Source organism: Chitinophaga sp., from assembly GCF_035538455.1.
In the GTDB taxonomy this organism is placed as follows: Bacteria; Bacteroidota; Bacteroidia; order Chitinophagales; family Chitinophagaceae; genus Chitinophaga.
This window is the reverse complement of record NZ_DATLKJ010000254.1, coordinates 1-45,119: the sequence shown is the minus strand read 5'-3', so window position 1 is coordinate 45,119 and position 45,119 is coordinate 1. Positions and strand designations below refer to the sequence as shown.

Here is a 45,119-nt window from a genome sequence, read left to right as displayed (position 1 = left end):
CGGCGCTCGCGGCGTTACAGGAGCACAACGTTGGACATGGTTCAAACATACCGGCGATATGACCGCTACACTCGCCGACCTGGCCCCTGAAGGACTCGCCAATATCACCGAATTGACGCCTTCGGCTACCGGTCAGCAGGATGGTGTAGACTATGTGGAATTCAGCGGCATGCAGAACTTCTCCACCTTTGGCGGTCTTACAGCTGCCAACCAGGTGCTGGCTATAACTAAAGGACAGGACGGCAAAGAAGGAACACAGGACGCTTCCTTTAATATCAGCCTGCCGGCATCTGTGACAGCTACAGAGAACATAACCGTTAACTATACCGTAACCGGTACAGCTGCTAACGGGGTCGACTATACGGCACTGAGCGGTACCGCTACGTTCCCGGCGGGCAGCAACAGCATCGCCCTGCCTGTAATAGTAACAGATGATAACATCCTCGAAACAACAGAAAATGTCACTGTTACACTGAGTGCAGCTACCGGCGCTGCCAGTGGCAGTACTTATAGCATCAGCAGCATACAGAAGACGGCATCTCTGAATATCGCTGATAACGACAGCAACGATCCTGCTAAGACTACCGTGGGAGTAACCTGGGTCAGCGACGCAAAAGAACCGGCTACCAATGGCGCATTCAACATCAGCCTGCCTGCCGGTGTGACTGCATCAGAAGATATTACGGTAAACTACGCCGTTGCGGGTACCGCCACACCGGGCGTTGATTACGGAGCGTTGAGCGGATCGGTAGTAATTCCTGCCGGACAAGGTGGGGTAGTATTGCCGGTGATAGTAATTGACGACCAACTCCTCGAAAGTCCTGAAACAGTAGTAGCAACCATAACAGGCGGTAGCTCCGCCAACTTCACGCTGACGCCACGTGCTGCTGCACTTACGGCAACAGTGAATATCATAGATGATGAAAATACACCAGCCAACCGCATATTGAGTGTAACCAAAACAACGGATGCCGCCGAACCGGCTACCAACGGCGCCTTTGCCATCAGCCTGCCTGCTGGTATTGTCACTGCTGAAAACATCACCGTCAGCTATACCGTAGGCGGTACAGCCACAAGTGGGTCTGATTACACCGCTCTTTCCGGCGTCGTTACCATACCTGCTGGCCAGAACAGTGTAGCCCTGCCCGTTAGCGTGATTGATGATAAGATAATTGAGAATACAGAAACAGTACTGATGACGCTTACCAGCGGAACCAGCACCAGCTTCACGTTCACTGCCAGCACTACTAATGGCAGTGCATCCGTGGCGATAACAGATAATGACAACACCGCAGCCAATCGCGCACTGAGCATCACTAAAACAGCAGATGCCGCAGAACCGGCTGCCAACGGCGCCTTCACTATTAACCTGCCTGCTGGCGTAACAGCTGCAGAAGACATTACGGTAACTTATACCTCTTCCGGCACCGCCACCAGCGGCGTAGACTACCTCGCCCTGGGAACTTCTGTTGTGTTGCCCGCCGGACAGAACAGCGTGCTGTTACCCATCACAGTGCTCGACGACAGGATAATTGAGAACCCCGAAACGGTAATCGCAACAATAACTGGCGGAACGAGCACCAGCTTTACTTTCACCGCCAGCAGTACCAATAGCACTGCTACCGCAAATCTCGCTGACGATGACAACATAGCGGTTAACCGCGTAATCGGTGTGGTGAATAATGGGGGAGATGCATCAGAACCAGCTACCAACGGCGCCTTTACTATATTCCTGCCAGGCGGTATCACTTGCGCAGAACCTGTCAACGTAACATATACAATAGGTGGTACAGCTACGAACGGTACTGATTACACCACACTTACCGGCACGGCGGTGATACCGGCAGGTCAGAACACAATAACGGCGCCCGTTACCGTGATCAATGATCAGCTGATGGAAAACACCGAAACAGTTGTTATGACGGTCACCGGTGGCAACAGCACCAGCTTCGTCTTCACCGCCAACACTACCAGCGGTAACGCCACCGTGAATATCCTGGATGATGATAATACGCCGGCCAATCGCGTACTGAGCATCACTAAAACTGCTGATGGTGCAGAACCGGCAACTAATGCCGCATTCAACATCAGCCTGCCAACAGGCGTTTTACCTTCTGAGGATATTACCGTGAATTATACGATAGCAGGTACCGCCACTAACGGCACTGACTATACGACACTGAGCGGAACCGTAACCATCCCTGCTGGACAGAACAGTGTTGCGCTGCCCGTAACAGTTACAAACGACCAGGTAATAGAAAACACCGAAACAGTAGTATTGACACTCACCGGTGGTACCTCTGCTAACTTCAGCTACACTGTCAGCACAACCAATGGCAACGCTTCAGCTGATATTACAGATGACGACAACACCACTGCCAACCGTGTACTCAGCGTAAGCAACACGGCTAATGCAACAGAACCGGCCACTAATGGCGCCTTCGCTGTCAGCCTGCCCGCCGGCTTCACTGCCGCAAATGACATCACAGTAAATTACACCATAGCTGGTACGGCCACGGCAGGTGCAGACTATACCACGCTTACCGGCACGGTGGTAATACCTGCCGGTCAGAACAGTGTAGCTATACCGGTAGTTGTGGTGGATGATAAAATCATAGAACTGACAGAAACCGTTATCATGACGGTAACTGGCGGATCAGGCGGCGGCGCTGCCTATACGGCATCCCCGGCGGCTAAAACCGCTACCGTGAACATGGCAGATGATGACGATACCCCGGCCAACCGCGTGGTAAGAGTACAGCAATTCCGTGATGGAGCGGAGGGCGGTAGCACTGTCAGGTTCAATTTCCTCCTGGCTCCGGGTATTACCAGCTCTCAGCAGATAAGAATAAATTATACAATAGGAGGTACCGCAATTTTGGGTACTGACTATAATGGCATGACGCCGGCACATTTCAATGGAACAGCTATCATCTCAGCCGGAGGCACAGGCGCCACAGCCATCGTTGGTAACGTGGTGGATGATCAGATTATAGAGGGTACAGAAACAGTCGTAATTACGATCGATAATGCCTCTTCCGCTGACTTTACTTTCACCCCTGATCCTGTTGAAGGAAAGGCTACGGCCAATATTTTTGATAATGATGATATACCGGCCAACCGCGTGCTCAGCATCACCAAAGCAGGCGATGCCGCGGAACCGGCAACAAACAACACTTTCAAAATCAGTTTGCCTGCAGGTGTAACGACTGCTGAACCTGTGACAGTAAAATATTCCGTGAGCGGCGCCGCAACTGCCGGTGCGGATTACACTGCTCTTAGCGGTACTACTATCATTCCTGCCGGTGTTAACAGTATTAGCCTGCCTGTAAGTGTGATCGATGATAAACTCATCGAAAACCCGGAAACGGTAGTGGTAACACTAACAAATGGTAATTCAACCAGCTTTACCTTCACGGCCAGCACAACCAATGGACAGGAAACAATGACCATTGCAGATGATGATAACACAGCCGCCAACCGCGTGCTGAGTATCGTGAAAGTGTCAGACCTCGCAGAACCTGCCACTAACGGCAGCTTCAAAGTGAGCCTGCCTGCAACGATAATATCATCTGAACCGGTAACAGTGAATTATACCGTGACAGGCGCCGGTACTAACGGTACAGACTATACGACATTAACCGGTAGCATTGTACTACCAACTGGCCAGAACAACGTCCTCATTCCGGTAACCATACTGGATGATAAGATCATAGAAGGTACAGAAACGGTGATAGCAACCGTTACAGGAGGCTCCAGCGCCAGCTTTGCCTTCACCGCCAGCGCTACGGATAACAGTGCTTCGGCTGACATCCTGGATGACGATAACATCGCTGCAAACCAGGTACTGAGCGTGGTGAATGGCAGCGATGCTGCTGAACCTGCCACAAACGGAGCCTTTACAATCAGCCTGCCCGCTGGTTATACAGCTGCCGCGCCGGTTACTGTAAACTACACGGTATCCGGTACTGCTACTGCTGGTGCAGACTATACAGCGCTGACAGGCACTGTCACCCTGCCCGCAGGACAAAACAGCGTATCCGTACCGGTAGCAGTGAAAGACGATCAGATCGTGGAAAACACTGAAACCGTGATACTGACACTCACCGGTGGTACCAGCCCGGGCTTCACTTACACCGCCAGCCCAACCAACGGTACAGCTACGGTGAATATCACAGACGATGAAAACTCTGCTGCCAACCGCATACTGAGCGTTACCAACAACGGCAACGCCGCAGAACCATCTGCCAACGGCGGATTTAAAATCAGCCTGCCTGTCGGTATCCTGCCATCAGAAGACATCAACGTCACTTATACCATCAGTGGTACAGCCACAGGTGGCACTGATTATGCAGCGCTTACTGGTACTGTTACCATTCCTGCCGGTCAGAACAGTGTAACCGTTCCCGTTACTGTTATCAATGATCAGATCATAGAAGGTGCAGAAACAGTGATCCTTACTGTCAGCGGTGGCAACAGCAGCAATTTTGCCTATACCGCCAGTACTACCAACGGAAACGCCACCGTGAATATCGCAGATGATGATAACACAGCAGCCAACCAGGTACTCGCTGTTACCAAAACAGCAGATGCAGCAGAACCAGGTACCAATGGCAGCTTCAGCATTAGTCTGCCAACAGGAGTTACTTCGGCCAGGGACATCCAGGTTACTTATACAGTAGCCGGTACTGCTACCCCCGGTACAGATTACCAGCCTATTACCGGTACTATAGTCATCCCGGCAGGTCAGAACAGTGTAGCCGTGCCTGTTAATGTAATAGACAATACGGTGATTGAACCGGATGAAACAGTGATCCTCAGCATCACCGGAGGCAGCGACGCACAATTCACATATACAGTGGCCAGTGGTGGAGGCTCCGCTACTGTGACCATCACTGATAATGATTATGCAAACAACAGCAAAGTAGTGCTCCTTACCAAAGTTTCGGATGCCGTAGAAGGCGGTGTGAAAGGACAGTACAGGGTTTCCCTGCAACCCGGCGTTACCAGCTCAGAAGACGTAGTGATTAGCTTTACCCTTGGAGGTACAGCCACCAGCGGAACCGACTATAACTTACTAGGGGTACCTACCGGCAAAATAGTTATACCGGCAGGCGCCAATGAAGTGTTCATCGATGTAGATGCCGCGAATGACGGTATCATCGAAGGTCCTGAAACAGTAATACTGACGCTCACAAACGCTGCTTCCGCCAGCTATCCGTTTACAATAGATCCTTCCGGTAATGGCGCAACTGTAAACATCATAGATGCCAATGCTGCCAGCAGTACGCCAATACAGGTAATCACCGGTACCAACGCAGCGGAACCTGCTACGAAAGGCACCTTCACCGTGAAGCTCGCAGGTTCGGCTACTTCAGCATTCCCTGTTACAATAGGTTACCGCATATCCGGTACCGCCATATCTGGTGTGGACTACCAGGCACTGGGTAACATCGAAATCCCGGCCAATACCAACAGCATAACGGTAGACCTCAATGTGCTGGACGATCAGATCATTGAGCCTACCGAAACAATGACTATCACACTCCTGTCGGGTAGCGCAAAAGATGGAAGCGGAAACGCCTTTATCTTCCCGCCAGACCCGGCTAACAATAACGTCACAGTAAACATCGCAGACGATGATGCCGCTATCCCCGGCAACCGCGTACTGAAAGTGGTGAAGACCACCGATGCCGCAGAACCAGCTACCAACGGCGCTTATACGGTAAGCCTGCCAACTGGTTATACTTCCAGCACAGACATCACGCTGACGTATAACATGACTGGTAATGCCGTCAACAATACAGATTATACAATTAGCACCTTCACCTTCCCGGCTAATACCAACAGTGTGACTATCCCGCTGACTGTAATAGATGACAAGATCATTGAGAATACGGAAACTGCGATACTGACGCTTACAGGAGGTACCGATGGCAACGCATTCACTTACAGCGCTGATCCTGCCGGCAACAACGCAACATTGAATATCGCTGATGATGATAATAACAGCACGAATAAAGTACTGCTGGTAACAAAAAGTGCAGATGGTGCAGAGCCTTCTGCCAATGGAGAATTCACCATCAGTCTGCCCGCAGGTTACAAGTCATCTGAAGATATCAACGTAAGCTATACGGTAGGAGGCACCGCTACAGCCGTGGATGACTATGTTGCCCTGTCTGGTACCGTGAAAATACCAGCCGGTCAGAACAGCATTACGGTACCTGTAACGGTGAGTGATGACCAGATCATAGAAGGTACGGAAACAGTAACACTTACGGTTACCGGTGGCACTGGCACCAGCTTTAACTTTACACCGGCAAATGGTAATAGCACCGCTACCGTGAACATCGCGGATAATGACAATACCGCAGCTAACCAGGTACTCAGCATTAAGAAAACAATGGATGCCGCAGAACCGAATACGAACGGTGTGTTCACAATCAGTCTGCCAGCTAATGTAAAATCAGCCCAGCCGGTAACGGTGAACTATACGGTTGCAGGTACTGCTGCAAATGGAACAGATTACACTACACTCTCCGGCTCCGTTGTATTACCTGCCAGTCAGAATAGTGTAACCGTTCCCGTTATCGTAACAGATGACAAGATCATAGAAGGTACTGAAACCGTAATACTCGCGGTTACAGGCGGCTCCTCCCCGGATTTTGTCTTCACTGCCAGCACTACTGATGGTACTGCTACTGTAAACATCACAGACGATGATGATATGGCCGCTAACCGTGTACTCAGTGTAACCAAAACCACCGACGCGGCAGAACCAGCCACCAACGGACAGTTCAGTATCAGCCTGCCTGCTGGTTATACCGCAGCAGTGCCCATCACCGTGAATTATAATGTAACTGGTACGGCCACCGCTGGCGCAGATTATACCGCCCTTACAAATACCGTAGTGATACCAGCCGGACAAAACAGCGTACCTCTACCGGTGAATGTGATGGACGACCAGATTATTGAGCCTGCTGAAACGGTGACCCTGACGATTACCGGCGGCACTTCCGGTAGCGGCGCATACACAGCCAGTACAACCAACGGCAGCGCCACGCTGAATATCACCGATGATGATCATACAGCCGGTAACATGGTATTGACGGTAATGAAAACTGCTGATGCAGCAGAGCCTTCCACTAATGGCTCGTTCACTATCAGTCTGCCAACAGGAGTAACTGTTGCAGAAAACGTAACAGTCAACTATACGATCACAGGTACCGCTGCGAATGGCGCCGATTACGCCAGCCTCTCCGGCACAGCAGTGATCCCCGCTAATCAGAATGGTGTAACGGTACCGGTAACTGTAACCGATGACAAGATCATCGAGAAAACAGAAACCGTGATCATGACACTGAACAACGGCGCCAGCACAAACTTCAGCTTCACCGCCAGTACTACCAATGGTAATGCTACCGTGAATATTGCCGACAACGACAATACGCCAACTGAGCTCGTACTGAGCATTGCGAAGAAGACAGACGGCGCAGAACCTGCTGCCAACGGTGAATTCACCATCAGTCTCCCGGCAGGATATACATCATCTCAGGACATCACAGTAAACTATACCGTAGCTGGTACAGCCACCAGTGGTGCTGACTATACATCTATCGGCGGTTCCGTTGTACTGCCTGCGAATCAGAATAGCGTAAGCCTGCCGGTAATCGTGAAAGACGATCAGATCATTGAACCTGCTGAAACAGTGATCGTGACCTTAACAGGTGGCAGCAGTACTGACTTCAGCCTGGTAGCTGGTGGCGCCAACGGCAGTGCTACCGTAAATATTGCAGATAATGAGTCGGGAGATCCGGCTAACCTGGCGCTGACTATCGCGCAGGTGGCAGATGGTGCAGAACCGTCTGCGAATGGTTCCTTCCGCGTAAGCCTGCCTGCAAATATCACCGCAGCTGAAAATATCACGGTGAACTATACAATAGCAGGTACCGCCACAGCCGGAGCTGACTACACAGCTTTAAGCGGCACAGTAGTGATCCCTGCAGGACAAAACAGTGTAGACGTTACCGTTATTACTGCTGATGACCAGATCATCGAGAATACGGAAACCGTCATCCCGACCCTCGCCGGCGGTTCCTCTGCCAGCTTTACCTTCACCGGTACAGGCAACGCCACCGTGAATATTGCAGACAATGATAACATCCCGGCTAACCGCGTACTGAGCGCGGCCAAAGGCACAGATGGTGCAGAGCCATCTACCAATGGTTCCTTCATTATCAGCCTCCCCGCAGGATATACAGCGGCAGAAAACATCACAGTTACCTACACAACAACAGGTACTGCTACCAGCGGCGCAGACTATACCGCGCTTGCCGGTACAGTGGTAATCCCGGCTGGCCGGAACAACGTAACAGTTACGGTGCCGGTACTGGATGATCAGCTGATAGAGAAAACAGAAACGGTGATCATGACGCTCGCCGGCGGTACTGCTACCAGCTTCACATTCACAGGTACCGGTAGCGCTACGGTGAATATTGCCGATAACGATGACATCCCGGCTAATCGCATACTATCTGTGGTGAGAAAGACCGATGCCGCAGAACCTGCCACTAACGGCGCCTTCACCATCAGCCTGCCGCCAGGTATCAACGCAGCAGAAGACATCACCGTGAATTACACGATCGGCGGTTCTGCTACCAGCACAACAGATTACGCCGCGCTGAGTGGTACTGCCATCATCCTGGCAGGAAAGAATAGTGTAGACGTTACCGTTACCGTGAAAGACGATCAGGTAATTGAAACAACCGAATCCGTGATCATGACACTCACCGGCGGTACAAGCACCAGCTTCACCTTCACGGCCAGCACAACCAATGGTAACGCTACCGTGAATATCGCAGACGACGACAATACCGCACCTAACCTGGTCATCAACGTAACCAATCCTGTAAACGCGGCAGAACCGGCTGCCAATGGTTCCTTTACGGTAGGCCTGCCCGCTGGATATACAGCATCGGAAGACATCAAAGTCAACTATACGATCGGCGGCACTGCTACAGGTAGCGCTGACTACACAACCCTGAACGGAACAGTAATCATACCTGCCGGTCAGAATAGTGTGCCGGTAGCGGTGAACGTAATCAACGACCAGATCATAGAAAATACAGAAACAGTAATATTGACGGCCACGGGGGCTACATCCACCAGCTTTACGCTCGTGGCAAGTGGTACCAGCGGAAATGCTACCGTGAATATCGCAGATGACGATAACACACCAGCTAACCTGGTACTGAGCGTAAACAATGCAGGCGATGCGGCTGAACCAAACACTGACGGCTCCTTCATTATCAGCCTGCCTGGCGGAGTAACCTCGGCCGAAGATATTACCGTAAACTACACCGTAAGTGGTACAGCCACGAGCGGAACAGACTACAACGCCCTCAGCGGAACAGTAGTCATCCCGGCCGGACAGAACAGTGTATCCGTACCCGTTAGTGTGATCAATGACCAGGTCATTGAGAATGCAGAAACAGTGATACTCACACTCACCGGCGGCGCTTCTGCCAACTTCACGCTGACGGCCAGCACCACCAACGGTAATGCTACCGTGAAGATTAATGATGATGACGATGTCGCGGTAAACCGCGTCCTTAAGGTTAGTAGAACCGCAGACGCTGCAGAACCTGGTACAAACGGCAGCTTCCAGGTAAGCCTGCCTGCTGGTGTAACCGCAACGGAAGACATCACCGCGAATTACACCATCAGCGGCACTGCCGTAAATGGTACTGACTATACCAGCCTCGCTGGTTCGGTGGTGATACCCGCGGGTCAGAACGGTGTAACCATACCGGTAACCGTGAAAGATGATCAGATCATTGAAAACACAGAAATAGTGATCATGACGCTGACCAACGGCACTTCTGCCAGCTTTGCATTCACCGCCAGCACTACCAATGGTAACGCTACCGTGAATATTGCGGATAACGATAACACTATCATCAACCGCGTATTGCAGGTAACCAACACAGCAAATGCCGCAGAACCAGCCACCAACGGTAGTTTTACTGTCAGCCTGCCTGCTGGTATTACCGCAGCTGAAGACATCACGGTGAACTACAACATCACAGGTACTGCTACTGCCGGTACAGACTATACCGCCATCACAGGTACAATCACCATCCCTGCCGGTCAGAATAGTGTAACCGTACCCGTGGTAGTAACGGATGATCAGGTGATTGAACCGGTAGAAACGGTGATCATGACCTTAAACGGCGGAACAGCTGCCAGCTTCACCTTCGCAGGTACCGGCAACGCTACCGTGAATATTACTGATAATGATGACATTCCGGCTAACCGTGTGTTGTCTGTTGTGAAAACCACCGATGCCGCAGAACCTGGCGCCAACGGCCTCTTTGCAATCAGCCTGCCGGCCGGTATCACGGTAGCTGAGAATGTGGCCATAAACTATACAATCAGCGGCACCGCCACCGCAGGCACCGACTATGTAACGCTGGGCAACACTGTAGTGATCCCTGCAGGACAGAACAGCGTTACTGTTCAGGTGCCGGTGATCGACGACAAACTGATAGAAAATACAGAGACAGTAATCATGACACTGGGCGGCGGCTCTTCAGCCAGCTTTACCTTCACAGGTAACACCAGCGCCACTGTCAACATACTGGATGATGATGACGTCACAACCAACCGGGTACTCACAGTAACAGCCACTAAAGACGCTGCTGAACCGGGTACAGATGGAGAATTTACCATCAGCCTCCCTGCAGGTGTTACTTCATCAGAAGCCATTACAGTAAACTATACCGTCAATGGTACTGCCACCAGTGGTGCAGACTACACCGCCCTCAGTGGTACTGTAGTAATCCCTGCCGGTCAGAATAAGGTGACCATTCCGGTGCCGGTCATCAATGACCAGATCCTGGAAAATACCGAAACAACAGGGATGACCATCACCAACGGCACTTCCGCCAGCTTCGCCTTCACCGGCGGCAGCAGCGCTATCGTCAACATCATAGATGATGAGAACGTAGTAAGTAACCGTATACTGAGTATAGTGAAAACAGCAGATGCCGCAGAACCAGCGGTGAACGGCGGCTTCGCCATCAGTCTCCCGGCTGGCATCGTTGCCTCCGAAGACATCAAAGTGAACTATACTGTAAGCGGTACTGCTACCAGCGGCACTGATTACAACGCCATCACAGGAACAATCACCATTCCTGCGGGTCAGAACAGTGTAGCCGTTCCCGTTATCGTGAAAGACGACCAGGTAATTGAAACCACCGAAACCGTGATCGTGACGTTAAGCAGCGGAACATCCACCAGCTTCAGCTTCACCGGCAGTGGTAACGCTACTGTAAACATCGCCGACGATGAAAGCATCACACCAGCCAGCCTGGTACTGAGCATCGCCAAAGGTGCTGACGGTGCGGAACCGGCTACTAACGGCGCCTTTATAGTGAGCCTGCCAGCGGGTATCACTTCATCCGAAGATATCACCGTGAACTACGCGGTTGCAGGTACGGCAACTGCTGGCGCTGACTATACCGCTCTCGCCGCCACAGTAGTCATCCCGGCAGGTCAGAACAGTGTAGCTGTTCCTGTAGTGGTAACAGATGACCAGATCATAGAAGTGACAGAAACGGTGATAGCAACACTCAATGGCGGTACTTCAGCCAACTTTACATTCACCGGCAATGGTAACGCAACTGTGAATATCGCTGATGATGAAAGCATCACGCCGGCCAAACTGGTGCTGACCGCCTCCAAAGGCGCAGATGGTGCAGAACCTGCCACCAACGGTAGCTTTACGATCAGCCTGCCTGCCGGTATCACTTCATCTGAAGATATCACCATAAACTATACGATAGCTGGTACGGCAACTGCTGGCGCTGATTACACAGCCCTCACCGGTACAGTAATGATCCCGGCCGGTCAGAACAGTATCACCATACCGGTAACAGTAAACGACGATAAGATAATAGAAGGAACAGAAACCGTTATCCTGACACAGACCAACGCCAGCTCCGCACACTTTACCTTCACCGCCGCCGGAAGCGCTACGGTAAACATCCTCGATGATGAAACCGTTACGCCTAACCTGGTGCTGAATGTAACCAAAGGCGCCGACGCGGCAGAACCATCTGCTAACGGCAACTTCATCGTCAGCCTGCCCGCCGGTATTATCGCTGCAATGGACATCACAGCGAACTACACAATAGCAGGTACAGCTAAAGCCGGAGCCGATTACACCGCCCTCGCCGGCACAGTAGTCATCCCGGCCGGTCAGAACAGCGTTACCATACCGGTAACCGTAATAGACGATCAGCTGATTGAAGGAAATGAAACAGTAATCGTAACCGTAACAGGCGGCAACGCCAACGGTCTTGTCTTCACACCCGGTACTAACAGCACCGCTACCGTGAACATCGCAGATGATGATAATACCAACCTTGACCTGGTAGTAAACGCCACGCAGCCAAATGCGGCAGAACCATCCACCGCTGGAACATTTACCATCAGCCTGGCCAGCGGCAAAATACCTGATGCAGACATCACCGTTACCTATACGGTAGCAGGTACAGCTACTGCCGGTACTGACTACACAGCCCTCACCGGCACAGTGGTAATCCCGGCAGGACAGAATAGCATAACAGTGCCTGTAAACGTTACAGACGATGATCTGATAGAACCGGTTGAAACAGTAGCCCTCACAATTACAGGCGCTAAATCACCCAATATCAGCTACACGATAGGTGCTAATGGCACCGCTACGGTAAACATCGCAGATGACGATAATACAAATCTCAACCTGCTTGTTACTGCCAGCAAACCGGATGCTGTTGAACCCAACGTCAACGGTGCATTCACCATCAGCGTCGCCAGCGGCAAGCGCACAGCAGAACCCATCACAGTGCAATACATGATAGGTGGCACTGCCACACCGGATGCTGACTACACAGCGATTACCGGTACTATCACGATCCCGGCGGGAGCAAACAGTATAACCGTTCCCGTGAATGTACTGGATGATAATGAAGTGGAATCCGCAGAAACAGTGGTGTTCATGCTCACCGGCGGAAAATCTGCCAGCTATGCCTTCACAGCAGGTGCGGCCAGGGAAGCTACCGTGACAATCACAGACACCGATAAAATGGCCGGTGACCTCATCGTTACCAAAGAGATCGTAACACCGGCTACCGGCCCTTATCGCATGGGGCAGAGCCTTACCTACCGCATCACGGTGAAGAACGCAGGCAACATACCAGTGACCAGCGTAAAAGCTGAAGACCGCTTACCGGTACAACTCGATATACCTACTCATACATCTGCGGAAAGAGGTGAGGTAGTAGTAACGCCTGCCACTAAACTGGTAGAGTGGAACATCGGCGACCTGGCAGTAGGCGCCACTGTGCAAATGACGCTGACAGCCCGCGTAATAGAAGGCGGTAAACTGATCAACGAAGCAACTGCCTACAGTACAAATATGCCGGATGCCGACAGCTCCAATAACATAGGAGTATCTGCCATCGCAGTGGAAGGATCTGACCTGTCATTCCCGAACGTAATCACACCAAATGGAGATGGTAAGAACGAAAGGTTCATCATCGGCGGACTGGAAAAATATCCCGGCTCCGCGATATACATCTTCAACCGTTGGGGCGGACAGGTATACCAGTCCAGAGATTACCGCAACGACTGGAACGGTTCCAACCTGAATGAAAGCACCTACTACTATATTCTGGAAGTGAAGAAACCGGATGGTATTAAGAAGTATAAAGGCTGGATAACAATATTACGGTAAGAGACAAAAATATTATCTGCTACAAAAAAAAGTGTAAAAGATGCAAACAGTACTCAGAGCAGGGATAATGGTTTTGCTGCTGGCGATAGGAATACGCGGAGTCGCACAACAGAATATACAGTTCAGCCAGTACGTCTTCAACGGGTTAAGCATTAATCCTGCCTATGCAGGTTATAAGGAAGACCTGTATGTAAATGCCGTTTACCGCCATCAGTGGGCCGGATTCCCCGGCGCGCCCCGTACAGGCGGCGTATCTATAGACGGAGTAACGCCCGCCAGCGACAACAAGGTAGGATTAGGCCTGCAAATGTTGTTTGATAAACTGGGCCCGCAGGAAGCCCTGTCGGTATACGGTTCTTATTCCTACCGGATTCCGCTGGACGATGAAGATACACGCCGGCTCTGCTTCGGTTTAGGCGGTGGCGTTACGCAGTATTCTATTGACGGTACCGCGCTGCAATACACTGATAACGACGACGTGGCATTGCCGCTGGGTAAAAAGAGCGTTTGGGTCCCGGATGCCCGCTTCGGGATTTATTACTATACGCCCCGCTTCTATGCAGGCGCTTCCGTCATGGACCTGTTTTCTCTTTATACCGACGCTACCCGTTATAACTGGAAAGGAAACAATTTCGCTACGATTCGTAAAACACAGCACCTGTATATTACTACAGGTGCTGTGTTCCCGCTGAGTGAACATTTACAGCTGAAACCCTCAATCCTGATCAAAGAAGATTTTAAAGGGCCCACCAACGTAGATATTAATGCTTTCCTGCTGATTGCCGGCAAGCTGTGGGTAGGCGCCTCCTATCGTACCGGTGTAGGCCTGTGGAACAAAACCAACCTGCAGAAGGACCTGAGCGAACTCGACGCGGCCAGCGCAATGGCGGAATTTTATGCAACCGAAAATCTGCGTATCGGGTATTCCTACGATCTCACCATCACTAAAATGGCTGGTTACCAGGGAGGATCACATGAAATATCATTAGGCTTCCTGATCCCGTCGAAAAATTACACTGTAAAAAACCCCAGGTATTTTTAATGCTAGTTACTACCCGTATGATACGTTGCACAATAATTATTTTCCCGCTGATGTTGCTGACTGCTCTCAATTTGTACAGCCAGGAGCAGAAAAGCGTAGCACAATTAGCTGACGATGCTTATGCACGGCAGGAGTATGCAAAGGCAGGAGCACTCTACAACAGGATTGCCCGCAGCAAAGGAAAGAAGACGCCGGTAGAGCAACTGATGAAAATGGCGCATAGCTGCCAGGAGATCGGTTACTATAAGGAAGCGTCGGACATATACCAGGAGATCACCAGCCGCGCCGACTGTCCTGCCTCCGCATATTTTGCATATGGCGAAACGCTTCGCCAACTGGAACAATATGACGTTGCAAAAAAGCAATATGCTTTATTTGCCACATCCAATGCCGATAGTCTTAAATTAAAGGACATTGCGCTGCAGGGCTGCGACAGCGCCGTTATATGGAGCAAGCAGGGTGCTCCCATACAACTGAAAGCAGTTAAAGAACTCAACACCTATGGCTCCGACCTCGTAAGCGGAGTTGTACAGAAAGGGTTGCTGCTGATATCAAATGGCTACCGCTCAATGGCGCTTAACGCCGGCTCACAGTCAAACCCGCCACTCGACAAACGCACGGAACAACCATATTACAAAGCATACATTTATCAGCAATACGCCGGCGATAATTCAAACGCATACCTGGAAGAGCTGGCGCCCGCATTGCTGGGGAAGTATGATTACCATATTGGTCCGGTATGTTTTAATCGCACAGAAGACACGCTGTACGCTACGATCAACATACAGGGCAAAGGGGTGCCTGTTACCGGCAAAGGCCCTGTAAATGGAGTGCGCCAGTTGCAGATCTGCCAGTCTGTAAAAAAGAATGGCAAATGGGAACCAATGACGCTGATGCCCGGCATCAATGTGCAGGGATATTCTTCCAGTCATGCTGTACTCAGTGCCGATGGCGATGTATTGTATTTTGTATCTGACCGCCCCGGTGGCCAGGGACAAACAGATCTCTGGTATGCCGAAAAACAGGCAGACGGAACCTGGGGAACGCCGGTAAATTGTGGCAGTCAGATCAATACAGTCGCTGCAGAGAGTTTCCCCACTGTCAACGAAGAAGGTATTCTTTACTTCTCCAGCAGGGGATATGCTGGAATGGGTGGGTATGATATTTATCGTGTAAAGGGGGCAAAGTCCGGTTGGGAAAAACCCGAAAACATGAAATTGCCATTCAACTCCGGCGCTGATGATATTGCATTGATACTGAAACGTAATGGTTATGAAGGGTATCTTGCTTCCAACAGGCAGGGCGGCATGGGAAAAGATGACATCTACTACTTCTCAGACCCGGACTACTTTGGCCGGGTTAATCCTGGTCAGAATCCGTCACCCGCAACAGGACAGGGCCATACTACACAGCCCGCACCAGGGAACCACTCCGGCGACCCGGTTGTAGTGGTTAAGAGAAAACATACGCCGGAAGAAGAAACAGACAAACAGAAACTCGAAGAGCTGAAGTTCCTCTACGATTATAACAGCGCATCCCTGCTCACCGAATCCCGCAGGATACTGGATCAGGTGGCGGCGGTACTGAAACGGTACCCGGATTGGAAGATCGTGATCACTTCTTTTGCCGATAACCGCGGCTCTGATCAATTTAACACTGATCTGTCAGCGCTCCGTTGCTACGCAGTAATAGATTACCTGGCCAATAAGGGCATTGACCCCAAACGCCTCTACTACAGCAATAAAGGGGAAAAAGACCCCGTAAATGGCTGTAAAGATGGCGTGCCATGCCGTGAGGAAGACTATAAACAGAACAGGCGTTCCGAACTCCGCATAAAATGGTAAAAGTCAAAAGGCTCGCTTCTACTCCCATTGATAATCGGATGGCAACCGGAGAAAGGGCTGCAAGGGCGGTCCAGACCTGTATCTTATAATAAAACTACGTGCAGAAAACCATCGGCGCCGGGGAAGCAGAACAATTTGCTTCCCCGGCGTATTAATGCGCGTTGAATGGATCATATATTTAGAAATCCTATCCTTTGTTAATTTCTTAACAATTAAAGACTTACCTTCACCGCATCACAAGACTGCGCGCTATATTTCCATCTATTCAACTGACATATTTGAGATCTATTCTCCGCATCTTCAAAAAAATCTCAGATATGATCATCATTATTTTTTTTATTGCTGTCTGGTACCTTTCATTGTTTTCTCAAACCTTTTTCCAGCATAGATATGCAGCACACAAGGCTTTCACGATGAGCAAAGGCTGGGAGCGGTTCTTTTTTATAGTGACCTATATTACGCAAGGCTCATCGTATATGAGCCCCAAAGCCTATGGTATCATGCACCGGCTGCATCATGCTCATACTGATACAGCGCTCGATCCGCACTCTCCGGCGAACTATTCTAATATGTTCTCGATGATGTGGGGCACAAGAAATATCTATCAGCGGATTTTAAAGAATAAAGAGCAATTAGAGCCACAGTACTCAAAAAACCTTCCCGAGTGGGAATGGTTTGACCGTTTTGCCAATAGTGCATTTTCAAGATTGCTTTGGGTAGCTATATATATATGGTTCTTTGTAACCTTTTCCACTCACCCATGGCAATACCTGCTGTTACCGGTTGTTATTTCAATGGGGGCTTTTCATGGGGCGATTGTAAACTGGTTTGCACATAAATATGGGTACATCAATTTCAGGTTGAAGAATACTTCCATGAACCTCTTATTTGTTGATGTCCTGATGTTGGGAGAGTCTTATCATAATAACCACCATAAGCATCCGTCTTCTGTAAATTTCGGACAACGCTGGTTTGAGATCGATCCGGTATACTATGTTATCCGGATGCTATCTTACATAAAGGTCATTAAACTTGTTGGGAAGAGTGAAAAACCAGCGTAATTTGCTGATCCGGCTCAGGAATGAAACCCGCTAAAGCAACAGTTCCTGATGGAACAAAATGAGGATGACAATGCACCTGCATATTTTCCATCAAAAACAATTTACTTTAACAGGCTTCACACTGATGTTCAGATTTGATTGAGCACAAAATGCAAGCTACTTAAAGAACATCTTACATTAATGGTGTTCATCCTGTTGCCACCTGTCTGTCGCTTATACATAATCCTGTCATTTTTATGTACATCACGTTCAGAAAGAGAGCATGAACAAATATTTCTCCATAAACCATTTGCAGGTATTATGAAGCCGGATAGGTTGAATTTATCCGGAATGGTGTACTACCTTTTGATAGACAATATTTGCTTATCTGATTAAAAAGTGTTTTTGGGCTTTGAATCAATTGGTTTGACGTCGACAGCGTTGTATCCGCGGGCCGTCCTTTCCCAGGAAAAAGTTACCTTTTCCTTTTCCTTTACCGGCTGAGACAATTGATTGATGTGAAAGAACACACTCTCTTTGGATTTATCATCTGTTATGAATCCAAAACCCCTGGAGAGATTAAAGAATGTGACGACTCCGGTTCTTGTGGGGTCTTCTGGTGGTCTTGGCGTCGCACCAATACGGATGTCATCCAAAGCTATATCCTTACTTTTCCCTTTAGGAGGGGAGGAGCTGAGATTTCCATTTTCATCAACGTACGCCAGCATATCTTCCAGCCCCTTACCTTTGTTGTTACTGGCTTTCCGCTCCCTCATCTTTTGCACCTTATCTTCTTTTGCTTTTGCCTTTTTATTTTTCTTTTCCTTTTTTGAAAAAGATTCACCCATAATTACCTGTTTTAGTTTTGTCGCAATATTGCCTGACTAATACTATAGTGTTTTTAATGAACTTCATATATATCGAGAAACTGATTCATGAAGTTGATCCCATTCAATTGTTGTATAGCAGATCTTCCATCGTTGTTTTCTTTCAGGTAAACATATGCATACCCGGATGATCTTCCACTTACATCTTTACGCATTTCTATGAACAGTACGTATCCAAATGCAATGAAAAGGTCATATAACCCCTTTCCGGAAGCCTTGCCATGTAAGTTTCCTACATAAATTTTCATAAGAGATGAAAAAGATCAACGCCGGTATCAATAACCTGAGCGGGAATTCCGGCTATTTCCCTCTCTGGGCCTGGCTTCATTAACTACAATAGTTTGTGAATCAAGCTTAGTACTGTTAAGATGTCTGATCGCGCGCTCAGCCTCATTGTCATCCGGCATTTCTACAAATGCAAAACCCTTTGACCGCTGAGTAAAGGTGTCAGTAATTATTTTAATAGAACGTATAATACCGAAAGAAGAAAAAAGGCCGGTCAGTTGTTGTTCAGTCGTTCGGCTGCTTAAGTTGCCAACAAAAATGTTCATAAGATTAAAAATTGGAAAGTGAGAAATATGGCAGCTGGAAAAGCGAAGACTGAGGAAGAGAAGAAGGAATTCCTACTAAATCAGAAGAAGCCGAGGCAGGAGCCTGATATTGATATCGGGTAAAGGTACGCCTTAAATCATAGAATACCTAATTGCCATAGAAATGGAAGCGAAAATGACCATACTGTGGTGGAATAACGAAAAAATAGCGGGAGCGAAGGCCCCCGCTATGTGCGCGCAGTGAACGGCTGTTTAACTTGGATAATCAGCATTCACAGAGTGCCTCCGGAGAAAGCACCCTGATAAATGCTGGTTTTATATTCTGACAATCTTTATACTACCTTTTCTGCCACTCTGTTGATTGGTTGTCCTGATAATCCAGCTGCCGGCAGGTACCTTGCTCACATCCAGCCTGATCACCTGCGAGCCCTTGCCGCTAATGATCTGAGTCTGGCGTGAGAGAGGCTGACCACCATTCATTCCCCAGATTTCAATAACCAGTTGCTCCCCGGGTTGTCCGGACACCTGTAACTGTACTACGTCTCCCGTTACCGGGTTGGGGTATACAGATAGTTGTTCCTGCCGGGTGTCAGCATCATGAGTAATGCTGGTCTGCTGAGACTGGTTTCTGCTGTCGGAAATAGCGCCGGTGATAGTATAAGCGCCCAGTGAGCTATAGTTGCTGTATCCGTCTGTCACCGGGTTGCCTGCACCGGTACCGGTTACAGACACAAAGTAATTGCCTGCGGCCAGATTGGTGTTGATGGAAGCTGCTAATCCGGTCGGATTCGCTGTAGTAACAACGCCACCTGAACTGTTATAGAGTGTTGCAAGAATATCCAGATCCGGATGCCTCGGAGAGGGTTTGAAATTAAGTGAAATATTGCCGCCGGAGGTGCTGAAAGAAAACATATCGATGTCGCCGGTACGCTCTATAAGGCCGGATGTGTTTACATTACCGGCAGGGTCAAATGCCAGCGGGCTGGCGCTACCGGTGCTATTGCCATAATCATCTGTGCGGTAGCCAAAGCCGTAGTTAGCGCTGCTGATAATAGACAGATCATCCTGGGTATTGTTGGCATTGGCATATTCCCCCTTACTCCATTGTACGATAGGTTTATAATACCCCACACCCATAATAGGAGCCCAGCTTCCCTGTCCGCCGTAATAAGCTTCTGATGGATTGGTTCTGCCATCATGGCTAAGCCCCACGGTATGGCCGGCTTCATGAGAGCCGGCTTCGCCACCGCCTTTCACGCCTCCGTTAAATACCCAGCACGGAGTGTCATCATTCCAGCTGAAAGATCCTACATAGGCAACTCCGCCAGCACCCGGAGCCGCTGTATTAGTAGGTGTAAATATCACGCGCATACGTCTGTTCTTTGCGTAAGTATTGAATACCGCTTCATTAGTAGTGATATTGACATGAAACGGTCTGTAGTCTTCGCTGATCATCTCCCATACTTCCTGGATCTGCGCATCAGTTAAATTGGAAGGCAACGCATTGATGGGGTTCCCGCCGTTCCATGGCGTGCCGGAAACATATTGCCCGTCAAAATCCAGCAGGATACATCCTCTGGCCCCATGGAAGCTTTCCAGCGTCAGGAGACTGGGGCTGATAGCTAAAGGCGCTTGTACACTGGCATCGGCACTGTTGGAAGGAGCTGCTGGCGCCGGGGTATAGTCTGTACAGATAACTTTGTTAATATCTGTTTCTTTCACATAGGCGTTACCGTTATTATCTGCATAATATTCATATGCTTTTTTACTGCCTTGCAGAATGATATTTCCGGTCAGTAATTTTCCCGATATTTTTATGTAGAAGGAAGAACGCGGCACACCGGCAATTTCCCCGATGATACGCTCACTCGTGTTATCTGCTGCCTGCCGGAAATTTACTTTCGCAAAGAACGTTTCCGTAGAAGATACTTTTAACGGTATCCCTGTAATCTGTTGCTGTTGTATCATTTTGGACACCGGCTGCTGCAGCTCTTTCAACAGTTGCTGCGTACTGCCAAGGAACAAGGTTTTGTCCTGTCCGTACATGTGTATACCGGCCAGCATGATGCATGCCAGCATGATCAAACGGATTAACCGTAGTTTCATATATGTAGGTTTATAGATGGGTTATGAAATAATTTGTTGTATTGTTGATTCGATATTTAATAGTTTATTGTCATCAGGTCTTTCTTCGGGAGATGACATATCCATGAAAGCACCGGTACGGCGGCTTTCAGATACAGAACAGTGGGTCAACGTCTGCAATACAGACATCAGGTAAACAGGATGTTACTTTTTCATTGTTATGGATAGTTTTATGAATGAATATAATTGGCTACAAGGTATGCTTTCGCATCTGGGACGGTTGGCCTGATTTCATTGTTCTGTTGAATAACGTGCTTTGACCCTGGGAATCCACCTCAAACGGATGCCAGGTAATAATATAGTTCCCTTGCTGACAGTCAATACCAGCCTATCGAATAAATGTATACGCACTATTTTAAAGTGCGCTTGGATATTGCCCGCTTCTCCCGAAAGACATTTTCAAAAGTAAAAGCAGCAAATGCGAAAGGGATGCGGTGAGGGGATTTTCTTCGTTTAAATTATAGCAATGAGCAGAATATAACAAGAAAGAGGATGCCCCGAAACCGGAACATCCTCCCTTTGATAGTAAGCCTTTATATTCTGACAATCTTTATACTTCCTTGCTTACCGCTCTGCTGGTTATTTGTTCTGATAATCCAGCTGCCGGCAGGAACCTTGCTGACATCCAGCCTGATCACCTGTGGCCCTTTAGCGCCTATCACATGTGTCTGACGTAACAGTGGCTGGTTACCGTTCAAACTCCACACTTCAATAATCAGCTGCTCTCCGGGTTGTCCGGACACTTGCAATTGCATCATATTTCCTGTTACCGGATTCGGATATACAGAGAGCTGATCGGATGCATTGACATCATTAGTAATCCTTACACTTTGCACGGCAGAACTACCGGAGCAAGGACCTATGAGTGTCCACCACCACCATGCACTGCCCGGCGTAATGTTGTAGATACCATCTGAAGTGCATTCATACAGGTTGTTGTTGTATACCGCACGCTCACCTTTAGAGTAGATCTTCGGATACGGCTGGTAAGCAGGTACGCCTGCACAGTTGCCACCACCGTTACTTACTTTAATGTTAACAGCTGCTGATGTAGTGGAAGATCCCTGGTTGTCGGTTGCCTTTGCCGTAAGTACATAATTACCGGTAGCCACATTAGACCAGGTATAGCTGTATGGAGGTGCGCTGACAACAGCAAGGCTGGTGCTGCCGTTGAAGAATTCCACACTGACTATACTACCGTCGCTGTCGGTTGCTGTTGCCTGAATAGCAACGCTGGCAGGTGCTGTAAAGGAGGCATTGTTCGCGGGCGAGGTGATGTTTACACGCGGAGGTTGATTACCGGAAGTAGTTACACTGATGTTTACGGGAGCAGAGGTTGTAGTCGCACCTTTATCATCCGTGGCTACAGCAGTAATCGTATAGCTGCCGGCTCCTACATTGTTCCAGGCATAGTTGTACGGAGCTGCATTCACAACCGCCAGGCTGGTGCTGCCATTGAAGAATTCCACTTTGGCTACGCTGCCATCGCTGTCTGTCGCTGTTGCCTGTATGTTGATATTCGCAGGTGCTGTATAGGATGTGCCGGATGTTGGAACGGTGATGTTCACAACAGGCGGCTGGTTGCCGCCACTTCCTCTTGGAATGGTGCCGGTAATAGTATAAACGCCCAGCGAGCCATAGTTACTGTATCCGTCTGTACGGGGATTTCCTGCGCCGGTACCGGTTACAGACACAAAGTAATTACCCGCGGCGAGGTTAGTGCTGATAGAAGCTGGTAACCCTGCCGGATTAGCAGTGGTAACCACACCGCCTGAACTGTTGTAAATGGTGGCAAGAATATCCAGATCCGGATGCCTGGTGGCAGGATTGAAGTTGAGTGAAATGTTACCGCCGGAAGTGCTGAAAGAAAACACATCAATGTCGCCGGTACGCTCGATCAGGCCAGCTGTTTTTACACTGTTGCCGGCATCAAATACCAACGGGCTGGCAGTGCCGGTAGTATTACCATAATCATCCGTACGGTAACCAAAACCATAGGTAGCGCTGGTAACGATGGAAAGGTCGTCTTCTGTATTGTTGGCACTGGCATATTCTCCTTTACTCCATTGACCGATAGGCTTATAATAACTTACGCCCATGATCGGTGCCCAGTCTCCTTGTCCGGCATAATATTCCTCTGCCGGACTTGTTCTGCCATCATGGTTAAGTCCCACTGTATGGCCTGCTTCGTGAGCGCCGGCATCACCTGCGCCTTTCACACCATTGTTGAAAACCCAGCAAGGAGTATCATCATTCCAGCTGAAAGACTCCAGGTAAGCAACGCCGCCAGCTCCGGGTGCAGCCGTATTGGTGGGGGTGAATATCACGCGCATACGCCTGTTCTTTGCGTAGGTGTTAAATACCGTTTCATTGGTAGTAATGTTTACATGAAACGGTTTATAGTCTTCACTGATCAGTTCCCACACTTCCAGGATCTGCGCATCCGTAAGGTTGGCTGGTTGCGCATTAATGGGGTTACCGTTGTTCCATTGGGTGCCTGAAACATATTGTCCGTCAAAGTCCAGCAGGATGCATCCCTTAGCGCCAGGGAAACTCTCCAGCTTCAGGAGATTGGGGTCAATTGCTAAAGGCGCCTGCCCACGCGCATGGGTGGTGGCATTGGAGGCGCCTTCGGGCCCTGTGGCATAGTCTACGCAGATAACCTTATTAATATCCACTTCCTTCACATAGGCGTTGCCGTTATTATCCGAGTAGTACTTATAGGCTTTCTTACTGTTTTGCAGAATGATATTCCCAAGCAGTGAATTCCCTGCTACTTTAATGTAAAAGGAAGAACGTGGCACGCCGGCAATTTCACCGATGATGCGCTCACTCGCATTATCTGCTGCCTGCCGGAAATTTGCCTTTGCGAAGAACGTTTCTGTTGAAGATACTTTTAACTGTATACCCGTAACCTGTTGCTGCTGTACCATTTTGGAAACAGGCTGTTGCAGGTTCTTCAGCAGTTGCTGGGTGGTGCCAAGGAATAATGCCTTGTCCTGCCCATACATGTGTATACTGGCCAGCATGACGCATGCCAGCATGATCAAACGGATTAACCGTGGTCTCATATATGAAAGGTTTATAAGTTTGTCATGAAATAATTGATTGTGCTGTTGATTCGACTGGAGCCTTTGCGTTTGGTTATCGTATGGGTTTTCTTTAGGGAGATAGCATACCCGTGAAAGCACCGGAGGCCGGCTTTCAGATTACAGGTCGCTGAAATAGTGGATGGTTGCCTGCAATAAGGTACAGACATAAAGCAAGTAAGGTTTTAACTTTTCATAGTAGTAGTTTGTTTGGTGAATGAATGTGATTCGCTACAGGTACGCTCCCGCATCTGGGATAGTTATCCGATTTTGTTACTTTGCTATTGAGTACAGCACTTTAGATTTTGGTAATCCCGCTCAGATGGATACCGGTTAACAATACATTCCCATTAGCTGATAGCTAACATAAGCCTATAGCATAAATATGTACTGAGAAAAAATGACCACTATTTTAATGCTTCTCTGAGATATTGCTTTCTCCCCCAAAAGATATTTTCAAAAATAACAGTAGCGGGTGCAGAACGAACGCGGTTAAGAGATTTTCCTACTTAAGCTATAGGATTTCTTATTTTTGTAGGATAAGTTTTATCTTTCTGTAGGATAAGTCTTCTCTTTCTGTAGAAGAGCGTAGTAAACTGACATTGTATCGCATGAAAATGTTTTTGGTTTAACATTTTTTTTATAGCTTAGATAGTGATTATCAGCAACTATCCGCCCTAATAGAAGATTCAACAGAAAGTCCAGTTATAGTATTAGTTTAAGCCTCAGATAACCGTAACCTCACAGGTACTTGCTAAACATACATACCACTTAAGTTTATAGTGCTGACTAATCCGAAAAGTATTGCACTTATCGCGCCCCTGTAACTTCACTTATTGTTTCGACGGAAAACGTCTATTCAACCCATTCACCCAAATACGTATCTTATGAAAAAAGCACTCCTTATTATCTTCGCTGGTATTGTAGCAGGGGTAACCCTGATCGTTTTTTTTAAACAGGCGCCTGGCAGGGCTGCTGCTGTACATGAAAAAGCTACGCAGTATTCTTTCAATGTAACGTTCGATTCAACGGTGCCCTATAAGCTGGATGCAAGCGCCAGCCCGGCAGCGCTATGCAGTTTTGCCTGGAATGAATTCTTTGCCCTGAACTGGAAATCGAGTTATACAACGGTTCACAGATACAGAGGGTACGCAGATCCTCAATGGACTTACAGTAGTGATAAAAACCTTTTCCCCAACGCCCCCCTGGTATGGGAAACGTATCCCCACCGGGTGGAGCTGAGACCGAATAATGATAACATGCAACCCTTCGATACCGACCCTAATTATGTGTATGATACTACAATCCCTCCAAAGGATGGCAGTGTAAATCAGCACCTGTTCCATAACCTGGATGAGAACAATGAAATCGGCTCCTGTAACCTGTATGCAAAAATACTCCCCGATTACAATACTAACACACAGGTATTGTACGAGGCCAAAGTCAACAGGGATGAATATAATTACAAATACTTCAATTATCGCAAGGAAGAAGCGCTGAAGCGGGCGGTAATGAATACCGCGCGGAATATCGCAGGAACTAATCAATACTATCCTGGCGGCTCCAGTTGCAATTGCCCGGCGGAAGCGTTCGTGTTTTGCCTGCCTTGCGGAAATGCAAGAGTGCCTGGCACGGGAGCAGTATATACAGGCGCACTGGAAGTGAAGGCAGCCTGGCGGGAGGTTACAGATGCTGAAGCGCTCACCCATTTAACCCGGACTATAATTGCCTATGAAAAGTTACCTAACGGTGTAACGGTAGCCGTAAACAAGAGATATGGGCTGATTGGTCTTCATATCATTCATAAACTGGCTAATTTCCCTGATTTCACCTTTGCCACCTTTGAGCATGTAGATGTAGATACAAAGGATAATATGGGTTTTATCAGGAACAAGTTCAGAGATTCCGTATTCCCGAGTATACCCCAGTTATACAAGAGACCCCGCCCTATCCCCGATGTGGTGGCCGCATCCACTGACTATGTACATGGGCAGCTGAAAGGAAAGAATCCCAATTCAGTATGGCTGAATTACCGTCTGGTTGGGGTACAGGGTAATCCTTCCGATAACAGCAGCGCATTCAGTTTCTACCTGGCCAACTATGTCATAGAATCAGATCCTCCGCTGGCGAATTTCAGAGGTAGTGGTATAGACAGCCCTTATAACGGTGGCGTCAATTTAATTTACAAAGGAAAACGGTTGAGTCAGGGGGGATGCCAGGGTTGTCATGGGGTAGCCCAGCGCGGAGGCAGTGACTTCTCCTTCCTGATGGGTATCCCTGATCAGCCGCATAAAAGACCGGATATATCCAGAACGGGCAGCAAACTGGAAGCATTCATAAAAGGATTCAGAGATATTGATAATGCGGTACAGAGAAAAGGGAAACGTTAATAATTAGCGCGCTGGTTAAATTGTGATTTAGTGCATCTTTAAGTGCACTAAATCACAATTTAAAGGTCAACGGCTTTTTCCAGCTCCTCAATACGGGCCGATTGTTTAGCACTTTCCTTTTTAAGCTCGATAATATATAGCGTCAGTTCTTCCACTTTCTGTAACAGTTTTCTGTTCATCTCTCCGAGGTCAATACCCTCTGCTGCAACTTCCTGTTGAGATGGAATATCTGGCAGGTGCTTGTTTTGATTGATGTAATTTTCAACGTCATACAGAGATGGTAAGGTATAGTTTTTCTCAAAAACGAAATCCGGCCACGGCATAGCCTGGGTTACTCTTACCCTTTTCGCGGTAACCTTTCCGTTTACTACAAATTCCGCATCCGGAGTTGCAATCCATACGTGGCCTCCCGTAAATACGTGCCTGGCATTATTCTCTGCTACATAGTACATGTCGCTTGCCGATGAGCCAATGTATCCCAGGCGGGTATTGTCTGCCTTATAAAATCCAACCCATCCTGCTGCTTGCGCGTTCCCCTCGCCATGCATGGTATAACCCAATCCTGCCGCTCCAAACCTGGCATAACCGCTCACATCCAGTTTGGTATATGGAGACAACGTGCCTATACCAACATACCCGTTATTGGCAATTACCATCCTGATCGGCGCCTCGCTGCCGCCTCTTGCTGTTTCAAAGAATATTTTACCGGTAAGGGCCGCACCCAGATGCAGGTCAGTATAACTTTCTATCACATTGCCGTTGCGCTGTGCCAGAACAGGATAGTTATTATCCGCAGCGCCGATCAGGAACAGGGAATTGGGTATGCCCGTATGCTGCATCCCTATCATATTAAACTTGGTAACATCAGTTTCCCAGATGGAAAGCTTGTACGGAGGTGTTATAGTGCCAATACCGATGTTCCCGTTATCAACCCAACGGTTTTGTGCAAAAAGAGGAAGAATTAAACAAGATAAGACTACAGTTGTAAATACTTTTTTCATTATAATAGATTGTATTAATACTGACCGAATATTGAGTGTAAAGAACCGTAAAAAGATTCAATCAGCAAAAGTCAGTTCTCCACAACCACGTACCTGATAATGACTATTGCTGAAACAATGAGGACCATCCATACCGGATGGTCCCCCGCTCCATTTCTCCCAATTTACCAAGTATTACATACTAATCCCCAGTCGCTTCATATACCTGTCCATCACTTCTTTATTGAACTCCGGTTCCTGTATGCCGCTACCTTCCAGGAATTGCTGCGTGTTGCGGCAATCCCATAGATAAGTATGCTGGTACAGCTCAACTGTAGATTGACCATTGAACATATTGTCCTTGAAAAGACTGAGCAAAGGAAACAGTGGGGCATGTTGGTTCTTGTCCCAGAACGAGAGCCAGTCGTGATAAGGAACACTGCAGAGATTAAAGCCATAGTATTCATTCAGCCGTTCAAAGAACTGCATCAGGGTTAGGTTTTTCTCTGGTGAAGGAATCAGGTTAAATCGCTTGCCGATGGCAGCCTGTTGTTGCGTAATATGTACCACGGCGCTCACCATATAATCCACAGTGGTAAGACCTTCGCGCAGTTTATCAAGGGCAGGATAGCAACCGTGTTTGATACAGGTTTTTACGAGGCCGCCCCACCACTGATAAGCGGCGTTAACACCGGTCTGGCTGTTGCAGGTGGCATAACCCAACCGGAATATCATCACAGGAATGCCCAGCGCTATAGCCAGATCTGCGATCCCCTCCATCACCCATTTGCTTCTCACATACCCGATGTCGGTAATTACCGCGTCGAGGTTTTCATGAATATCATCGTTCTCCATCACCGATGTTTTACCGGTGAACAAATGCCCCCAGCTGTATACGGAGATGGTAGACATCAACGAGATGCATTTCGTTTTATGCTGCGCTGCCAGTCGTACTATTTCACGCATGCCATCTACGTTAGGATGTTTCATATAGGAGTATGGTTCAATGAAATTCACAGAGCTGCCGGAATGATAGATAACATCCACTTCCCGCGCAAGCTGATCGAACCGGCCGGGAGACATACCCAGCAAAGGTTGTGTGAGATCGCCAGGTACCGGTATAATCCGGCTTGCTGCCTCCGCAGGAAGCTTGATATAATATGTTTCAAAACAGTCTTTTATCCTGCTGATAGCATTGTATTCATTGTCAGACCTGACCAGGCAGTATACATTAGCAGTAGTTTGCTGTAACAACTCTGCCAGCAGATGTATACCTACAAATCCAGTAACGCCTGTGAGAAATACATTGCGCTGTTGTTGCAACAGGGAGGTATCGAAGGTTCCGTTCAGCATAATGTCTTCCGGTAACCATATATCATCTTTCAGCTCTTTAATGGGCTCCCGCTCATGTTCAGTGCCGGCATTGGTTTCTGCGGCCTGTCGTTCTGTGAGCATATCTGCGAGGCTCCTTACGGTCCTGTACTCATATAAGTCCCTCGTATACATTTTGATGCTCAGTGTAGCAGATACCCTTACCCGTACTTTAGCCACCATCACGGAATGACCGCCGGCTTCAAAGAAATCTTCTGTAACAGAAATAACATCTCTGCCCAGCACGTCCCCCCATATTTCTGCAATCACTTTTTCATATTCACTGGCGGGCGCCACGATGTTATGGTCGTCAACCACCCGCTGCCGTACTATTGCGGCCAGCGCTGCCTTATCGGTTTTACCGTTTTCTGTGTGCGGGATCTTTTCCACCGCCAGGATAACGGACGGGATCATGTATGCAGGCAGTTCTTTCTGAAGCTGTTCCTTTGCCTGACTAATCATCGTTTTTTCGTCTGATGCTGCAGATGATACGATAAAGGCGATCAGTTGTTTGTTGCCGGCACGTTGTTCATAAACAATAACCTCAGCCTGTTTGATAGCCGGTATCCTGGTGAGTACCGCAGCTATTTCGCCCGGCTCTATGCGGTATCCCCTGATCTTGGCCTGGTCGTCCATTCTGCCGAGATATTGTATGCGGCCATCAGGAAGCCAGCGCGCAAGGTCGCCGGTTCGATAGATCCGTGTGCCTTTGATACCGCCGTTGTCGAGCAACACGAATTTCTCGTTGGTGAGCGCTTCGTTGTTGAGATAGCCTTTCGCGAGTCCTGCACCCGCGATGCACAGTTCCCCGGCAGCACCTGCAGGAAGATGCTCCAGCAACGGGCTGAGAATATACACCTGCGTATTGGCAACTGGCCTGCCGATAGAGGACACATAGTGTTCATTATTACCCGGTAAGATATTACAGGTGCTGAAGATCGTGGTTTCGGTAGGACCGTAATAGTCTGTCAGTGTGTATGGCAGCCCGACGGTGCTCACGGGCTTCATCTGTTCTCCGGCAGTAAACACATGTTGCAGGCTGGATATTTTATGCCGGCTATGATCCACAAATTCAGCTGTCAGCACAGCTGGTACAAATGCATGTGTAACCTGATGGTCGCTGAAATATTGAAACAGCAAAGCCGCATCAGTACGTGTATCGTTATCTGTCAGGAATAAAGTGGCGCCCGAAGTCAGCGAAGACCAGATCTCCCATACGCAAATGTCGAAACCGATACCGGCTGTAGAAGACAGCTTACTGTGGGTAGATACACCGAATTTCTCATTATGCCAGGTGATCAGGTTGGTGAGTGAGCCATGTGTAATCATCACACCTTTAGGGGTACCTGTAGAACCGGAAGTATAGATCACATATACCAGGTCATCCGGTGAAATATTTAGCTGCGGATGTTCTGTGGGGAGTTTCATAACCTCCGGGAGAACTTTGTCAAGCTGTATCACTTCCACGCATGGTTCGTCGCTGAAGAGATGTATGCCGGTGTTGTTGGTGAGGACGATTGGCGCGGCGGTGTCTTTCAGTATATAACTGATCCGCTTCCCCGGATTGGCCGGACTCACAGGAACATAGGCTGCTCCTGCCTTAACAACACCCAGTATGCTAACGATAAGGTCGATGGATTTTTCCATGCACACTGGTATCAGGTCATGCTGTTTAGTGCCTTTTGCAAGAAGGTAACGGGCAAGCTGATTACTGCGGTCATCCAGTTCTGCGTAGGTGATGGTTTGCTCGCCGGCACATACTGCTGTATCGTTTCCCCGTTGTGCGGAAAACCAGTCAGCTACATTCTTCAGTCTGTCGAATGACCAGTAAGTGTCATCGGAGGATACGGGCACAGATGATGCTATACCTTCGGGATGCATGATGTGCTGGGAGGTGATGTACGGTTTCATTGTCTTAGGGTCAGGGTTTTTCATGTTACTGTATTTGATGATTAATAAAAAGGATCGCGTGCAGTAAGGGATATTGTTTGCTTGCCGGATAGCAATGCAAACCCTATGCTTCCCTTTTGAGGAAACGGATATGGCATGTCGGATGTTCGAATTGCTTACAGATCCTGGATTTGGTGCGCATGCAAAAGATACAGCTGCTCAGCCGTATGCGTGTAGATGGATTTCATGGCGATGAGGGTTGATTATAGTCGCGGAATATCGGGGAGATTAGCTCCCCCTGGTTTATACACGATAATACTTTCCCTGGTCACGCTTGTCGCATGAGGTTTTAATATAGTGATTACAAACTCGACGTGGTTATGAGCTTTTAATCAATGGTGTCTGTAATAATTGTAGTTGCATGAACGGATCTGCATGACGGTTTTTCATGGTCACTTTGTTTTAATTACAATCAGGTTTTTCGGTACTGAGGTCTATAGAAAGATATGGCGCTAAGTTAATAATTTCAAATTTACCGTAAGGTTAAATTTGTCTGTTGCAATGTTAGGAATTCTACTTAAATAAATTTGTAGTATGATTACTACCCATGAGGAATCATACTACAAATACTGGTGGTCCGGCACATCATTTCTTTATAACAGGTAAGGCTTCTGCGTTGCCGTTCAGTTCCAACGCGATCACGGAACATATGGAATCTGGTAATGCTGCAGGTAAACGGATGGTAGTGCCTGCTGCACCGGATGTAAATACAACAGCCTCCCCTTTGATGAAAGCTGCTTTCCTGACTTTCAGTTTGCCAAGAGGAGGAAGTGTCAGCGTATCTTTCTGATGGTCAAAAACGTGAAGATATAGCGTATTCCCTTTGCGCGTAGTGGCAAAGATACTGTCAGGGGTGAAGGGGCCGCCTTTGGTACCGTAAATGCTTTCGCCATATTTATTCAGCCAGCTGCCCATTTCTTCGAGACGGCTAACCTGCCGTTGCTCTATACGGCCATCAGGCATAGGACCAATGTTAAAGAGCAGGTTACCATTGCTGGCAGCCGTTTTCACGAGTGTCTGAATACAGGTCCTCAGCGACTTCATCGCGTCATTGGGTTTCCACGACCACTGCTGACAGATAGTGATGCAGGACTCCCACGGTATGTTCATGTTCAGCGCGCCAATGAATTGTTCAGGTGTAGCATAATCTCCTACAGTGCCTGCTCCCAGCTCTGTGTGTTTACCTTTGCCGAGGCGGTTGTTGATGATCACATCTTTATCAAGGCTTTTTATATAACTGTATATCTCTGCCCCGTACTCCTGTTTCCACGGCTGTTCCCAGTTTCCGTCGAACCACAACATGTAGGGATGATAGTTGGTAATGAGCTCTTTCAGTTCATTCTTCATCCTTTGTACAAACGTCTTTGCGTCCCCGGTATAATCGGGGTCATGCCAGTCAAGAACCGTGAAGTAGATACAGAACAGGATGCCCTCGCGTTTGCATGCTGCCGCCAGTTCTCCCACTATATCCCTTTTGAAGGGTGTGTGCATAATGTTATAATCAGAGAAGGCAGTAGGCCACAGGCAGAACCCGTCGTGGTGCTTGGCCGTAATGGTAAGATACTTCATACCAGCTTTCCTGGCGGTTTTTGCCCAGTTGTCTGCATCAAACAGTACAGGGTTGAATTCCTTGTATAGCTGATCGTATTCAGCGGTAGGCACACCAGAGCCACGGCTCCAGCCGATTTCCGTGCCACGCAGCGTCACCGGCCCCCAGTGAATGAACATGCCGAAGCGCTGCGCCATAAAATCATTGAGTACAGAGGCAGGAGTGGATTGCTGCGCCTTCAGTTGTAAGGATGCAATGAGACACAGGAAAATACAGAATATGTTACGGATATACATGTATAGAGCGATTTTGATCGAAAGGTGAAATTACCGGACAGAACGATGTGATTTACAGGTAAAGTTGACTTATTTCAGCACAATATTGACTTTATTCACTAAATTAATCGCCATATCGCACAAAATGAAGCCAATTTTAGCAACACCGGAAGACAACCTGATGAGAGGTAAGCTCTTTCTTGTAAAGGAGATCAACCGGCCGGCCTTTGATACGGAGTTCCATTTTCATGAAGCCTGCCAGCTGGTGTACGTGATGGAAAGTTCGGGCCGCCGCATCATTGGCGACAATGTAGAATATTTTGAAAGCGGGGAACTGACGTTTGTAGGCTCGAATGTACCGCATGTATGGTATAATGAAGAGAGATATTTCAAGCAGAAACGTAAACTACAGGCACGTTCGCTGGCCATGTACATACAGCCGCAGCTACTCGCCGGCAGCCTGGCGCCCTTCGGGAATATCGCACAGCTGGATGCCTGGTTGCAGAAAGCACGCCGTGGCATACAATTCTACGGTTCCTGTAAAGAGGCCATCGTCGCGCTGATGAAGCAACTACTTGCAGAAGAAGGAATGCGGCGGGCCAGTTCCTTTATGGAACTGATCGTACTGATGATGGATGCAAAAGAATACCGGCTGCTCGCCAGCAACAATTACGAAAACCTCTACAAGGATAAAGATCAGACCCGGATGGGAGCTGTATTCAAATATATTTTCCGCAACTTCCGCCGCGAGATACCACTTAGCGAGATTGCTGCTGTTGCATCATTGAATACCTATTCTTTCTGTCGTTTCTTTAAAAGCAGAACACAACAATCTTTCGTGGATTTTGTAAATGAGCTTCGTATCAGCTACGCATGCCGGCTGATGCAGGAGAAGGAGATGAATATCTCAGAACTTGCATCCAGGGCAGGATTCAACCATACCACCCATTTCAACAGACTCTTCAAACGCATGAAAGGCATTACGCCAAAGGAATACAGAAAAAGCCTGCATCAGCTGAAACAATCACCGGCATAAAAACTGAAAAGTTCACCACATCCGGAGAAACAACTGCACTTACCTTCACATCACTTCAAATAAACCTATTATTATGGCAAGAAATGATTTAAAAGGGAAAGTTGTACTGATCGCTGGCGGCGCCAAGAACCTCGGCGGATTACTGAGCCGTTCCTTTGCAGAGAAAGGAGCTAACCTGGCAATACATTATAACAGCGAAGGCGCCAGGGTGGATGCAGAGAAAACGCTGGCAGACGTAAAGGCTGCCGGCGCCAAAGCATTCCTGTTCCAGGGGGATCTCACCAAAGTAGCGAACGTGACGAAATTCTTTGATGAAGCGGTTGCAACGTTAGGGGGGATCGACATTGCTGTGAACACGGTAGGTATGGTGTTGAAGAAACCTTTTGTGGAAACCACCGAAGCTGAATATGATACCATGTTTGCCGTTAATTCCAAAGCCGCTTACTTCTTCCTGCAGGAAGCCGGTAAAAAACTGAACGATAACGGTAAGGTATGCACAATCGTTACTTCACTGCTGGCTGCCTATACAGGTCTGTACTCCACTTACGCCGGTGCAAAATCGCCGGTAGAGCATTTCACAAGGGCTGCTTCCAAAGAGTTCGGTGCAAGGGGTATCTCCGTTACAGCCGTAGCGCCTGGCCCCATGGATACGCCTTTCTTCTACCCGGCGGAAACAAAAGATTCCGTTTCCTATCACACAGCCGCTTCTGCACTCGGCGGACTGACCAATATCAAAGATATTGCGCCACTGGTTGAATTCCTGGTAACAGACGGCTGGTGGATCACCGGTCAGACTATTTTCGCCAATGGTGGTTATACCACCAGGTAAGTAATATATCAATAAGCAAAGGCAGACAGTAAGCAATGCATATACTGTCTGCCTTTATCATAGTTGAAAATTCAGTCCATCATGGAATGAAAAAAGGCACCCGTTACAAACGGGTGCCTTTACACCAAACAAATCCCAGAGGTAACCACACCTTAGCCGGGAAACGATTTAAACAGTGGTCTAACCACCGGTGATTACGGATTGGGCGTTGCCGGAGCACCGGAGATGTCAACCAGTGCCAATGCATTGTACGCCCCATTTTTCAGGTCATACATCTTTCCATTGACACGTTGATAAAACGCAATGCCCAGCGCCAGAAACAACGGCTTTGCACTATTGGCCGTTACATTAACGGCCAGGTTTATCGGAGCCGTAAGCGTCTCATCAATAGGTAGCTCTCCACTCGCGGCAATCCCATTAATAAAAGTGCCACCTTCGAAATCAATTTCCACCCCGGCAACATACATCTTAAGATGTGTAGCTCCGGGAGGTGCCGCTACCATGCTGCCTGGTACAAATGCTGGTACGTCTACCTTCAATACCCCGGCCGCACGGTCTATTGCCGGCGTAAAGGGTGCATAAAGTGTACTGGTCAGCGGGCTGTTTCCATTGAACTCAAAGCCCTTCAGCAGTTCCGCTTCACCATCAATCACATTACGCTCTCCGCGGGCATTGGTGGCATCCGCCTGGATCACCTTGACCATCGCACTTGAAAGACGTGATGCGATATAGCTGTCCCTTATTTGCAGCAACAGCGTACGAAGTGAAGTTCGCAGTAACCTGCTCGCTTTGCCGGCACGGCCGAACTCCGCTCCGTTCTCACGTGTACGGATAAACGCAGGATCTGTTGCGATACGGGCTGCTTCCACGCCACCTTTCTCACGTGCCAGGTGTCCGGCTTTCGACTTATAGAATGTGATATTGCCGATGGTTCCTTTCAAGGGAATTATTCCCATTTGTCTTGCCATATAAAAATGATTTGAATAATAAAAAAAGGCTGTTTACATAGCCAAGCCCGTTAGGCTCACATCTGCGCAGGATGTAGTAACTTTGTTGGTAACCACACCAAACCTAAGCCGGCATTTTCATTCAGAAAAATTTCCATTCCGATTATGCCATTTTCGCAGAAAATAGTTCCTAATCGCATAGTGATCTATGCAAAGGACGTCATGAATATTACCGGCAGGAGCGAGCGCACAGCCAGGAAAATCCTGCAACAGGTCAGGCGGGTCAACGGGAAAAAGAGGGGAGATATGATAACAGTGATCGAATTCTGCCATTTTACAGGAATAGATCAGCAGCTGGTAGAGGCATTTCTCCGGTAGATTAAAGCCCTGGTCAAAGCCCGGTCCGAGCCGTTTAAAAACGTATAGGCATCTCTGCTATTAATTATTTTGTACTCGTTTATGCTTATTTGATAGGGTTTCCCATTGTAGCGGTTATAGCATAACTTATCAAGGTGGACAGGCAACAATGCCCGTTTGCCTTGATAGTATGATTAACGACTGATTAACATCCTTTTAGCACGCAATGACTTTTATTGCAGACCTTATAGATACACTATCTATAGTGTCGTCATTCCAAATGATTGTCAAAACTGTTTGAATGACCCCTTCTTGCTCTAATCTGTTTGCACTAAAGTATTTGTAGCCCATTCCATATTTTAAAACCCTACAATATGCAACAGCATTATTCATTTTCTTCTTTGGAGAAATTTATCCATGTTGACCTGCAGCAGGCATCGCATAATCAACAGCAACCTGATGAACATTTCTTTGCGGAAGCAGTTAGCAGGATCGTCAATGAAAAATGGGGCATCGTCGAAGGCATCCCAAACAGCCTGCATGATCTTGAAAGTGAAGAGCAGGTCTGCTGGCTTGTCCAACAGAGTCAGCAGCGTTTGGTGATGCTGATGGATCAGGTGGCGAAGCACCTGGATGCCGAAAGTCTTCTGGGTGCTTTCGTAGCAGGAGGTAAGGGCTGGCCGGATCTTTACAAAATCACTTACGATAATCTCACGACGCTGCTGACCTATTTCGAACAGATGTATGAAAGGTATTTAAATATTGACTGCAAGATCCCTCCTTGCTACCTGTTAAAAGCACAGCGCAAGTTCGAACAGGATGAAAAACTACTAAAAGAGGGCTTTATTTCATCAGATGTGGATGAACAGTTGCAGAAAATTATATTCATGCCGTTCCTCGGGTTGTTGGACGAAAATTATCTGGCATCTAAGATTACTTATCGGCAGCTCCATTACTTAACGGAAATGAATAAACAATTATTTATTTTGCTGGATGCCCATGAAGAAAAGATGGAACTATCCGAAAAACTCCATGGTCTCTTGCTGTGTATCAACTTCAACAGCTTTCATTACTTTGAATATTGGATGAGCATCACAACAACAGAATTGCAGAACCTTCCTGCTTTTCGGGAAAAACTGGATAGGCTGAGTTACCTGCAAAAGATAGTTAATCAGGCTTTCGTGAAGCCTGCATTAGCATACAATATGTTACAACCCTCCCTTCAAAACAAAATACAATCGTGGCTGTCAGAAGAAATAGCTTACCACAAAGAGACTTACGCAGCATCGGACGGGACTTACCTTCCCAATGAATTCAGCCGGAGGAAAGGCTTTAAGGTTCAAACAGCATTCTCTGTTCCTCAGCTGGCAAACATGCTGAAATTGCTGTTCGATAATGGCTTTTTTCTTAACAAAAACAGGGGAGAAGTGCTGGATTTCTTTTCCTGTTTCTTTACCTCTGTAAAGCAAGGCAGTATATCCCCCAGCAGCCTGCGAAATAATTTTTATAACGGCAGTGCCGCAGTATCCAAGTCGGTACGTGATATCCTGATGAAACTGGTTAATCAATCACGCAAAGGGTTAAACGTTGTTGCCTGTCTTGTACTCGCCTGCTTTTTTTAATAATGCTGTTTTCATTCTTACACGCTGATTCTAATATTGTAAAAATAAATATTCCAAATTCTTCTTCTTAATAATCAAATAGTTACAGGGGGTTGTACAACCCCTGCCACTGTTCTTGCATAGTTATTATTTTTTCTTTTGCTGCTATAACAAACAAACCTAACCCATATGGCAGCAGAAATCCTAACCCGGGAAGATCTGGCGATCTTCAAAACAGAACTATTCCAGGAGTTACGTGAACTGGTCCATGCGCCAGTCGTCCAGTCCCGCAAATGGCTTAAATCCCACAAAGTCCGCGACATGCTCGGTATCTCTATCGGCACTCTTCAAAGTATGCGTATCAAGGGTACGATCTCCTTTACCAAAATCGGCGGCATCATCTTCTACGAGTATGACGACATCATCAAACTGATGGAAGGCTCCAGGAAAACAGTTAAGCGTTCCTGATGCCGGCGCCCGCAGCCCACACTAACTACATCCGGCACCTGAATGCCTTTTTCGCACTGGTTCGGAAAGAAACGCGCCTGCAGGCCAATCATGTAAGCCTGTACCTGGCATTGTTTCAGGTATGGAACTATCATCGTTTCCAGAATCCTTTTCCCATCCTGCGCGAAGAAGTCATGAGCCTTTCCTGCATCGGCTCCCGGAGTACCTATGTACGTTGCCTGAAGCACCTGGATAGTTGCCGTTACATCATCTACGAACAGGCACGGCAGGCTTATGCCGCGAGTTACGTGTCCATCATTCCCCTGGCCGATTTTATCGCAGATCCTCAACCTGAACAGCTGTTGCTGTTTCAGCATGAAAAGACCGGTACCATGAGGCCCAAAATTGAGCCACATAACCTGCTCAAAACTGGGCCACATAGGAGGCCCGATAATGAGCCCGACATGTGGCCCAATTCCGGGCCACATACAGGCCCAAAAGTGGGCCACTTTAATAAACATATAAACAATAATAAACGTGGGGGAGAAAACAGGCTCCCGCCCCCAACAAAAAAAAATAAAAATGAAACTGAAAACCTCCCGCACGATCAGGATGCACCCGGCGCGGAAAAAGATGCACCCGGCGCCGCGCGGATTCTTCCCAAGTTGTCCCAGGTGCAGGAATTCTTTAGCGCCGAAAAGTACCCGGAGGTGGAAGCAGGCAAATTTTTTCACCACTACCAGGCCAATGGCTGGCGGCAGGGCAGCAAAACACTGATCACCGACTGGCAGGCTGCCGCCCATAAATGGATACTGAACATTCACCCATCAAAACCAGCGCATCATGACAAACATACCAAACCAGCAACTGGAGCAGGACGGCTCCACGTCAATGAAGACAAAAGCTATTCAGACCCCCTATGATTACTACCTGCTAATGCAGCAACTGGAAGAACACGGGAAAGATGTATACGGGCCGACCTTCCACATTGAAGACATAGACCGGCCAGTGGTCATCAAACTGCTGGCCTATTTTCTCCGGGACCAGCCAGTCGCTACTGCTGAAGGAATCGACCTGCATAAAGGGATACTGCTTACCGGGAAAATCGGATGCGGCAAAACCTCCCTCATCAACCTGATGCGATCCTTATCTACAGAATCTTACCGGCCGCATATGGTATCCTGCAGGGGAATCAGTTTCGAGTTTGGCAAGATCGGGTACGACGTTATCAGTCGCTACAGCTGCAATGCTTTTTTCCCGTATACCAGCGTTCCCAGGATACACTGCTTTGATGATTTGGGACTGGAACAAACAGTAAACTATTGGGGCAATAACTGTAACGTCATGGGCGAAATACTCTTATCCCGGTATGATCTGCTGATTTCTCATAAGATGCTCACCCATGTTACCACCAATCTCAACAGCCAGGAACTCGAAGACACCTACGGTAACCGGTTACGCAGCAGAATGAAGGCGATGTTTAACCTGATACCATTCAACCCCGCCACTACAGACAAAAGACGATAACACCTGATCCCCCCATTATGTATCTATTGGCGGGTTGCCGGAAATGGATTGAAGTTGTTATTCATGAAAAATCACTATCTTTCGATCGGATTTTGTGCCTATGGACATTGGTTTGACGACCATCTCTGGATACTCGTGCATCTCTGTAGCAATTGTGTGAATGATTAAATTAAATAAGCTGCCTATAGAGATTTGTTAACTAACCTTTTTAAGTTCGAATGGCTTTAACCCGTTTTCAAAATAATTTACATGACTCCCTTTTACCTTAATACCTGGTTTAGATTAACGATGCTAACAGGTTTATTGTTTGGAATAACCCGCGCTAACGCACAGAACATACCGGTAAATAACAATAAGCCTGGTGCGACGCCGGCAACAATCCCTGGTGCTTATACAGCGCCTACAATTAACTATATCCGTACCTGGGAGCCATCCATGCCCACCAGTGACCCGGCTACAATAGTTGATCCAAACCGCACCGTATCAGAGGTAAAGCAATCTACGCAATACTTTGATGGATTGGGGCGGCCAATACAAATGATAAACAAGGGTATAAGCGGTACCGGGAAAGATATAGTAACGCCGGTGGTGTATGATGAATTTGGCCGGGAACAATATAAGTACCTGCCTTATGTACCCCAGGCTGGTAATACCAGTGACGGTAAGTTTAAAATAGATCCATTTAACAGCCAACGCGCTTTTTATCAGGATAACAATCTTAATCCCGGTGCTAAAGATGAAAGTATCTTCTATAGCCAGACAGATTTTGAATCATCGCCACTCAACCGGGTATTAGGTACCTATGCCCCAGGTAACAGCTGGGCTAAGAACGGTGGCAACCACCCGGTAACAAACCAATATCTTACAAATACTATTGCAGATTCTGTCAGGATATGGGATGTAGCAGAGCCGCTGCCACTCAGCACCCGTTTTTACGATGCCGGACAGCTGCTTAAGAATGTAACCACTGATGAAAGCAGTAGTCAGGCTATTGAGTACAAGGATAAGGAAGGTCATATTATACTGAAGAAAGTACAATTGTCCGATGCTCCCGGTACGGCTCATATGGGATGGCTATGTACCTACTATATCTACGATGATATAGGTAATCTCAGCTTTGTGATCCCGCCGCTTGCAGTGGAGCGCATTACGAATACCTGGAACCTTTCCCCGGTTGCAGATGAACTGTGTTTCCAGTACCGTTATGATGGCCGTAACCGGATGATTGAAAAAAAGGTACCGGGAGCCGCAAAAGTAGAACTGGTATATGATATACGTGACAGACTGACCTTCACCCGTGATGGCAATATGAAGGCGCGTAATCAGTGGCTGGTTACATTCTACGATAACCTAAACAGACCCATAGAAACCGCATTATACAATTCTGCAGCAGCCAGAGACGCTTTGCAAACCAGCCTGAATACCGCCACCGGTAGCGGCAGTATTTCCTATCAATTCCCAGGTGTCAGAGATTTAGTAGTATCGGTAGATGACCGTAGTGAATATAAGGCGACCAATACGGTAGACATGATAGATGGTTTTGATACCGGTAATAATGACAGAGATGCTTATATTGACCCCAATTTAACGAACGGCAAGGCAGACGTCACTGTCTCCAATCCCTTACCGGGTATTTCCTCTGCTGATCTGACGCCATTGACCTATACTTTCTATGATGGTTATACCTACCCAGGTGTACATAGCCCGGTAGCGGGAGACTTTTCCAAACCAGCGGCTGGCAGCAATCCATACGCCGAACCCGTAACCGGAACAAGCAATCTGACACAAGGACTGGTTACCGGCACTAAAGTTCGTGTGCTGAATACCGACCAGTGGCTCACCACCACTACCTATTACACAGATAAAGGAAGGGTTGCACAAGTGATCAGTGATAACCATACCGGGGGAAAAGAAGTTACTACCACGTTGTATGACTTTAGCGGCAAGGTACTCAGTACTTATCTGCGTCATATCAACCAGCGCAGCAGTGCGGTATCTCAGGCAACCGTATTAACGATGATGTCTTATGATCATGCTGGCAGGGTAATCAACGTAAAGAAAAGAATCAATGATGATACGGGTCTGGAAAGAACAATAGCCGTTAATGATTATGATGAACTGGGACAGCTTCGCAATAAACAGCTGGGCATCTCCGGAACGTCTTCACCGTTGGAAACGCTGAACTATGAATATAATATCAGGGGATGGTTGAAAGGCATCAACAAGAACTTTGTCAATACGCCGGGTAGTAACAGTAACTGGTTTGGACAGGAATTAAGCTATGATTACGGCTTTCAGGCCAGCCAGTATAATGGCAATATAGCCGGGGCCAAATGGAAAAGCCGGAGCAACAGCATCGGCCGGGCCTATGGTTATGGTTATGACAAAACCAACCGCATTACATTGGCCGACTTCACCCAACAGAATGCCAACGGCGCTAACTGGACGCGGGACCAGGCTGACTTCTCCGTAAGCGGACTTGACTATGATGCAAATGGCAACATCCTTTTCATGAATCAAAAAGGACTTAATGGTACCGCTCCGAAAACTATTGATAGCTTAAAGTATAAGTACATCACCAATAGTAATAAGCTGTTTTTCGTTACGGACAAAACAAATGACCCCAAAAGCAAGCTGGGAGATTTCAAGGAGATAAATAATGACGAAAACCAGGATTATGATTACGATCCTAACGGCAACCTCAAATTCGATCTGAATAAGCAGTTAATCATCAACAGGTATAACCACCTCAATCTTCCGGATAGCTTAACGATGCTGGGAAAGGGTTATATTGAATATACCTATGATGCAGCTGGAAATAAATTAAGGAAGAAAGTAACAGATGTTACTGGCAGTGGCAAAATAATCATCACTGATTACATCAACGGCCTGGTATACGAAAATGATACGCTGAAGTTTATCAGTCATGAAGAAGGCAGGATACGCGCTGCATTTAATGTAAACCAACCTGTAAGCTATGCATATGATTACTTTGTAAAAGATCACCTGGGCAATATCCGTATGGTACTGTCCGAGCAAACAGGTATCAACGCTTATGCCGCTACTATGGAAACAGCCGCATCTGGCCGTGAGAATGCATTGTTCAGTAATATAGAAAATACAAAGGCGCCTAAACCAATAGGATACCCGCAGGATAACACCACCAGCCCCAATGACTACGTTGCCAAGCTGAATGCACAGGCAGGCGGCAAAAAGATCGGCCCCTCCCTGGTGCTAAGGGTGATGGCGGGAGATACCTTACAAATCGGCGCCAAAGCTTTTTATAAATCAACGGGCGCCAGTACTTCAAACGCATCTTCCGATGATATGCTGGCGGCGCTGTTGCAGGCATTCGCTACACCAGGAAGCGCAAGCGACGGTGCGCATGGCAGTGGTTCTGGCCCCGGCTCTCCTATCACTACCAACTTCACAAGCACCAATTATCAACAGCTAAAAGAAAAAGATCCTGATCAGAACAGACCCGACAAGCCCAAATCATACCTTAATTTTGCACTGTTCGATGATCAGTTTAAATTAGTGGATGAGAACAGCGGCGTAAAACAGGTACAAGGCTCCCCTGATGCCTTACAGGTGCTGGCAACGGATAAGATTGTAGTCAGGAAAACTGGGTTCTTCTATGTATATACCAGCAATGAGAGTGTGCAGGATGTGTTCTTTGATAATATAGTGGTCAATCATAACCCTGGGCCATTGCTGGAAGAAACACATTACTATCCATTTGGACTGACAATGGCGGGAATATCTTCTAGTGCCTTGAAGGGGACAAATTATGCGGAGAACAAGATGAAGTATAATGGGAAAGAGTTGCAGAATAAGGAGTTCGGCGATGGAAATGGTTTAGAATGGCATGATTACGGAGCGAGGATGTATGATCAGCAGATAGGACGGTTCCATAGAATTGATAGGTTCACTGATTCTGTTCCAGATTTTACACCTTACCATTATGCTAATAATAACCCTATTTTATATATAGATCTTAATGGAGATTCAACAGCTCCCGCTCCTCCGGCTGCTCCTATTAATTGGGTGATTCCCTTAAAGCCGGTTACAGTGACTGCGCAAGGGCCAAATACAAACCAAGCAAACGGGAGTGCCGCAAATACAGATTTAAATTCAACTGCATATCAGTTTTATAATTTTAGAACAATTAATACGACTACTAACCATATCAGTGTACCTATTTATGTATTGAACGTTAACATACCCAAAGCCGCCTTAAATAAATTACCACGGTGGTTTGTGGGGAAATATGGGCGTAGTATGGTCATGAAAGGCGCAAATAAATATACGAGCGTTTTATCCATTCAAATGAGGAGGTTAGGTTGGCAACATGGTGGCAGAATTATTGGGAATACAGCAGCGGCGTTATCGTTTGCGTCTCTTGCCGTAGATAATGGATACTATTATAATGATATAATTGAAGGAAAGCAATCATTTGAGCAAGTACAAGAACATTATGATGATGTAACATTAAACCCCATGTTTTGGCTATATAAAAGAATAGAGCCTTGGTTAATAAGTTTAGGAGAACCTGAAAAATAAGAATATGGAACAAATAAGACCGGAGTTAAAGGATTTTATTATTGATTTTTGTAAAAAGAATAAGATTAAGAGGACTGATTTGGATAATTTAAATTTGGATACTAGCCTGGATTTAGACCTTAATATATTTGATGATGATATGGATTTGTTCTTAACAGAATTTGTAAATAGATTTAAGATTGATTATTCAAATTTTAGTTGGGAAAAATATGGGTATCCAACGAGCTCAGCGTTAGTAGGTATTATCAAGGGCATTTTTGGATATAGGAAGAAATGGGTCAAACGAGTAGCCAATTTTTTATACACACCTAAATTAAAAGTCCAAGAATTACAGAAAGCGATTGAGTCGGGAACTCTTCTGTAATTTAATCATAAAATAGCCGCTGGGCTTAACCAGCGACTATTTTATTGGAGTACGTTTTTGATTTTTCTGTTAGCGATGAAAAAATCGAGGAACTCATATACGAGTTCTTTGTCTTTAGGAGAAAGTTTATTTATATCAAATATGTGCATAATGGGTATTGACTCATATCATTACCAAAGAAAAATAAAATGAGACAAATACAAGATTCTGAAGATGTTTTTGATTTTATAAATATAGCAAGATCATATTGCATGTTTATTGAGAGGGTTAACGCTTTTTTTTAGGGCTTTTTGTTCCAGGTGAAATTTTTCCCTGGCTTCTTTCAGGTCTTTCAGCAATAAATCAGGATGGCCCCAGTATTTCAGGCTTAACTCTTCCCTGATTTTTCTTACTTCAGCCACTGCGTCATACTTTTGTAAGCCCACGGCTAAATACGTCTTGCAAAATTCAGTGAGATCGTATGACCAAGGTTATTTTCCAAGTTTGTAACGATGAGGAAGGAGTTCTTCTATTCTATTGATAGGGTGATCGGCTATCCTATGTAGTATATCTTTG

General features: G+C 47.4%; 24 protein-coding genes. 14 read left to right on the top strand and 10 right to left on the bottom strand.

Going from position 1 to position 45,119, the window contains the following annotated elements; genetic code table 11:
* Positions 1-58: 58 nt before the first annotated feature.
* The 4 genes from VM802_RS29575 to VM802_RS29560 all read left to right on the top strand — a co-directional run bounded on the left by VM802_RS29575 (position 59) and on the right by VM802_RS29560 (position 17,727).
* Entirely contained in the window at positions 59-13,780 is a 13,722-nt protein-coding gene (locus VM802_RS29575; RefSeq protein ID WP_325537632.1) for a Calx-beta domain-containing protein, read from the top strand.
* A 40-nt stretch (positions 13,781-13,820) separates the two neighbouring features.
* Positions 13,821-14,822 carry a PorP/SprF family type IX secretion system membrane protein gene (locus VM802_RS29570; protein ID WP_325537630.1) on the top strand — a complete coding sequence of 334 codons (1,002 nt, stop codon included), beginning with the start codon at positions 13,821-13,823 and terminating at the stop codon, positions 14,820-14,822.
* Positions 14,822-16,666 (top strand): OmpA family protein, encoded by a 1,845-nt coding sequence (locus VM802_RS29565; RefSeq protein ID WP_325537628.1) that lies wholly within the window; start codon positions 14,822-14,824, stop codon positions 16,664-16,666. The genes VM802_RS29570 and VM802_RS29565 overlap by 1 nt, the downstream gene beginning before the upstream one ends.
* Positions 16,667-16,983: 317 nt before the next feature.
* A complete protein-coding gene (locus VM802_RS29560; protein ID WP_325537626.1) occupies positions 16,984-17,727 on the top strand; it encodes an acyl-CoA desaturase in 744 nt (247 codons plus the stop codon).
* A gap of 371 nt (positions 17,728-18,098) precedes the next feature.
* Here VM802_RS29560 and VM802_RS29555 read toward each other — a convergent pair whose 3' ends face one another.
* From VM802_RS29555 to VM802_RS29535, 5 genes are all read right to left on the bottom strand, one after another.
* Positions 18,099-18,554 (bottom strand): cold shock domain-containing protein, encoded by a 456-nt coding sequence (locus tag VM802_RS29555; protein WP_325537624.1) that lies wholly within the window; start codon positions 18,552-18,554, stop codon positions 18,099-18,101.
* A 53-nt stretch (positions 18,555-18,607) separates the two neighbouring features.
* Positions 18,608-18,841, bottom strand: a complete 234-nt coding sequence (locus VM802_RS29550) for an RNA-binding protein (protein WP_325537622.1) — start codon at positions 18,839-18,841, stop codon at positions 18,608-18,610.
* Positions 18,842-18,868: 27 nt separating this feature from the next.
* Positions 18,869-19,144 carry an RNA-binding regulator gene (gene rbp / locus VM802_RS29545; protein WP_325537620.1) on the bottom strand — a complete coding sequence of 92 codons (276 nt, stop codon included), beginning with the start codon at positions 19,142-19,144 and terminating at the stop codon, positions 18,869-18,871.
* A gap of 315 nt (positions 19,145-19,459) precedes the next feature.
* The gene (locus VM802_RS29540) at positions 19,460-21,250 is read right to left on the bottom strand and encodes a T9SS type A sorting domain-containing protein (protein ID WP_325537618.1); all 1,791 of its coding nucleotides are present in this window, start codon (positions 21,248-21,250) and stop codon (positions 19,460-19,462) included.
* Positions 21,251-21,822: 572 nt separating this feature from the next.
* Positions 21,823-24,360, bottom strand: a complete 2,538-nt coding sequence (locus tag VM802_RS29535; protein WP_325537616.1) for an Ig-like domain-containing protein — start codon at positions 24,358-24,360, stop codon at positions 21,823-21,825.
* A gap of 905 nt (positions 24,361-25,265) precedes the next feature.
* On the opposite strand from VM802_RS29535, the gene VM802_RS29530 reads away from it, so the two are divergent.
* The gene (locus VM802_RS29530) at positions 25,266-26,768 is read left to right on the top strand and encodes a hypothetical protein (protein ID WP_325537614.1); all 1,503 of its coding nucleotides are present in this window, start codon (positions 25,266-25,268) and stop codon (positions 26,766-26,768) included.
* 59 nt (positions 26,769-26,827) lie between these two features.
* Here the strand turns inward: VM802_RS29530 and VM802_RS29525 are convergent, their stop codons facing one another.
* The 3 genes from VM802_RS29525 to VM802_RS29515 all read right to left on the bottom strand — a co-directional run bounded on the left by VM802_RS29525 (position 26,828) and on the right by VM802_RS29515 (position 32,914).
* A complete protein-coding gene (locus tag VM802_RS29525) occupies positions 26,828-27,769 on the bottom strand; it encodes a hypothetical protein (RefSeq protein WP_325537612.1) in 942 nt (313 codons plus the stop codon).
* A 174-nt stretch (positions 27,770-27,943) separates the two neighbouring features.
* Complete coding sequence (locus tag VM802_RS29520; RefSeq protein ID WP_325537610.1) at positions 27,944-31,054, bottom strand: non-ribosomal peptide synthetase family protein; 3,111 nt, start codon at positions 31,052-31,054, stop codon at positions 27,944-27,946.
* Between the two features lie 600 nt (positions 31,055-31,654).
* On the bottom strand, positions 31,655-32,914 hold the full coding sequence (locus VM802_RS29515; RefSeq protein ID WP_325537608.1) for an alpha-L-fucosidase: 1,260 nt from the start codon (positions 32,912-32,914) through the stop codon (positions 31,655-31,657).
* A 124-nt stretch (positions 32,915-33,038) separates the two neighbouring features.
* Between VM802_RS29515 and VM802_RS29510 the strand changes: the two genes are divergently transcribed.
* Positions 33,039-33,929, top strand: a complete 891-nt coding sequence (locus VM802_RS29510) for an AraC family transcriptional regulator (RefSeq protein WP_325537606.1) — start codon at positions 33,039-33,041, stop codon at positions 33,927-33,929.
* Between the two features lie 73 nt (positions 33,930-34,002).
* On the top strand, positions 34,003-34,758 hold the full coding sequence (locus VM802_RS29505; RefSeq protein WP_325537604.1) for an SDR family oxidoreductase: 756 nt from the start codon (positions 34,003-34,005) through the stop codon (positions 34,756-34,758).
* Positions 34,759-34,952: 194 nt separating this feature from the next.
* Here VM802_RS29505 and VM802_RS29500 read toward each other — a convergent pair whose 3' ends face one another.
* Positions 34,953-35,726, bottom strand: coding sequence for a hypothetical protein (locus VM802_RS29500; protein WP_325537602.1), 774 nt, complete (start codon positions 35,724-35,726; stop codon positions 34,953-34,955).
* 144 nt (positions 35,727-35,870) lie between these two features.
* Here VM802_RS29500 and VM802_RS29495 point away from each other — a divergent pair, with 144 nt between their 5' ends.
* The 7 genes from VM802_RS29495 (at position 35,871) to VM802_RS29465 (ending at position 44,564) form a co-directional block, all read left to right on the top strand.
* Positions 35,871-36,083 (top strand): hypothetical protein, encoded by a 213-nt coding sequence (locus VM802_RS29495; RefSeq protein ID WP_325537600.1) that lies wholly within the window; start codon positions 35,871-35,873, stop codon positions 36,081-36,083.
* Between the two features lie 353 nt (positions 36,084-36,436).
* Positions 36,437-37,684, top strand: coding sequence for a PITH superfamily-containing protein (locus VM802_RS29490; protein WP_325537598.1), 1,248 nt, complete (start codon positions 36,437-36,439; stop codon positions 37,682-37,684).
* 168 nt (positions 37,685-37,852) lie between these two features.
* The gene (locus tag VM802_RS29485; RefSeq protein ID WP_325537596.1) at positions 37,853-38,131 is read left to right on the top strand and encodes a helix-turn-helix domain-containing protein; all 279 of its coding nucleotides are present in this window, start codon (positions 37,853-37,855) and stop codon (positions 38,129-38,131) included.
* A complete protein-coding gene (locus VM802_RS29480) occupies positions 38,131-39,033 on the top strand; it encodes a hypothetical protein (RefSeq protein WP_325537594.1) in 903 nt (300 codons plus the stop codon). The genes VM802_RS29485 and VM802_RS29480 overlap by 1 nt, the downstream gene beginning before the upstream one ends.
* On the top strand, positions 38,954-39,637 hold the full coding sequence (locus VM802_RS29475; RefSeq protein WP_325537592.1) for a hypothetical protein: 684 nt from the start codon (positions 38,954-38,956) through the stop codon (positions 39,635-39,637). The genes VM802_RS29480 and VM802_RS29475 overlap by 80 nt, the downstream gene beginning before the upstream one ends.
* 249 nt (positions 39,638-39,886) lie before the next feature.
* Complete coding sequence (locus VM802_RS29470; RefSeq protein ID WP_325537590.1) at positions 39,887-44,200, top strand: DUF6443 domain-containing protein; 4,314 nt, start codon at positions 39,887-39,889, stop codon at positions 44,198-44,200.
* A 4-nt stretch (positions 44,201-44,204) separates the two neighbouring features.
* Entirely contained in the window at positions 44,205-44,564 is a 360-nt protein-coding gene (locus tag VM802_RS29465; RefSeq protein WP_325537588.1) for a DUF1493 family protein, read from the top strand.
* 242 nt (positions 44,565-44,806) lie between these two features.
* On the opposite strand, the gene VM802_RS29460 is transcribed toward VM802_RS29465, so the two are convergent.
* Entirely contained in the window at positions 44,807-44,965 is a 159-nt protein-coding gene (locus VM802_RS29460) for a hypothetical protein (RefSeq protein ID WP_325537586.1), read from the bottom strand.
* Positions 44,966-45,119: the final 154 nt, after the last annotated feature.

What these genes read in the sequence shown, in the direction of transcription:
- VM802_RS29495 (WP_325537600.1), top strand. Translation starts at nt 35,871, where the DNA reads ATGCCATTTTCGCAGAAAATAGTTCCTAATCGCATAGTGATCTATGCA.
- VM802_RS29490 (WP_325537598.1), top strand. Translation starts at nt 36,437, where the DNA reads ATGCAACAGCATTATTCATTTTCTTCTTTGGAGAAATTTATCCATGTT.
- VM802_RS29560 (WP_325537626.1), top strand. Translation starts at nt 16,984, where the DNA reads ATGATCATCATTATTTTTTTTATTGCTGTCTGGTACCTTTCATTGTTT.
- VM802_RS29565 (WP_325537628.1), top strand. Translation starts at nt 14,822, where the DNA reads ATGCTAGTTACTACCCGTATGATACGTTGCACAATAATTATTTTCCCG.
- VM802_RS29515 (WP_325537608.1), bottom strand. Translation starts at nt 32,914, where the DNA reads ATGTATATCCGTAACATATTCTGTATTTTCCTGTGTCTCATTGCATCC.
- VM802_RS29525 (WP_325537612.1), bottom strand. Translation starts at nt 27,769, where the DNA reads ATGAAAAAAGTATTTACAACTGTAGTCTTATCTTGTTTAATTCTTCCT.
- VM802_RS29535 (WP_325537616.1), bottom strand. Translation starts at nt 24,360, where the DNA reads ATGAGACCACGGTTAATCCGTTTGATCATGCTGGCATGCGTCATGCTG.
- VM802_RS29555 (WP_325537624.1), bottom strand. Translation starts at nt 18,554, where the DNA reads ATGGGTGAATCTTTTTCAAAAAAGGAAAAGAAAAATAAAAAGGCAAAA.
- VM802_RS29530 (WP_325537614.1), top strand. Translation starts at nt 25,266, where the DNA reads ATGAAAAAAGCACTCCTTATTATCTTCGCTGGTATTGTAGCAGGGGTA.
- VM802_RS29465 (WP_325537588.1), top strand. Translation starts at nt 44,205, where the DNA reads ATGGAACAAATAAGACCGGAGTTAAAGGATTTTATTATTGATTTTTGT.
- VM802_RS29500 (WP_325537602.1), bottom strand. Translation starts at nt 35,726, where the DNA reads ATGGCAAGACAAATGGGAATAATTCCCTTGAAAGGAACCATCGGCAAT.
- VM802_RS29550 (WP_325537622.1), bottom strand. Translation starts at nt 18,841, where the DNA reads ATGAAAATTTATGTAGGAAACTTACATGGCAAGGCTTCCGGAAAGGGG.
- VM802_RS29485 (WP_325537596.1), top strand. Translation starts at nt 37,853, where the DNA reads ATGGCAGCAGAAATCCTAACCCGGGAAGATCTGGCGATCTTCAAAACA.
- VM802_RS29505 (WP_325537604.1), top strand. Translation starts at nt 34,003, where the DNA reads ATGGCAAGAAATGATTTAAAAGGGAAAGTTGTACTGATCGCTGGCGGC.
- VM802_RS29475 (WP_325537592.1), top strand. Translation starts at nt 38,954, where the DNA reads ATGACAAACATACCAAACCAGCAACTGGAGCAGGACGGCTCCACGTCA.
- VM802_RS29520 (WP_325537610.1), bottom strand. Translation starts at nt 31,054, where the DNA reads ATGAAAAACCCTGACCCTAAGACAATGAAACCGTACATCACCTCCCAG.
- VM802_RS29510 (WP_325537606.1), top strand. Translation starts at nt 33,039, where the DNA reads ATGAAGCCAATTTTAGCAACACCGGAAGACAACCTGATGAGAGGTAAG.
- VM802_RS29540 (WP_325537618.1), bottom strand. Translation starts at nt 21,250, where the DNA reads ATGAAACTACGGTTAATCCGTTTGATCATGCTGGCATGCATCATGCTG.
- VM802_RS29480 (WP_325537594.1), top strand. Translation starts at nt 38,131, where the DNA reads ATGCCGGCGCCCGCAGCCCACACTAACTACATCCGGCACCTGAATGCC.
- VM802_RS29470 (WP_325537590.1), top strand. Translation starts at nt 39,887, where the DNA reads ATGACTCCCTTTTACCTTAATACCTGGTTTAGATTAACGATGCTAACA.
- rbp (WP_325537620.1), bottom strand. Translation starts at nt 19,144, where the DNA reads ATGAACATTTTTGTTGGCAACTTAAGCAGCCGAACGACTGAACAACAA.
- VM802_RS29570 (WP_325537630.1), top strand. Translation starts at nt 13,821, where the DNA reads ATGCAAACAGTACTCAGAGCAGGGATAATGGTTTTGCTGCTGGCGATA.
- VM802_RS29575 (WP_325537632.1), top strand. Translation starts at nt 59, where the DNA reads ATGACCGCTACACTCGCCGACCTGGCCCCTGAAGGACTCGCCAATATC.